A 56,754-nucleotide genomic window follows, 5' to 3' on the forward strand; every position below is an offset into this window, starting at 1 on the left:
GGCAGGTGATGGGGGCAGGCTCCGCCTGCCCCGCCCCGGGTCGCGCCGCCCCCACCGCCGCCCACGTAAGGGAGGGTTGGTGAATGGGGTGGCGACGAAGCTTGCAATTGCTGGAATCGGCAGAAAAGCACCGAGGTATATCTGGCTATACCTGTCCGCTAGGTGACAATATTCGATCTGCATTTCGCGTCTGGCGGTGTTGTTCGAGCGATATGATTTACTCATGCGTTCGGTTCAGGTTGATCTCGATGAGACGTCCACCATGGAATTGGTGGACGTCCTTGCGGTGATCGCCGCTGAACTCGCCGATCGAGAGGTGCCCGACTCTGCGGCCGCATGCCTGGAGTTGGCGGAGACTTTGGCGGCCGCCTCCGATATGCAGGAAAGTGCGCTCGCGGGATTCGTCGGCCGTGTCGACGCTGCAGGGGAGCAGGCACGGTGGGGCTATCCGTCCACTCAAGCGTGGCTGCGGTCGCGGCTGGGCATGCGGGACGGCCGGGCGAAGGAACGCCTCGTCCTGGCGCGACAGCGGCATCGCCTGCCGCAGGTGGCTGAACGGTTGGCGGCCGGGGAGTTGTCCTTCGGCTACGCCGTCACGGTGGCAGACTCGGTCGCCCGCCTGGATGACACCGACTGCGCCAAGGCCGAGGCCATGTTGCTGGAGATGGCCGACCAGGGGTTCTCGGCGGGGAAAGTGGCTGCGTTCGGGAACCGCATCCGTGATGTCATCGCCGAGCGCGACGGCACCGAGGACGCGCCGGACGAGGACACCAAGCGTGGGTACGCCAAGTCCTGGCTGACGACCACGCGTTCGCTGGACGGCGGTCGGTATGTGAAGGGCTGGTTGAATCCCGAGGACGCTGCGATCTGGGACGGTACCCTAGCGCCGCTGGCCAAGCCGGCCGGGCCGGAAGACCGTCGGGACGTGGCCGAGCGGACGGCGGCGGCCCTGTCGAGCGTGCTTTCGGGTGGGCATAAGGCCTCCAAGGTCACCGTGATCTGCGACCTGGAGACGCTTACCGGCGGTAATGCGCCGGGGCGACTCACCGACGGGACGCCGGTCCCCGCCGCCCAGGTCCGCCGCATCGCCCTCGCCGCTGGAGTGTCGCCCCTCCTGCTCGGGCGTGGAAACACCCCGCTCTACCTCGGCCACCGGGAACGATTCGCCAGCGCCGCGCAACGGCAAGTCCTCGAAGCCCTCTATCCGACCTGCGCGGTACGGGGATGCGAGATCCCGGGCACGTTGTGCGAAGTGGATCACGTCCACGGCTGGGCACTCGGTCACTCACCAACTGACATCGATCAACTGACACTCACTTGCGGGTGGCATAACCGCTTCAAGCACGCCAGCCCCGAGCAGATCCAGATCACCAAAGACGGGGACGGGCGCTACGTCTACCGGCTTCTGCCGCCTCGGGACGTGGCCGTGCCTCGGGCTACCAGTCCACCTTTCGATCAGGCTGCCTGACCGCCCAGGCCGCGCTCCGAGTCACGGTGCGCGGCCTGGAGGCGCGCCGCCTGGAGCAGGATGGCTATCGACAGGACGGCCGAAAGGGCTACGGATGGACGAGTACGCGGTGCCGATCATGCCGAGTCGTGACCTGGCGGAGACGGCGGCGTTCTACGGGCGGCTCGGGTTCGAGACGCGTGGGGCGCTGGCGGAGCGCCACGGTTACCTGATCCTTGTTCGGGGGACGGTGGAACTTCACTTCTGGCATGACCCCGATGTCGACCCGCTGAGCACCGCGAGCGGCTGCTATGTGCACGTCGGGGACGCCGATGGCCTCTATCGCGCGTGGCTAAAGGTCGGTGTCCCCGCCGATCCGGCGACGGGGAGCCGCCTGGTTCCGCCGCGGGACACCGATTACGGGATGCGCGAGTTCGCCCTCGTCGACCGCAGCGGCAACCTGCTCCGCATCGGTGCTCCCATCGTCTGAGGGCGGCGGGCGGCTCGCCTTTCGGTGTTCGGAAGGGGGGTGTTGACCCTGGTCAGGCGTGGTGGAAGCGTGGGTGGTGATGACGAGGGGGGATCGTCATGATGGAGATCAAGAGCATTGAGAAGCCGGACGACCGGCGCGACTTCCCCAGAGGGCACGTGGAAGTCGTGAACATGTCCGGGCTGGTGTTCGGCAAGGCGACGTTCGAGCCGGGATGGCGCTGGACGGAGTCCGTGCGCGACATCGCGGGCACCGAGCTGTGCGACGTCCACCACAACGGCTACGTCGTCGACGGGCGCATGCGGATCCGGATGAGCGACGGCGCCGAGCAGGAAGTCGGGCCCGGTGACGTGTTCGTCGTCTCGCCCGGTCACGACGCGTGGGTCCTCGGGGACGAGCCGTGCATCGTGCTCGACTTCGCCGGGAACATCGGCGACTACGCGAAGGCCCGCTGAGCGGGACGGGTGTCGGCAAGAGTTGCCGAGGTCCGCGGGGTCCCGCGGGCAGTAGATTCTAGAGATGGACGATCGGCCGACTCTTGACGACATCCGGCGGGCACCGAAGGTGCTGCTGCACGACCACCTCGACGGCGGCGTCCGGCCCGCGACGATCGTGGACCTGGCGCGGGACGGCGGGTACGGGGCGCTGCCCACCACGGACCCGGAGAACCTTCGGGCGTGGTTCGAGGAGGCGTCCAACTCCGGGTCGCTGGAACGGTACCTGGAGACGTTCTCGCACACCGTCGGGGTGATGCAGTCCGTCGAGGCGCTGACGCGGGTCGCCTACGAGTGCGCGGAGGACCTGGCGGCCGACGGGGTCGTGTACGCGGAGGTCCGGTACGCGCCCGAGCAGCATCTGAGCGGCGGGCTGACGCTGGAGCAGGTCGTCGAGGCGGTGCTGGACGGGTTCGCGAAGGGCCGGCGGGACTTCGGGATCCGGGTCGGGACGCTGGTGACGGCGATGCGGCACCAGGCGCGGTCGATGGAGATCGCGGAGTTGGCCGTCCGGTACCGGGACCTCGGGGTGGTCGGGTTCGACATCGCGGGCGCGGAGGCGGGATACCCGCCGACCCGGCACCTGGACGCGTTCGAGTACCTGCAGCGGGAGAACGCGCACTTCACCATTCACGCGGGGGAGGGGTTCGGGCTGCCGTCGATCTGGCAGGCGATCCAGTGGTGCGGCGCGGACCGGCTCGGGCACGGGGTGCGGATCATCGACGACATCGAGGTGGACGGGGACGAGGCGCGGCTCGGGCGGCTCGCCGGGTACGTGCGGGACAAGCGGATCCCGCTGGAGATGTGCCCGACGTCGAACATCCAGACGGGGGCGGCGAAGTCGATCGAGGAGCATCCGATCGGGCTGCTGCGGCGGCTGAGCTTCCGGGTGACGGTGAACACCGACAACCGGCTGATGAGCGGGACGACGCTGTCGCGCGAGTTCGCGAAGCTGCGGGACGCGTTCGGGTACGGGTGGGACGACCTGCAGTGGTTCACGGTGAACGCGATGAAGTCGGCGTTCGTGCCGTTCAACGAGCGGCTGGAACTGATCAACGGGGTGATCAAGCCCGGATTCGCGCAGCTCAAGTGGAGCGGCGCGCGGCCCCTGGCATGATCGGGCCATGACCATTCGCTCCACCGGCGGACGCATCGCCGCGTACGTGTGGCTGGTGTTCGCCGCGCTCAACATCATCGACCTGGTGTTCGGCGTCACCGGCGACGCCACGTACTCGCTGACCGCCTTCACCATCGCGGTCCTGCTGCTGCTCGGCTGCGGGATCGCGTACACGGTCGGGCTGCGTCCGGCGATCATCGGGGACGAGGACGCGGTGACCGTCCGCAACCCGCTGCGGGAGACGCGGGCGCCGTGGCCGGCGGTCCGGGAGATCGTCGGAACGAGCGCGCTGACCGTGAAGTTCGACGGGCCGGACGGGCGGGAGCTGGAGACGCGGGCGTGGATACACCAGACGTCGCCGCGCGCGCAGGCGAAGGCGGAGGAGCGGGCGCGGCGGTCGCAGGATCCGGCGGCGGCGGCGCTGAAGGGGCGGACGCCGGCGGCGTACGCGGCGCAGCAGCTGAACGAGATCCGGGACCGGCAGCGGACGAAGGCGAAGTCGGGGGCGCCGGACCGGGCCGCGGAGGCGAAGGCGGAGGAGGCCGCCGCGACCGGGACGATCAGATGGTCGGTCCCGGCCGTGGCGTCCCTGGCGGCGCCCGCGGTGGTGCTGGCCGGGCTGCTGATCGCGGGCGCGGTCAGGTGAGGGCGAGGGCGGCGGAGACGTCCTCGCGGAGGGCGCCGAGATCGGCCGCGGCACGTTCGCGCGCTGCGGCGACGTCGCCGGACACCGGGTGGACGACCTCCAGGTAGCACTTGAGCTTCGGTTCCGTACCGGACGGGCGGATGACGACGCGCGCGCCGCCGAGGTGGAACCGCAGGCCGTCGGTGGGCGGCAGGCCGTCCACGCCGCCGGACAGGTCGTCGAACGCCTCCACGGCGCGTCCGCCCAGCTCGGCGGGCGGGTTCGCGCGCAGCCGCGCCATCGCGCCGGCGATCAGCGACAGGTCGTCGACCCGCACCGACAGCTGGGACGTGGCGTGCAGCCCGTACCGGCGGGCCTGGTCGTCGAGCAGGTCGAGCAGGGTGCGGCCTTCGCGGCGCGCCTCGGCGGCGAGCGCGGCGACCGCGAGGGCCGCGCCGATGCCGTCCTTGTCGTTCACCAGGACGCCCCGGTCGTCGCCGACGCTGTAGCCGAGCGCCTCCTCGTAGCCGAACACGAGCCGGTCGCCTGGCCCGCCCGCCTTCATGATCCACTTGAAGCCGGTGAGGGACTCGACGGACCGGACGCCGTGCCCGCGCGCGATCGACGCCAGCAGCGACGACGACACGATCGTGGTCGCGACGAGGCGGTCGTCCCCCGTGGTGTGCCGCAGGACGTGCTCGGCGAGCAGCCCGCCGACCTCGTCGCCGGTCAGCGCCCGCCAGCCGTCCGGCGTCGGGACGGCGACGGCGCACCGGTCCGCGTCCGGGTCGTTGGCGATCACCAGGTCGGCGTCCCGGTCCCGGGCGAGCGCGAGGGGCAGGTCGAGCGCGCCCGGTTCCTCTGGGTTCGGGAACGCGACGGTCGGGAAGTCCGGGTCGGGGTCCGCCTGCTCGGGGACGACGACCGGCGCCGGGAACCCGGCCCGCTCGAACGCCGCGAGGAGGACGTCGCGCCCGACGCCGTGCATCGGCGTGTAGACGATCGAGATGTCGCGGTCGTCGCCCAATCGGAGGTCCGACACGGCGTCCAGGTAGAGGCGGGTGTCGTAGTGGACGGTCCAGCCCGAGCCGAGCGGCAGCTCGTCCACCCGGCCGACCGCGTCGATCGCGGCGGAGATCTCCGCGTCCCGCGGCGGGACGATCTGCGCACCGTCCGCCCAGTACACCTTGTAGCCGTTGTCGCGCGGCGGGTTGTGGCTCGCCGTCACCATGACGCCCGCGACGATGTCGTCGAACGACCGCGTGAAATGGGCCAGCACCGGCGTCGGCACCGGGTCGGCGAACACCTCGGGACGCAGCCCCGCGCCGCTCAGCACCGCCGCCGTGTCCTGCGCGAACCGGCGGGACCCGTGCCGCGCGTCGAACCCCACGATCACCCGGCCGCCCGCCGGGAGGCACGCGGCGAGGCCCGCCGCCGCCCGCATCACCGTCACCCGGTTCATCCGGTTCGGGCCGGCGCCCAGCTCGCCGCGCAGGCCCGCCGTCCCGAACTCCAGCCGGGACCCGAACCGGTCCGCGAGGGCCCGGTCGTCGCCCGCGTCCAGGATCGCGCGCAGCTCGTCGCGGGTGCCCGGATCCGGGTCCTGATCCAGCCACTCCTCGGCGTATCCGCGAAGATCGCTCATGCTCACAGCTTCGTCAGGACGGTGCCGAGCAGCTCGCCCATCCGGCCCGCCGCCGCACGGCCCGCCGCGAGGACCTCCTCGTGATCGAGGGGCTCGCCCGACAGGCCCGCCGCGATGTTCGTGACCAGCGAGATCCCCAGCACGTCCGCGCCGCCCTGCCGGGCCGCGATCGTCTCCAGCACCGTCGACATCCCGATCATGTCGGCGCCCATCGTCCGCAGCATCCGGATCTCCGCCGGCGTCTCGTACGTCGGGCCCCGGAACGCCGCGTAGACGCCCTCCGACAGCGTCGGGTCGACCTCCTTCGCCAGCGCCCGCAGCCGCGCCGAGTACGCCTCCGTCATGTCCAGGAACGTCGGCCCCGTCAGCGGGTTCGCGCCCGACAGGTTCAGGTGGTCGGAGATCAGCACCGGGTCGCCGACCCGCTGGTGCTCGGGCCGCAGCCCGCCCGCCGCGTTCGTCAGGACGACCGTGCCGGCCCCCGCCGCCAGCGCCGTCCGGACGCCGTGCACCACCGCGTCCACGCCGCGCCCCTCGTACAGGTGCGTCCGGCCGAGGAACACCAGCGCCCGGTGCCCGCCGACCTCCACGATCCGCACCTTGCCCGCATGGCCCTCGACGGCGGGCGGCGCGAACCCCGGCAGCAGCGTGACGGGCAGCTCGTCGTCCGGCGCGCCGAGCGCGTCGGCCGCCGGAACCCAGCCCGACCCCATCACCAGGGCCACGTCGAAGGAGTCGATGGAGGTGCGCGCCCGCAGCTCGTCGGCCGCGGCCCGCGCCAGGTCAAAAGCGTCGTTGCTCACATCGCCGACACTACCGCCGCCCCCGGGACGGGCGATCCTCGCTGCGCTCCGGTCGCCCGTCGTGCGGCGCCGGCTCACTCGCGGGTGCGGCGCGCCCGGGGGCGGGCCCGGGCGGGGCGCGGGTCAGTCGCCGAGGGACTTGCAGGGGCGGGTGCGGAGGTCCTTGACGTAGTCGTCGGGCGCGCCGGCCGCCTCGGCGGCGTCGGCGAGGATGCCGAGGTAGTGCGCGGACGGCAGGCCGCCCTCGTAGTCGTCCAGGACGTACAGCCAGCACAGCGCGTCGCCGTCCAGCGTCTGCACCCGGACCCGGATCTTGCGGTAGACGCCGAGTGCGGCGCCCTCCCACGCGTCCAGCTCCTTCTCGTCGAAGGCGGGGACGTCGTAGATCACCACGAAGACCTGCTCGAAGTCGTCCTCGACGACGGTGGCGAGGGCCCCGTCGAAGCCCTGGCCGCCGAAGGTCAGCCGCCAGCCGGTCAGCCAGCCGGTGCCGCGCATGGGCGAGTGCGGAGCCCGGCTCGCCATCTGCTCGGGGTCCATGTTGGAGGCGTACGCCGCGTACAGAGCCACGTTGGCCGAGCCTACGCCACGCGGGGCGCCGCGACGGGAACGGAGCCGGGATCGCGGGGCGCCGGTCTTATCACTGGTCCGAGTAGGAAACAATGGGAGATGTGACCCGCATCGTGATCATCGGAGGAGGACCGGGCGGCTACGAGGCCGCACTCGTCGCGGCGCAGCTCGGCGCGGACGTGACCGTCATCGAGCGGGACGGGCCCGGCGGCGCGTGCGTGCTCACCGACTGCGTCCCCTCCAAGACGCTCATCGCCACGTCGACCCGCATGGCGGTCATGTCCGAGTCCGCGGGGCTCGGGCTGCGCTTCAGCGGCGGCCCCGACGGGATCGTCGGCGGCCTCGAGGTCGACATGGCGAACGTCAACAAGCGGGTGAAGGACCTCGCGCGCGCCCAGTCGTTCGACGTCGCGGAACGGCTCGCCTACGAGGAGGTCAAGATCGTCCGGGGCGAGGCGCGGCTGGTGGAGCCGCACGTCGTCGCGGTCGGGGAGCGGCGGATCCGGGCCGACATCGTGCTGATCGCGACCGGCGCGACGCCGCGGGTGCTGCCCGGCGCCGAGCCGGACGGGGAGCGGATCCTCAACTGGCGGCAGCTGTACGACCTGCCGGAGCTGCCCGAGGAGCTGATCGTGGTCGGGTCCGGCGTCACCGGCGCCGAGCTGGCGGGCGCGTACCTGTCGCTCGGGTCGAAGGTCACGCTGGTGTCCTCGCGGGACCGGATCCTGCCGACGGAGGACGCCGACGCCGCGGCCGTGCTGCAGGAGGTATTCCTGCGGCGCGGGATGAACGTGATGTCGAGGTCGCGGGCCGCGAGCGTGGAGCGGTCCGGGAACGGCGTGATCGTCACGCTGGAGGACGGCGGCAAGGTCGAGGGCACGCACTGCCTGATGACGGTCGGGATGGTGCCGAACACCACGGGCATCGGCCTGGAGGAGGTCGGCGTCTCCTGCGACAAGCGCGGGTTCGTGGAGGTCGACAAGGTCTCCCGGACGTCCGTGCCGCACATCTACGCGTCGGGCGACTGCACCGGCATCCTGATGCTGGCGTCCGTGGCGGGGATGCAGGGCCGGATCGCGATGTGGCACGCGCTCGGCGAGGCCGTCCAGCCGCTGAAGCTGGGGTGGGTCGCGTCCAACATCTTCACCGACCCCGAGGTGGCGTCGGTCGGCGTGACGCAGCAGATGGTCGACTCCGGCGACGTCAACGCCCGGACGGTCATGCTGCCGCTGTTCACCAACGCGCGCGCCAAGATGCAGGGCTTCGAGGACGGCTTCGTGAAGCTGTTCTGCCGGCCGTCCACGGGGATCGTGCTGGGCGGCGTCATCGTGGCGCCGCGGGCCAGCGAGCTGATCCTCGGCGTGTCGATCGCCGTGCAGCAGCATCTGACGGTCGACCAGGTCGCGCACACGTTCGCGGTGTACCCGTCGCTGTCGGGCAGCATCACGGAGGCCTCGCGCCGCCTGATGTCCGAGCACGCGTACTAGGACGCGGCGGAGACGGCGCCGCACCCCGTCGGGCCGTGCCGGGACGCACCGGGAAGTGCCGGGCCGTCAGCGGCGGTCGGGCGGGTGGAGGCCGTGCCGGTGCAGGCGGGACCGGCGCAGGTCCTCGGCGCTGATCGCGACCGTGAGGGTGCTGGCGACGAACGCCAGCAGCGGGACGGCGGCGCGCACCCACGCCGGGCCCGGGAGCAGCGCCAGCAGCAGGCAGACCGGGACCATCACGTACAGGTGGCGCAGCATCAGCCGGCCGCGCCAGCCCGCGTCGGTGAGGTCGTGCCGCACCCAGTCGCGGTTGCGGGGCGGGAGCCGGAACCCCAGGGCGTACCGGATCCGGCCTAACGGACCCGGGTCGCCTGGTATGCGGGTCATGCGCGGGAGACCACCTCAGAAGCCGCCGAAGTCGTTGCCGCCCCAGTCTCCTCCGCCGCCGCCGAAGTCGCCGCTGCCGAAGTCCCAGCCGCCGCCGACGTCGCCGCCGTCCCCGCCGAAGCCGCCGTCACCGCCGCCGAACCCGTCCCCGCCGAAGCCGTCGCCGTAGTAGCCGCCGCCCCAGCCGAACCCGCCGCCCATCATCGAGCCGAGCGCGGTGCCGAGCAGCAGGCCGCTGAGCAGGTCGAAACCGCCGTAGCCGTAGTAGTAACCGCCGGCGTAGGGGGCGTAGGCGGGGCCCGCGTCCCAGTACGGCCGGCGGGCGTCCCCGTACGGGACCATCCGGACGTCCGGGTCGCCGCCCTGCAGGACGGCCCTGGCGTCCGCCGCACAGGCCGGCACGGACCGGGCCACGCCGCCCGGAGGCGCCCACGTCACGTCCTGGACGGACGGCCCGTGCTGCGGGTTGAAGAAGCACGGCGGGCGGCGCTCGGGCACGGGCTCGCCGGCCAGCCGGGCGCGGGTCGCGGTCATGTAGTAGCGGCCGTCCTCCAGCGCGGTGGTGACGGCCTGCATGTCCTGGGGCTTCTGGGCGCGCTCGGTCGCGGCCTTGGCCTTGTCGTAGGAGTTCATGGCGCGCTCGTAGTCGGCGCGGGTGTCCGGATCGAGGCCGGGGTCCATGACGTTGAGGTCGAGCCGGGCGATGTCCTCGCCGAGCAGGGTGACGTCCTCCTGGACGCCCTGCTTCAGGTCGGCCATCTGCCGGGCGTGCCGCTCGCGGCGCCGCTTGCGGGCGACGAGGACGACGCTGGTGACCGCCGCCGCGATCAGGACGAGGACGCCGATCACCACGTACCCGACGACCGCGCCGGACCGGGCCTTGTCGTCGACCTTCTTCTCGGCGAGGTTCCCGAACTGGATCAGCCGCTGCTTGAGCGGCGACCCGTCGGTGCGGGTGACGAGCTGGTTGATCTCGTTGGTGTCGATCTTCTTGGAGATCCCGCCCATCCGGGTGCCGTCGGCGGTGATCGCCACGTAGGTCTGGCCCTTGCCGACGCGGTTCGCGACGGCCTTCAGCATCTGCCCGACCTGCGGCCCGCTGACGTCGTTCCGGACCACTACGGCGCGGATGTCGGCGTCGTGGTCGCCGTCGAGCGCCGACCGGATCTGCTGCTGGTCGGCCGCCGACAGGTTGGCGCCGGAGTCGGTGGTCACGTACAGGCGCGAGCCGAGCAGCCCCTTGGCGATCTGCGCGACGGTGTCGGCGGGCAGAGCGGTCTGTGCGGGCACGGCCTGTCCGGACACAGCGGGTGCGGGTGCGGGTGCGGCCAGGGCGGGGGCCGCGAGGCCCGCCAGCACGGCCACGGCGAGGACCACCGCCGATACCGCGGCGCGGAGCACCGGCCGGACGGTACGGATCTCGGAACTCATGGTTTCAGTCTGCCCCCTCATCAGGGCCGACGACCGGGCCGCCGCACGCGTTCCGTAAAAACCGCCTTTAGTGACAAACGAGACACCCCCGTCCGAATCGGGCTGGACGGGGGTGTCGCGGCGCGGAACGCGCGTCAGTCCTTGATCTCGCAGATGACGGCCCCGGACGAGACGGTCTGGCCGACCTCGGCGGTCAGGCCGGTGATCGTGCCGGCCTTGTGCGCGGTGAGCGGCTGCTCCATCTTCATCGCCTCCAGGACGACGATGGTGTCGCCCGCCGCGACGGTCGCGCCGTCCTCGACGACGGTCTTGACGATCGTGCCCTGCATCGGGCTGACCAGGGAGTCACCCGACGCCTGCGCGCCGCCGCCCTTCTTGCCGCCGCGCCGCCTGCCCGGCGCCGCCTTCCCGGCCGCGGGCGCCACGGACGCGCCCAGCCCGGCGGGCAGCACGACCTCGATGCGCTTGCCGCCGACCTCCACGGTGACGTGCTCGCGCTCGCCCGCCTCGGCCTCCTCGCCCGCGGCGGACGGGTCGAACGGCTCGATCGTGTTGTCGAACTCGGTCTCGATCCACCGGGTGTGGACGCTGAACGGCGTCTCGTCGTCGGCGGGCACGAACGCCGGGTCGTCCAGCACCACCCGGTGGAACGGCAGCACGGTCGGCATGCCGTCGATCACGAACTCGTCCAGCGCCCGCCGCGCCCGCTCGGCGGCCTGCCGCCGGGTCGCGCCGGTGACGATCAGCTTGGCGATCAGCGAGTCGAACGCCTGCGGGACGGTCTGCCCGGCGACGTAGCCGGAGTCCAGCCGGACGCCGGGGCCGTTCGGCGGGTCGAACGCGGTCAGCGTGCCGACCGCGGGCAGGAAGCCGCGGCCCGCGTCCTCGGCGTTCAGCCGGAACTCGAACGAGTGGCCGCGCAGCTCGGGGTCGCCGTAGCCGATCTCCTCGCCCTCGGCGATCCGGAACATCTCGCGGACCAGGTCGACGCCCGCGACCTCCTCGGTCACCGGGTGCTCGACCTGGAGCCGGGTGTTGACCTCCAGGAACGAGATCGTCCCGTCCTGGCCGACGAGGAACTCGCAGGTCCCGGCGCCGACGTAGCCGGCCTCCTTCAGGATGGCCTTGGACGAGCTGTACAGCAGCTCCAGCTGCTCGTCCGACAGGTACGGCGCAGGGGCCTCCTCGACGAGCTTCTGGTGGCGGCGCTGCAGCGAGCAGTCGCGGGTCGACACGACGACGACGTTGCCGTGCTTGTCGGCCAGGCACTGGGTCTCCACGTGCCGCGGCTTGTCCAGGTACCGCTCGACGAAGCACTCGCCGCGGCCGAACGCACCGACCGCCTCGCGGACCGCCGACTCGTACAGCTCGGCGACCTCCTCCAGCTTGCGGGCGACCTTCAGGCCGCGGCCGCCGCCGCCGAACGCCGCCTTGATCGCGATCGGCAGGCCGTGCTCCTCGGCGAACGCGACGACCTCGTCCGCGCCCGACACCGGGTCCTTGGTGCCGGCGACCAGCGGCGCGCCGACCTTCTGGGCGATGTGCCGGGCCTGCACCTTGTCGCCGAGCGCGGTGATCGCGGCGGGCGGCGGGCCGATCCAGGTCAGCCCGGCGTTCTCGACGGCCGCGGCGAAGTCGGCGTTCTCCGACAGGAACCCGTAGCCGGGGTGGACGGCGTCCGCGCCGGCCTCGGCCGCGATCTTCAGCAGCTTGTCGATGTCCAGGTAGCTGTCCGCCGCGGTCTGGCCGCCCAGGGCGTACGCCTCGTCGGCGACCCGTACGTGCAGCGCCTCCAGATCGGGTTCGGCGTACACCGCCACACTGGCCAGCCCCGCATCGCGACAGGCACGGGCTATACGAACCGCGATCTCACCGCGGTTGGCGATCAGGACCTTGCGCACGTGGGTCTCCTCCCTAAACCTCGCACGCAGTCTAGATAACCGCCGTTCGAGGTTTTCGTAAGGCCCTCCTTATTGCACCGGGATGCCAACTTTCAGGCGAGTTGCCGCTGAGTGGGACCGTGCGCCCGCCCCTGCCCCGCAGGGGCTCCGGGCATGCGGAAGGCCCGCGCCTCGGGGAGGCGCGGGCCTTCGCGATCGGACGCGGTCCCCGGGCCGCGCCGGGGCGCGGTGGCGGCCCGGAGGCGCGTCCGGACGTCTCAGCTCCGGTTGTACCGGCGGTTGAACCGCTCGACGGCCCCCGTGGTGTCCAGGACCTGCTGGCGGCCCGTGTAGAACGGGTGGCTCGCGGACGAGACGTCCACGTCGACCAGCGGGTAGGTGCGGCCGTCCGTCCATTCGATCGTGCGGTCCGTCTCGGCCGTCGACCGGGTCAGGAAGGCGTAGTCCGCACCGCGGTCGCGGAAGACCACGGGCCGGTACTCCGGGTGGATCCTGTTCCTCATCGTTCCCTCCCTGGTGCTCGGCTGTTCACCCCTGACAACAGGGTGGGAACGGTTTTCATTCCCCGATCCCGGGAGTCCGCCCGGAGGCCGCCGCGCCGGTGTATCTTCGCCACTGATCAGCCTCGTCAGCGAGCGAACGCAGGAAGGGGCCGGATGGCTCGCCGTTGGACCCGGGCCGGACTCGCGGCGGCCCTGGCCTGCTGCCTGGCGGCGCCGTCGTCCGCCGCCCGGAGCGGCCCGTCCGTCCTGGACGCCGTCACCACCCGGCAGCTCACCGCCGCCGCCGGGACCCTGCTCCAGGGGCGCTCCGAGGCGCTCGTCCAGCGGCCCGCGCGCGACCACCCCGACGTGCCCACCGAGGTGCTCGGTGTCCGGATCTCTCCGCGCGTCGCCCGCGTCCAGGAGCGGGCCTTCCGCCAGCTGGAGAACAGCAACCGCGCCCCCGTCGAGGGCGGCCCCGCCTACACCGGCGCCCGCACCAGCCTGGACGTCCGGCGCGCCCTCCGGGCCGGCGACCGGATCACTCTGGACGCCGTCGAGCACACCGTCGTCCGCTACGGGACCGGCAAGGTCACCCAGTCGGTGCCGCGCCGGTTCGACTTCCGCCGGCGCGGCGACGACATCGTCCTGGTGGGCGAGCGCGTCCTCGATCCGAACGCGCGGCCGGTGAACGACCCGGCCCCGCGCTCCCGCTGAGTACGCCCTTTCCGGCATTGCGGGGCGTTCTTCTGGAAAGCCCGCCGAGGGGCGGCTCTGAAATGCCTTTGACGGACAGTAATTAAGCGGGTCACGGTATTGCGGAGCGTCGCCGAGCGGTGGCACCGGGACGCGAAACCTCCACCTGGCGGGGGCTGTGTGGCCACATCCGGCCACGCGCGAACGGCGGGATTACGGGTGTTTCGTCGCCCGATCTCCGATGTGCCGCTGGATTCCCGTGATCGGGGAGGCGTAGGCTGGCGCCATTCTTTCGCAGTGCGGCAGGACCGGAAAACGTTCCAGTTGACGTCCCGCCCGTCCCGGCGGGCGGCGGCCGGCAACGGATCGGCGACGGAGGGTCGAAGCGATGAGCGGTGACAAGCGCGGCGCCAACCTCGGCGAGCTGGAGGAGCTGTCCCGGATCTTCAGCAAGCACGCCAAGAACCTGGACGCCCTGATCAGGGACCTCAACGGCCGCACCGTCAGCAGCAGCGCCGCCTGGTGGGGCCCCGGCGCCGACCGGTTCCGCAGCGCCTGGGCCGAGGCCAAGACCGCCTTCGACAAGATGGCCCTCGCCCTCGAACAGGGCAGCCAGGACATCCGCAAGTCCCAGCAGAACATCGAGGCCGCCACGCGCTGACGGCTCGACACGGACCGCGGGTCCCGGCCCATCCCCCCGAGGCCGGGACCCGCATCGTTCTCCCCCTTCGGGCCCCGCCCGGGGCCCGGCGCTAGTCGGACGTGACCGGAGGCGGGAGCGCCACCTGGATCTGGGTGGCGGCCCCGGCCGCGACGAACAGGCCGCGGCCGGTCGGCCCGGCCAGCGGGGCGTTGCGGGGCAGGCGCAGGCCGAACAGGTCGCCGTCGTCCGGCGACTCGACCGACAGCAGGACCCCGGAACGGGACCGGCGCGCGTCGGCGAGGAAACCGCGGTAGCCGCGGCCGATGTCGGCGGTCGTGCCCCCGACCACGACGGCGTGCTCGCCGTCCCGCGCGGTGCGCAGGACGTCGCGGAGGGCGTCGTCCATGTCCGTCTCGTCGAGGAGCTCGGCGTCGTCGACGACGACGGCGTACCGGTGCTCGTCGCCGATCGCACGGTCCAGGTCGTCCGGGTCGGAGTCGGACGTCAGCACCCCGAGGACGCCGGGCCGCCCGGACAGCAGCCGCAGCGGGGACCGGCGCGGCGTGACCAGGACGACCGGGACGAGCCCGCCGCCCACCGCCGGGTCCAGCAGCGAGTGGACGATCGTGCGCAGCGTGGTGGAGCGGCCCGAGCGGGGAGGCCCGGCGACGGTGAAGCCGGGGCCCTCGTTCAGCAGGTCGGCGCCGACGGGGGCGAGCGTGTCGCCGCCGACGCCGACGAGGGCCCAGAGCGCCGACGGGGCGAGGAACGCCTCGTCCAGCGCCATCGCCTCGCGGTAGGTGACGCGGACGGGCAGCTCGTCGACGTGCAGGGGCCGCTGGCGGCGGGGGAGGCGGCCGTAGCGGGCGACGGAGGCGCGCGCGATCTCCTGGAGGGCGGCGACCTGCGCGGTGCCGGACGGGTCGTCGCCGAGCAGGCCGATCTGCGACTCGCGGGGCGCGGCGCCGGGTGCGGCCGGTTCGAGGGCGCGGCCGGGCGGCATCGCGGCGGGGACGTGCCTGTCCTGCAGCCCGGCGTAGCCGTAGTCGTTCGGGTCGGCCATCCGCAGGACGAGCCGCCGGTCGAAGACGGTGGAGATCTGCCCGCCGAGGCCGGTGCGGTCGCCCGTGAAGACGGCGCGCAGGCCGACCGCGGCGCCCTCGCGCAGCAGCCGGAGGGTCTGGTCGACGAGGCGGCCGTAGTCGTAGTGCTCGAACGCGCCGAGGAACCCCTCCCACCGGTCGAGGAGCAGCACCATCCAGGGGAGGCGGTCGGTGGCGGCGACGGCGGCGCGCTGCTCGGCCAGCGACGCGAACCCGGCCTCGGCGAGGAGCTGCTGGCGGCGCGCGACCTCGGCGGCGAGCGCGGTGAGGAGGCGCTCGCAGCGGTCGAGCTGGTCGCGGGTGACGACGGCGCCGCAGTGCGGCAGCGAGATCAGCGGCAGGAGCGCGTTCGCGCCGCAGTCGACGGCGTACAGGTGCGCGTCGTAGGGGGAGCAGGCGCCCGCGAGGGACCCGGCGATGGTGCGCAGCGCCGTGGACCGCCCGGACTGCGGCGACCCGGCGATGTACAGGTGGCCGCCGGCCGCGAGGTCGAGGACGAGCGGCTCGCGCGACTGGACGGCGGGCAGGTCGGTGATGCCGAACGGGATCGCGGGGACGTCCACGACGGAGCCGCCCGCGGCGGTGCGCGGGGTGAGCCGGACCTGCTCGGGCAGCGGGGTGAGCCACGGCGACGGCTGCCGGGCGATCCCGGCGCGGCGGGCGGCCTCGTCGACGGCCTGGACGAGGACGGCGAGGTCGGTGGCGGGCGTGTCGCCGGCGCCGCCGGCCGGGTCCGGGGGCGCGGGCAGCGGGTGCCCGAGGCCCTGCCAGGGCAGCGGCAGGACGCTGGTCCGCCGGCCGGCGGGCCCGGCGCGGCGCCCGCCGATCCGCGCGGACTGGACGGCGTGCGGCGCGGCCGAGCCGGACCGGACGTAGCAGCGGCCCGGCGTGGACTTGGCGATGCGGGCGGCCTCGGGCCCGTCGATGACGTCGGTGGACTCGTCGGGGTCGGTGACGCGCAGCGCGATCCGCAGGTTGGTGTTGGCGCGGATGTCGGCGGTGACGACCCCGGCGGGCCGCTGGGTGGCGAGGATCAGGTGGACGCCGAGGGACCGGCCGCGGCGCCCGATGTCGACGAGCCCGGCGACGAAGTCGGGCAGCTCGGCGACCATCGCGGCGAACTCGTCGATGACGAGGACGAGCCGGGGCAGGGAGCCCGCCGCGTCGTTGTGGTCGTCGATGTCCTTGGCGCCGGCCCGCAGCAGGACCTCCTCGCGGCGGCGGAGCTCGGCGGCGAGGGATTCGAGGGCGCGTTCGGTGGCGTGCCCGTCGAGGTCGGTGACCATGCCGACGGTGTGCGGGAGGCGAGCGCAGTCCTTGAACGCGGCGCCGCCCTTGTAGTCGATGAGGACGAACGTCATCTCGTCGGGGCGGTTCGCGACGGCGAGGGACGCGATGAGCGTCTGCAGCAGCTCGGACTTGCCCGCGCCGGTGGTCCCGGCGATGAGGGCGTGCGGGCCGTCGGTCCGCAGGTCGATCTCGTAGGTCTGCCCGGGACGTCCCGGCCGGTCGCCGGAGCCCAGCCCGATGGGGACGCGCGTACTGCGGCCGCCGGTGCGCGACCAGGACTGGAGGATGTGCTCGGCGGTCGGCTCGGCCATGTCGAGCAGGTCCAGGAGCCGGACGTTCGACGGGATGGCCTCCTGCACGTCTTCGCGGGACACGTCCCGGACGGGGGCCAGCGCGCGCGCCACGCGTTCGGTCCACGCCGGGGACACCTGGTCGGCGAGCACGGGACCGAGGTCGTCGAGGCCCTGCCCGCGAACGTGGACGAAGGACGGGTACTGCGGATCCCACTCGGCGACGGCGTTGCACTCCTCGGGGAGGAGGCGCTCCTCGTCGTCCACGCAGATGGCGTGGATGCCGTACTCGACGCCGCGCGACAGCAGCATCGGCATGCCGGGTATGCGGCGCAGTGCGCGCGCGCCGTCCAGCACGAGGAGGATGTTGTAGGGGACGGCGTCCGCGGCCTTGCCCTTCCCGAAGAACGCGGACTCGGCCTGCGCGGCGCGGCGCCGTTCCGTCACGCGGATCGCGAGCTCGGTGACGCGGTGCGCCGCGGACTCGGGGTCGGCGCCGACGAGCGCCACGCAATCCTCGCCCTCGCGCGGCGCGCAGTGCGGCAGCCACCGCACCCAGTTCCACTCGTCGCCCACGTGCTGGTCGGCGGACAGCACGATGATCGCGAGGTCGCGGGGGCTGTGCAGGACGGCGGCCTGCGCGACGAGCCAGCGGGCGAGCGCCCGGGACGCGGGGCGCGGCCCGGTCAGCCCGAGCACGCCGAGCTCGCCGAGCGGCAGCGCGACCGGTACCAGGCGGGCGGGCGGCACCGGCAGCGCGCCGGCATCACCGCCCGCAGGGTCGGTCAGCTCGATGCGCGCGGGCAGGTCGGCGACGCCGAGCCGCAGGTGCAGCGCGTCGGGGTCCTCGCGGCGGCGCTCCCACAGGCGGCGGCGCGGGCCCGTCGCGGTCAGCAGCACCTCGGCCGGGTCGGGGTACAGGGCGCGGCGCTCGGCCTCGTCCTCGCGGCGCAGCCCGTCCAGCTCGCCGCCGAACGCGTCGGCCCTGCGCTGGTACTCCTTCAGCGCCTTCTTGTACGACTTGCGGCCATGCATCCGGTCGCCGGCCCATTCGCCGACCGTCATCACCGGCCACGCCAGCGCGAACAGCGCCCACCACCACTGGCGCAGGCCGAACGCCATGGCGAGGCCGAACACCGCGAACAGGATCGCGCCGAACAGCCGGAGCCGCTCGCGCGGGTTCCGCTCGGGCCGCTTCGGGACCTCCAGCGTCCGGACACGGTGCGCGGGCGCGAGCCGGGGCGGCCGGTTGAACGCCAGGCCGCCCTCGGGCAGCGGCTCCAGGTGCGTGTCGGGCGCGGCGCTCGGCGCGAGGGTCAGCACGCTCGCGCCGACCGTGAGCATCCCGCCCATCGGCCAGGCGGTCCGCGCGGTGAGCGGTTCGCCGTCGAGCCTGGCGGCGCCCTGCATCGTCATCGCGGACGCCTCGACCTCCACCGCGTCGCGGCCGACCGTGAGCCGCAGCGACCGGGCCGGGATCGACGGGTCGCCGAGCACGACGTCCACTTCGTCGCCGGACCCGATCGTGGTGACGCCGAGGCCGAGCCGGTGCACCGGCCCCGCCGCGGGCCCGCCGACGACCCGGACCTCGACCAGCCCGGTCGGCTCGGCGAGGACGGTCGCGGCGGCGGCGCCCCGCTCGACCGCGACGACCGCGCCGTCCCGCAGCTCCTTGGCGGCGAGCGCCTGCGGGTCGAGCATCCGCCCGTCCATCCACAGCGCCCCGCGCTCGGCGGACGGGCCCGCGGGCGGGACGCGCGGCACCCGCGGCGCGCCGGTGAGCAGCGCCTCCCTGGAAAGCAGCGCCTCCTTGGAGAAGCGGGGTGCGGGGATCCCTTCGGCCGCCGGCGCCGGCGCGTCGAGCGCCGCGGTCAGCGACCGCGCGACCCCGGCGACGGTGATCCCGGAGTCCATGTCGATGACGACGTCGCGTGGTCCGCCGCCGGTCAGCGCCGTGAACGAGATCCGCATCCGAGCCCTCCATCGCGCGCCGCCCCGCGCCGCCGGCGCTGCCGTCCGGGCCAGCTTAATTAGCGGGGCCCGCAGATTCCGGCGAAGCCGGTTCGGGCGGTGCCGGGGCGTCCGGGCGTCACGCCGCTTGGGACGCCGACGCGCGGGACGCGGCGACGATGGTCCTGAGCGCGTCGTCCATCGGCGTCGGCGCCATCCCGAAGGTGGACTGGAAGGCCGAGGAGTCCAGGACGTACGGCCTGTCGAACTGGTAGCGGGTCTCCCGCAGCTCCTTGAGCATCGGGTTGGCGAGCCCCAGCGCCGTGAAGAGCGGCCGCGGCACCTCCTGGATGCGCGGGGCGGGCGCGCCGGCGATCCGGCACAGCCGCTCGGCGACCTCCCGCGTCGACACGGCGGGCCCGGTCGGGATGTGCCAGGCCCGGCCGTAGGCGCGCTCGTCCGTGCCGGCGATGGCGAGCGCCTCGGCGACGTCGGGCAGGTACGTCCAGGCGTGCGGGATCGAGGGGTCGCTGAAGTAGAAGACGCGCCGGCCCTCCAGCAGCGGCTTCACGAACCGCGTCTCGCCGACGTACGCCTGGTCGGTGCTGCCCGGGCCGTAGTAGTCGGACCCGCGCAGTTCGGTGGCGCGGACGCGGCCCGCCCGGTGCGCGGCGAGCATGTCGTGCCACATCTTCGCGCGGACCCGCCCCTTGGTGCCGGTCGCGGCGAGCGGCAGGTCCTCGGTGATCGGGCCGTCGACCGGCCCGTACCCGTAGAGGCAGCCGAGGGTGACGAGGGCGGCGCCGGTGTCCTCGGCGGCGCCGAGGAACGACGCGGCCATCGGCGGCCAGTCCTGCACCCAGCGGTGGTACCGCGGGTTAACGCAGTTGTAGATGGTGTCGGCGCCCTTGGCGACGGCGGCCAGCCGGGCCCGGTCGGCGACGTCGGCGGCGACCCGCTCGACGCCCTCCGGCCCGGATCCGGAGCGCGTCACGACGGTGACGTCGTGCCCCATGCCGGTGAGCCGCTCGACGAGGTGCGAGCCGACCTGCCCGGCGCCGACGATCACGTGCTTGCCCATGGTCCTTCTCCTTCGTTGCTGTTCGGTCCGCCGCTGTCCGGTGCGGCGGGTTCGGTGCCGGTCGCGGTCTCAGGCGGCGCTCTCGATGTGGGTCTTGAGTGCGGCCAGGCGGGCCTCGTGGCCGGCGCGGAGCTTGTCCTGGCCGTAGACGAGGCGCACGAGCGGGCCGTCGAGAGACTCCTGCAGCGTCACGCGGGTGCGGCCGTCCTCGCCGGTCAGGACCATGCGGTCGACGGCCCGGTAGAGGCCGAGCATGCTGCCCGTCCAGCTCAGTTCCCGGCCGGGGGCGACGACCGCGAAGCGCGAGCGCAGCGGCACGCCCTTCTGGGCCCAGCGGAACTCGCGGCCCGGCTCGACGGCGTCCAGGGCGCACAGACGGAAGTCGGTGGCCCAGCCCTCCCAGCCGCGCAGGTCGGCGAGGACGTCCCAGACCCGGGCGGGCGACGCGTCGATCAGGACGCTGGACGCGCTGACGACGGGGGCGCCCTCGTCGATCCGGCCGCGCAGCGCGTACTCGTCGTGCAGGGTCGCCAGGTTCGGCATGGCCGCCTCCGTCCGGTCCGAGCTCCGCGGGTTCGGTGCTCTGTGTTGTGAGCAATGCTCTCTCTTTGGAGCACTGTTCGTCAAGAGCAGTGCTCTCGTTTTGTTCCGGCGCTCTGCTAACCTCGCCGCATGAGCGGGCGGACGGTACGGGAACGGGTGCGCGCGGAGCTGGTCAGAGAGATCACCGGCATCGCGCGGGAGCAACTGGCCACGGAGGGCGCGGCGGGGCTGTCGCTGCGGGCGGTGGCCCGCGAGATGGGCATGGCCTCGTCGGCGATCTACCGCTACTTCCCGAGCCGCGACGACCTGCTGACCGCGCTGATCATCGACGGCTACAACGCCGTCGGCGAGGCCGTGGAGCGGGCTGACGCGACCGCCCGCGAGGCCGGGGAGTCCTTCTCCGGGCGGTGGCTCGCCGTGTGCCGGAGCGTCCGAGCGTGGGCGCTGGAACACCCGCACGAGTACGCGCTGCTGTACGGCTCGCCGGTGCCCGGCTACGAGGCGCCGGAGGACACCGTCCCCGCGGCCGTGCGGGACACGGTCGTCTTCGCGCGGCTCGTCTCGGAGGCCCACGCGGCGGGCGCCCTGGAGCCCGCCGGGCCGTGCCCGCCGACGCCGCCCGTGCTGGGCGACGACCTCGCGCGCGGCCGGGCCGCGCTCCTCATCGACGCGCCCGACGACGTGGTGGCCCGGGCTTTCACCGCCTGGGCCGGTCTGTACGGGACGGTCAGTTTCGAATTGTTCGGGCAATTCAACAATGTGATCGAGGAACGGGCCGCCTACTTCGATCACGCAATGACCCTGCTGGGGCGGCTCGTCGGCTTCCACGACGCGCCGTAGCGCCGCCGCCCCAGGGCCTGCCGGCCGCCGCGGATGTCCCGCCAGATGCGGTCAGTGACAGATGTGACTGGTGGTAAGTAGCGAAGTCGCCGGTGAATTCGCAGGTCACCGCCATGGTCGGGGAGAACGGCCCGCTTACCCTCACCGAATCCATTGACGCGGCCTTGCCCGCACCGCAAGCATGGATCGCCCGATGATGCGGAGACCTCCTGAGGCGGGGTCCGCGGGAGGGCGGGAAGGGGCACGTGCGCAGCGCGATGAAGGCCAACCAGTCGGCCCTCGCCGGCGGCTCGTCCGGCGGCTCCTCCGGGCCGAACGCCGGCGGCGGGCTCGGCCGCTCCGGCCTCGGGACCTCCGGCGGGCAGCGGCTGCCCGTCTCGCCGCGCGAGCGCAAGCCGGCGCTGGCCGCGCTCGCCGTGCTGCTCATCCTCGGCGGCGCGCTGGCCAGCGCGTACCTGGTGATGGCGAGCGGCCAGCGGGTGTCGGCGATCCGGATCGCGCAGCCCGTCGCGGCGGGGCAGCGGATCCCGCAGAGCGCCCTGGAAGAGGTGCAGATCGGCGACACCGGCGTCCAGTTCGTCAACTGGTCGGAACGCCTGAACGTGTCCCGGTACTACGCGTCGGTCCCGCTGGTCAAGGGCGCGCTGCTGACCAACGGCATGATCAGCCGGACGGACGAGGCGGCCAAGGGGCGGCTCGTCGTGGGCCTCGCGCTCAAGCCGGGGCAGCTGCCGTCCGGCGGCGTGGAGAGCGGCAAGAAGGTGACCCTGTACGCGGTCGGCAACGGCAGCGGCGGCGGCCCGCGCGCCGGGACGGTGCTCGCCGCCGAGGCCATCGTGATCAACGTCGGGGGCGGCGGGGGCGACCGGCTGCGCTCCGACCAGACCACCGTGGACGTCGCCGTCGCGCCCGCCGACGCCCCGCAGGTGACGGAGGCCGCGTCCGCCGGGACCGTCGCGCTCGCGCTGATCCCGGACGGGACGAAGGCGCCCGGCCCGGCGGGCGGGCAGCCGGCCGGCGGGACGCAGGGCAAGCAGTCGCCGACGCCCGGCGGCTCCCAGCCCCCGGCCGGGACGGGCGACGGCACCGGCACCGGCGACGGCACCGGGAACGGCGCGGGCACCGGGAACGGCACTCCGGGCACAGGCGGGAACTGACAGTGGCACTGATCGCGCTCGCGGCCGACAAGGGGGCGCCGGGCGTCACGACCGCGGCGGTCGCCCTCGGCGCGGTGTGGCCGCGCCCGGTGCTGGTCGCCGAGTGCGACCAGGCGGGCGGCGACCTCGTGTACCGGCTGCCCGCCGCCGCACCGGACGGCGGCGCCGGCCGGCAGGGCGGCGGCGACGGCGGCATGCTCAACCCGGCGCGCGGGCTGCTGAGCCTCGCCGCGACGGCCCGCCGCGGGCTGCGCCCCGACCAGATCGCCGAGCACTGCCAGCGGCTCGTCGGCGGCCTGGACGTGCTCGTCGGGCTCACCAACGCCGAGCAGGCGCAGGCGATGACGTGGCTGTGGGGGCCGCTCGGCCGCGCGTTCGCCGGCCTCGGCCCGGTGGACGTGATCGCCGACTGCGGGCGGCTCGGCGCCGGCACCCCGCTGACCGAGCTGCTGCGCGAGGCGGACCTGGTGGTGCTGTTGACCCGGGCGACCCTGGAGCAGGTCGCGCACCTGCGCGAGCGCGTCGCGGCGCTGGCGGCGGAGCTGCGCGGCGGGCCGCCGGTCGGGGTGCTGGTGCTCGCCGACCCGCGCGACTTCCGCGGCTCCATCGCCGAGGTCGACCGGATCATCGTCGGCGCGCGCGGCCGGCAGGCCCCGGACCCGGCCGCGCAGGCCGGGCCGCCGCCGCCCGAGGTGCGCGTGCTGGGCGGGCTGGCGCTCGACCCGAAGGGCGCGGACCTGCTGTCGGGCCGCTGGGGCGGCCGCCTGGACCGGTCGCTGCTGATCCGGTCGGCCCGCGAGGTCGCCGGCGACCTCGTCGCGCGCCTCGACGCCGCACCCGCCGCCACGCCCGCAACGCCTGCCGCGCCGCCGGCGTCCGCGCCGGGCCTGGCCGGTGAACCGGCACCGCCCGCGGGCGGGCGGCCCGTCCCGGACGCGCGCACCGAGCAGGTCCCGGCGGGCGGACGGCACGAGGAGCGGGGGCGCTAGGTGGACCACGTCCTCGTCAAGCGGCTCCGCCAGGAGGTCGGCGACCGGCTCGCCCAGCAGCGCCGGATGGACGCCGCGCACGGCCTGCCGCCGATGTCCGGGGAGGACGAGCGGCAGTTCGCGCGCGCGCTGATCGGCCAGGTGCTGGAGGAGTTCGCGCGCGGCGAGATCACCTCCGGGCGGCGCCCGCCGAACGCCGAAGAGGAGGAGGCGCTCGCCGCCGGGGTGCACGCGGCGCTGTTCGGGGTCGGCCGGCTGCAGCCGCTGCTGGAGGACCCCGAGATCGAGAACATCGACATCAACGGCTGCGACCGGGTGTTCATCGGCTACGCCGACGGCCGGGAGGTGATGGGCGAGCCGGTCGCCGAGACCGACGAGGAGCTGGTCGAGCTGATCCAGATCCTCGCCGCCTACAGCGGGCTGTCGTCGCGGCCGTTCGACACCGCGAACCCGCAGCTGGACCTGCGGCTCCCGGACGGCTCGCGCCTCTCGGCGGTGATGGACGTGACGGTGCGCCCCGCGCTGTCGATCCGCCGCGCCCGGCTCGGCAAGGTGTTCCTGTCCGACCTGGTCGGGAACGGCACGTTCAGCGAGGAGATCGGGCGGTTCTTCCGCGCCGCGGTGCTCGCCCGCAAGAACGTGATGATCGCGGGCGCGACGAACGCGGGGAAGACGACGCTGCTGCGCGCCGTCGCGAACGAGATCCCGGCGAACGAGCGGCTCATCACCGTCGAGCGGGCCCTCGAACTCGGCCTCGACGCCTTCCCCGAGCTGCACCCGAACTGCGTGGCGTTCGAGCAGCGGCTCCCGAACTCCGAGGGGCAGGGCGCGATCTCGATGGCGGAGCTGGTCCGCCGGTCGCTGCGGATGAACCCGTCCCGCGTGATCGTCGGCGAGGTCCTCGGCGACGAGATCGTCACGATGCTGAACGCGATGACGCAGGGCAACGACGGGTCGCTGTCGACGATCCACGCGAACTCGTCGGCGGAGGTGTTCAACCGCATCTCGACCTACGCGATCCAGTCGGAGGAGCGGCTGCCCGTCGAGGCGACGCACATGCTGATCGCGGGCGCGATCGACTTCGTCGTGTTCATCGAGAAGCGCAACGACTACGCCTCCGGCGGGCGGCTGCGCCGCTACGTCGCGAGCGTCCGCGAGGTCACCGGCGTGGACGGGCGGGTGCTGTCGTCGGAGGTGTTCGCGCTCGGGCCCGGCGGGTTCGCGGTGCCGGCCGCGCCGATCGCGTGCGTCGACGAGCTCGCCGAGCACGGCTACGACCCGTCCCACGGGGGTGCCTGGTGATCTTCAGGTGCAGGGTGACGCCCATCGGGACCGGGGGCCGCTGATGTACTCCGCGGACGTGCTGCTCGCCGTCGTCGCCGGGGCCGTCGCCGGCGGCGGGCTCCTGCTGCTGGCCGTCGCCATCCGCGGCCTGCCGCCCCGGACGCGCCCGGCGCGCGGGCGCAGCCGCGAGGACCTCGTCCGCACCCTCACCACCCGCACCGCCGTCGCGGTCATCGTCGGCGTGCTCGTCCTCGTGGTGACCCGCTGGCCGATCGCCGCCGCCGGGACCGGCGCGCTCGTCCTCGCCTGGGACGGCCTCGCCGGCGGCGCCGCCGAGGAGCGCAAGGGCATGGCGCGGCTGGAGGGCCTCGCCGCCTGGACGGAGTCGCTGCGCGACACCATCGCGGGCGCGGTCGGCCTCGAACAGGCCATCCCGGCGTCGCAGCGCGCCGCCGCCCCGGCGCTCCAGCAGCCGCTGCGCACCCTCGTCGACCGGCTGCACACCCGCGTCCCGATGCCGGAGGCGCTGCGCCGGTTCGCCGACGACATCGACGACCCGTCCGCCGACCTGGTGATCGCCGCGCTGATCCTGAACGCCCGGCTGCGCGGCCCCGGCCTGCGCGACATGCTCGGCGCGCTCGCGACGTCCGCGCGCGCCGAGCTCGACATGCGGCGCCGCGTCGAGGCCGACCGCCGCTCCACCCGCCGCAGCGTCCGGATCGTCGTCGGCGTCTCGGTCGGGACGGCCCTCGCGCTCGCCGTGTTCAACCACTCCTACGTGCAGCCCTACGACGACTTCCTCGGGCAGCTCGTGCTGTGCATCGTCGTCGCCCTGTACGGCGCGGCGTTCCTGTGGCTGCGCCGCCTCGCCAAGTACGACCTGCCCGGACGGTTCCTCGGCGAGCCGCGGCAGGCCCGTCCCGGCGTGCCCGGCGAGGTGCCGAGCACCGTCGCGGGCTGGCAGGCCGGGCGGACCGCCGCGCAGGACGTCCCGCTGCGCGGTCGGCACACCATGGACGCGGGCGGCGGTGGTACGGCATGACCGGCGCGATCCTCGCGGGCGCCCTCGTCGGCCTCGGCCTGTACGCGCTGGTCCGGGCGCTGTTCCCGGCGCGTCCCGGCCTCGCCGCGCGGATGGCGGCGCTCGACGCCGCGCGCCGCCGCGACCTGGAGGACGCGCAGGCCGGGACGGTCCGGCCCGAAGGCCGGTTCGGCGGGATGCGGGCGCGGCTCGGCCGGGAGCTGGTGGCGTTCTGCGAGTCGCGCGGCTGGAAGCTGCGCTCCGTGCGCGCCGACCTCGCCATCACCGAGCGGTCGCTGGAGGCGTTCCTCGCGACCAAGTTCCTGCTGCCCGCCGCCGCGCTGCTGTTCATCCCGATCGTCGCCGGCTACTTCGCGCTGCTCGGCTTCGGCTCGTCCGTGCAGGTCCCGGTGTGGATCTGCGTGCTGTTCGCCGCGCTGTTCTTCTTCTTCCCCGACATGCAGCTGCGGCAGGAGGCGCAGGCCCGCCGGCAGGACTTCCGGCACGTCGTCGGCGCGTTCCTCGACCTGGTCTCGATGAACCTCGCGGGCGGACGCGGCGTCCCGGAGGCCCTGATGAGCGCGTCGAACGTCGGGGACGGCCCGGCGATGCGCCGGATCCGCGACGCGCTCGGCAACGCCCGCCTCACCGGCCGGACGCCCTGGCAGGCGCTCGGCGGCCTCGGCGACGACCTCGACATCGCCGAGCTGCGCGACCTCGCCGGCGCGCTCGCCCTGGTGTCCGACGACGGCGCGCAGATCCGCCGGTCGCTGTCCGCCCGCGCCGCGTCGATGCGCAGCCGCGAGCTGTCGGAGCTGGAGGGCAAGGCGGGCGAGCGGTCCCAGTCCATGCTCGTCGCGCAGCTGTTCCTGTGCGCCGGCTTCCTGGTCTTCCTCGCCTATCCGGCGCTCATGCGGGTGCTCGCCTCGTGACCCCGCGTCCCGTCCGGCCCGTCCCCTCGAAGGAGTCACGATGAACCCGCTGAACGATCCGGCCCTCGTCTATCTGCGGGCCCTGCTCGGCACGCGGCTGGCGCGGCTGCGCGACGAGGAGGAGCGCAGCCGGGGCGCCTCGGCGATCGAATGGGCGATCATCACCGCGATCCTCGCGCTGATCGCGATCACCATCGGCGCGATCATCCAGAAGAAGATCCAGGACAAGGCCAACAGCATCAACACGGGCTGACCGGGATGCGGTGCCGTGGACCCGCGCGGCCGGCCGCCGCGCTCGCCGCCGCCCGGCGCCGGCTCCGGTCCGACGCGGGCGTGTCGTCGATGGAATGGGCGCTGCTCACGCCGGTGCTCATCCTCGTGCTGCTCGCCGTCGTCCAGTTCACGATGGTGTTCCACGCGCGGCAGGTCGCGCTCGCCGCCGCGCAGTCCGGCGCCCGCGTCGCCCGGACCCAGCCGGTCGGCGGCGGCTGGCAGGGCGCGGCCGTCGCGAAGGCGACCGGCGACATCGACCACATCGGGCCGCACCTGATCAGCGGCCTGCACGTCGACACGGGAGAGGTCAACGACGAGCGGTGGGTGCAGGTCAGCGGGACGGCCGTGCAGGTCATCCCGTTCATGACGTTCCACGTGTCGCAGCGGTCGCAGGGGCCGATCGAGTGCTTCCGCCCGGACGTCGGGGCGGGCGTCGCGTGCCAGCGGGGAGCGGGCCAGTGAAGCGGCGGCGAGGGGACGGCGACCGGGGCTCGATGTCGCTGGAGCTGGTGCTCGTGACGCCGCTGTTCGTCGCGTTCCTGCTGTTCCTCGCGGGGGCCGGGCGGATGGTCGACGCGCAGAGCCAGGTGGACGGCGCCGCCCGTGACGCGGTCCGCGCCGCGTCCATCGCCCGCGACGCCGGGTCCGCGCAGGAGCTCGCGCAGGAGACCGCCACCGCCGGGCTCCGCGACTCGCACTGGTGCTCGGGCGGCCCTTCCGTCCAGACGAACGTGTCGGATTTCGCGCCCGGCGGGCACGTCGAGGTGACGATCGTGTGCGACGTGAACCTGTCCGACCTGGCGTTCATCGGGCTGCCCGGCACGAAGCGGCTGCAGGGCCGGTCGGTCGCCCCGATCGACACCTTCACCTTCCGGGGCGGCGACGGACCGGCGGAACCGGGGGACGGCCGATGAGACGCGTCCTCCGCCGAGTGCGGGCCCGGGTGTGGGTTCGGCGCCGGGCCGGTGGCGACCGGGGCACGATCGCGATGTACACGGTCCTGTTCACGCCGATCGTGCTGATGCTGGCAGGCCTGCTGGTGGACGGCGGCCTCGCCATCCACGCGCGGCAGCGCGCCGCCGACATGGCCGAGCAGGCCGCCCGCGCCGGCGCGAACCAGATCGACACCGACGCGCTGCGCGCGACCGGCAAGCCCGTCCTCGACCCGGGACGGGCCCGCGCCGCCGCCTGCGACCTGCTCGGCGACTTCGGCACCGAGGTCGCCGCGTCGCGCTGCGACGCCGACCAGCAGCAGGTGACGGTCAGCGTGGAGATCACCGTGAAGCCGCAGATCCTCGGGATCGTCCCCGGGCTCGGCTCGTTCACCCTGACCTCCACGGAGACCGCCCGCCCCGTCACCGGAGGAAACGGCCCATGAGGCCCATGGAGAACGGGCTTACGATCGAGACGACGTCCGGGACCCGGCGAACGGTGGGGGCGCGATGGTGACGCGGCACGAGCGGCGGGACCCGGTGCGGCTGCGGGCGCGCCGCGGCCCCGGCGACGTCCTCGCCGGCGTCGGCGCCCTCCTCGCGCTCGCCGCGCTGCTCGCCGGCGTCCCGTACGCGCTGCTGACGTTCTTCGGGTCGCCGGTCCCGTCGCACCTGCCCGCCGCGTCCGACCTGACGCACCGGATCGGGCCCGGCTCGCTCATCAGCGTCCTCGTCGTGCTGGTCTGGCTCGCCTGGATCCAGCTCGCGCTGTGCGTGGTCGTCGAGGTGTACGCGGGGGTCCGCGGGGTCGGCGTGCCCGCGCGGGTGCCGCTCGCCGGCGGCACGCAGTCGCTGGTGCACCGGCTCGTCGTCGCGGCGCTGCTGCTGTTCACCGCCACGTCCGTGATCATGCCGGCGTTCTCCGGCGGGCTGTCGCAGCGTCCCGCGCACGCCTCCGCGCAGGAGTACCGCCGCGCCCCGGACGCGCCGGACCGTCCCGCCGCCGAGGCGCCGCCCGCGCCCGCCGAGACCCGCACCGAGCCCCTCGCGGAGAGCCCGGACACCACCAAGATCTACCGCGTGCACCCGCCGGAGGGCCGCCACCACGAGAGCCTCTGGGAGATCGCCGAGAAGTGCCTCGGCGAGGGGCGCCGCTACAAGGAGATCTACGACCTCAACAAGGGCCACGTGCAGCCGGACGGGACGCGCCTCACCATCGCGAGCCTGATCCGTCCCGGCTGGATCCTGGAGATGCCGGCGGACGCCAAGCACGCGCACACCATCCCGGCCCGGGACCTGCGCGACTACTACCGGTTCGGGCACGCCGTCCCCGACCGCCCGCAGCATCCGGCGGACCCGGCGCCCTCGACGCCCGCTCCGCAGAAACCGGCGCCCCAGCCGTCGGCGCCGGCGACTCCGGCGCCGTCCCCGTCCCACACCCAGGCACCGACGCACACCCAGCCACCGACGCACACGGCGACGCCGCAGACCCCGGCGCCTTCGCAGCCGCCCGCGCACACCGCGGCGCCCTCGCCGTCCCCGTCCCACGCCCAGGCGCCATCGCACACGGCGGCGCCGTCCCACGAGGCCGAGGCCCCGTCGCATCCGCCCGCGCACGGCGGCGGCACGGGCGGGCCGTCCGGGGAGATGGGCGGCGGCGCCGGCAGCGGCGGCGCGAGCCTCCCCGGCCAGAACAGGACCGCCTACGACGAACCCGGCCCGTCGTTCGAGCTGTCCTGGCCGCAGGGCCTCGCCGCCGCGTCGCTGCTGGCCGCGGGCCTGCTCGGCGTGCTCGGCCGGCGCCGCCGCGCGCAGATCTGGAACCGCGCGTTCGGCCACATGATCGCCCGGCCGGAGGGCGCGGCCGCGGAGGCCGAGCGCGCGCTGCGGTTCGGCGCCGACGAGGGCGGCGCGCGGCTCCTGGACCTCGGCCTGCGGCACCTGTCCAAGTCGATGGCCGCCGGCGGGCGCGCCCTCCCCACCGTCTACGGGGTGCACCTCGGCCGCGTCGAGAACGGGCAGGGCAGCCTCGACCTGTGGATCGCGCCCGCCGATCGCAACCCGCCCGCGCCCTGGCAGGCCTTCGACGACGGGCAGGTGTGGCGGCTGCGCGCCGACGCGGCGGCCGGGCTGGAGGCCTCCGACCTCGCCGACGTCCTCGCCCCCTACCCGGGCCTGGTCTCCATCGGCACCAACGACAACGGCCGCATCCTCGTCGACCTCGAAGCGGCGCACGGCCTGATCGCCCTGCGCGGCCCCGACGCCGGCCGCCGCGCCGCGCTCGCCGCGATCGCGATGGAGCTCGCCACCAACCGGTGGTCCGACCACATGCGGATCACGCTCGTCGGGTTCGGCAACGAGTTCGGCGAGGGCCTCGGCCGGATCGCCCCCGACCGCGTCCGGTCCGTGCCGAACCTCGCGGACGCGCTGCCCGAGCTGGAAGGCCGCACCGAGGAGGTCCGGCAGGCGCTCGCCGCGTCCGGCGTCGACTCCGTCCTCACCGGCCGCTGCCGCGGCGTGTTCGGCGAGGCGTGGATGCCGCACTACCTGATCATGGCGGACCCGCCGACCGAGTGGGAGGCCGACCGGATCGTCGCCCTCGCCCGCACCGGCACCCGGATGGCCGCCGGCTACCTCGTCCCCGGCGACGTGCAGGGCGCCACCTGGACCTGGGACGTCGACGAGCGCGGCCGGCTGCACGCCGGCGTCCTCGGCTTCGAGGTGGACGCCCAGCTCGTCCGCGACGACCAGTACCGCGCGGTGTTCGACCTGTTCGGGACGGCCGGCCGGACCGACTCGGTGCCGCTGCCGGACGCCGCCGGCGGCCCGCAGCCGCCCGCCGCGCAGCAGTCCTCCGTCGACGTCCGGCTGCTCGGCCCCATCGAGGTCGAGGCGCCCGGGCCGATGGACGAGAGCCGCCGCGAACTGTGCACCGAGGTCCTCGTCTACCTGGCGGCGCATCCGAACGGCGTGCACCCGACCGTCCTGTCCGGCGCGATCTGGCCGCGCGGCGTCACCGCCGGGGTCCGCGACGCGTGCGTCGCCCGCGTGTCGGACTGGCTCGGCCGGGACGCACGCGGCCGCCCCAACCTGTACTACGACGAGCGCGGCCGGATCAGGCTCGGCTCGGAGGTCCGCGTCGACCTCGCCGTGTTCCGGTGGCTGGTGTGGCGGTCCGCCGCCGAACCCGCGTCCGAGATGGCGTACATGTCGTACGCGCTGGACCTGGTCCGCGGGCCGCTGCTCGCCGGCCGCCCCCGCGGCCGGTACTCGTGGCTCGCCGCGCACGACCTGGAGTACGAGGCGACCGCCCGGGTCGTCGACGTCGCGCACCGGCTCGCCGTCCTGCGGCTGGACGAGGGCGACGCGCGCGGCGCGGTCGCCGCCGCCCGCGCCGGCCTCCGCCTCGCGCCCGACGACGAGGGCCTGTGGCGGGACCTGCTCCGTGCCACCCACGCCACCGGCGACCAGGCCCAGGTCAAGATCGCGGTGGACGAGCTGCGCGGCCGCGTCGGCCGCGACCCCATGATCGACCAGCTGCAGCCCGAGACGGAGGCGCTGGTCGAGGAGCTGCTCCCGGAATGGCACCGGGTCGGCTCCTGATCAGCGGTACAGGCCGGTGCCGCCCAGCGAGTACCGGCCCGGCTGCGGATGCACGCACAGGCCCGCCGGACGGCCCCGGAGCCGCGCGTGCCGCAGCACCCGGCCCGTCCGCGTCGACACCGCGTAGACGAGCCCGCCCGGATCCGCCAGCCACAGCGCCCGCCCGTCCGACGACACGCCGCCGGGGACCGCGTCCCCGCCGCCCGGCAGCCGCCACCGCGCGGTGACCCTGCGGTCCCGGAACTCCATGGCGGCCAGGATCCCGCCGCCCGCGACGAACAGGCGCCGCGCGTCCCGGCTGATCGCGAGGGCCCGCGCGCCGGGCGCCGTCCGGACGAACCCGCTCGGCGCGAACGTCCGCGCGTCCACCGCCCACACGCCGCCCTTCGCCGCGTCCGCGACGAGGAACGTCCCGCCGTCCGGGGACAGCCGCACGTCGCCCGGCCGCGCCCCCGCCGGCAGCCGCACCGTGCCCGCGACCCGCCGCCCCGCCACGTCGACCCGCAGCAGCGTCCCCGCCGACGTGCAGGTCATCACCAGGGAGCCGCCGCCGAGCGTGAAGTCGCCGTCCGCCGCCGCGCACGGCAGCGGCACCGACGCCCTCGGCCGCATCGTCCGCGGGTCGCGGACCTCCAGCCGCCTCGGCCGTCCCGCGACGACCAGCGCCGCCCGCCCGTCCGGGGTGAAGTACAGGGCCGCCGGGTCGGCCGCGGGCACCGGCCGCCCCCGCCGCCCCGTCACCGCGCCCATCGGGACCAGCACGTCGTGCACGGGGTCGACGGCCCACAGCCGCCGCATGTCCCACGACGGCACCACCCGCGACGCGGCCGTCCCGGCGCCGAACCGGCCGGTGAGCCGCAGCGTCCGCGGGTCGACGACCTCGATGCCGCGCCCGTCCGCGACGTACAGCCGCGCCGGCATGTCCCGCGCGCCGGGCGCGATCATCCCGGGCCCGGTCGCCGCGTACACCTGCCCGCCTGCGGGCTCGACCGGCACCGGCCCCGGCGGGTCCGCCGCCCGGGGCCGCCCCGGTTCCGGCCGCACGTAGGGCGCGGCGCCGCCGAGCCCGACGACGGGCTCGTCCGGCCCGCCGTCGCCGGGCCGGTAGAACTCCACGGGCGACTCGCACCCCGAGAGCAGCGCCATGACCGCGGCGAGCGCGAACGCCCCCAGCGGCCCCCGGCGCCGGCCCGCGGCACGGCCTCTCCCCATCACGGCCGCCGACTGTACCCGCCCGCGACTCCCCGCGCCCGAATAACTACAAAACGTATCCACCTCAGGCCCGCGAAGGCCGAGCGGTACCCGTCAACCCGAGTGCGGGACGTACCGGGCGACCGTGCAGAAGGCGACCGCGATCAGCAGACCGGTGAGAACGTACCCGGCGGCGCGGAGCCCCTCTTGGCGCGCCGCACGCGTGAGCACGAAACCGCCGCCGGCGAGCCCCACCCCGGCGACCACGCCCGGGAACTCGAGATAGCAGAGCGAGGCGGCCGCCAAGGCGCCGCCCATGGCGACGGCCATCCAGCCGACCCAGACCAAGCGCCATCCGTGGGAACGCATGTGCTCCTCCTCGCGGCGCAGGACGGCGCAGGCGGTCAGTCGGATTTGCCGAAGCCGATGCCGAACTCGCGGTAGACGCGCTCCCAGAAGCCGTCGCGGAGCCAGGTGCGGGCCTCCTGGTAGGGGCGCAGCGAGCCGCCGAGCTCCTTCTCGGCCTCGATCAGCAGCTCCTTGTCGATGACGGGCGGCAGGATCGGGCCGGGGAGCAGGTCGCGGATGTTGTCGCGGCCCCGCTCGAAGATCCACTTCTGGGCGACGTGCTCGCCGATCTCCAGCATGTGGTCGCGGTCCGGGCCGAGGCGGCCGTCGGACTGGGCCGCGGACGCCGCGTTCATCGAGGCGGCCACGGTCGCCGGGGTCACCGGGGTGCCGCCCGGGACGGGCACGGCGGTGCGGACGGCCGCGGCGGGCGCCGGCTTGACCGCAGGGGGACGTCCCGCGAACACCTGCGACGGGGACGGCACCGGCGAGGTGCGGTGCGCGGCGGCGGCCGCGTCGCGGACGGCGGCGGCGGTGCCGGGCGCGGGCACCGGCAGCACCTTGGCCTTGGTGAAGTAGGGGCGCAGGAAGTCGGCGGACAGCACCTCGACCCGGTCGGACTCCCAGACCAGCCATTCGGCCTGGTTGGAGCCGTGCGTCGGCTCGACGCCCCACAGGTGCACGCGGACGCCGTAGCGCTGCGCGGCCTCCACGGCGGGCAGCATGTCCTCGTCGCCGGCGAGCAGCACCGCGTCGGTGATCGCGCGGTGCCGGGCGAGGGCCTCCAGGTCGGCGCGCAGCTGGGCGTCCACGCCCTTCTGCTGGCCCTGCGCGTTCAGGTTGCCGAGCCGCAGCTTCACCAGCGGCAGGTTCGCGATCACCCGCTGGTCGACGGTCGGCTGCTTCTTCGGCGCCGCGTCGAACCAGTAGACGCGCAGCAGCTCGCCCAGCAGCTGGTCGTCCGCGTGGCTGGTCAGCGCCTTGATCAGCTGTTCGGCGGCGACCCGGTACTCGCGCCGGGAGCCGCAGCCGAGCAGCAGGGCCCCGGAGGCCGCGTAAAGGTACCCCGCGTCGACGAAGATGGCGTATCGCGCGGGCTGTGGGACGAACTCCGAGGTGGCCATGGCCTTCCACCTTATTCGTGCGGAGACCCCCGCTGGGCGCGAACCACGGTTACGTGTCGCCCGATCCCATTCCCCGTCCGGGGATCAACACACCCCATAGGCCGTGAGACCGGGCGCGTCGCGCGGGCGCCCGCGCGCCCGGTCAGCGGGGCAGGCCGCTGGCCCGCCACGCGCCGGGGCCGCGGGGCCGCAGGGCGCCGGACGCGGTGGTGCGGACGAGCCGGGTCCGGTCTGCCCAGCGGGACGTCCGGGGCTCGCCGCCGTCGCGGGCCGCGGCGGCGGCGCGGGCACGCGCGGTCAGCACGGCGACCAGTGCGGCGACCTCCTCGGGGGACGGGTCACCCCGCACGACCTGCAGGAACGGCTTGTCTTCAGCGGTCACGGGTTCTCCTCGGCGGCCGGGTCCGGGCGCGGCGGGCGGTCCGGCCCCGGAACGGGCGTCCGTCTCGGTGCTCTAGAGCGGGATGTTGCCGTGCTTCTTCGGCGGCAGCGTCTTGCGCTTCTCGCGGAGCGCGCGCAGCGCCTTGACGACCTGCCCGCGGGTCTCCGACGGCTTGATCACCGCGTCGACGTAGCCGCGGTCGGCGGCGACGTACGGGTTGGCGAGGGTGTCCTCGTACTCGGTGATCAGCTCGGCGCGGCGGGTGTCGGGGTCGTCCGCGGCCGCCAGCTCGCGCCGGTACAGGATGTTGACCGCGCCCTGCGCGCCCATGACGGCGATCTGCGCGGTCGGCCACGCCAGGTTGATGTCCGCGCCGAGGTGCTTGGACCCCATGACGTCGTACGCGCCGCCGTACGCCTTCCGGGTGATCACGGTGACCAGCGGGACGGTCGCCTCGGCGTAGGCGTACAGCAGCTTCGCGCCGCGCCGGATGATCCCGTTCCACTCCTGGTCGGTGCCGGGCAGGAAGCCGGGGACGTCCACGAAGGTCAGCACGGGGATGTTGAACGCGTCGCAGGTCCGGACGAACCGGGCGGCCTTCTCGGAGGCGTCGATGTCGAGCGTCCCGGCGAACTGCATCGGCTGGTTCGCGACGATGCCGACCGAGTGGCCCTCGACGCGGCCGAACCCGCAGATGATGTTCGGCGCGAACAGCTCCTGGACCTCCAGGAACTCGCCGTCGTCGACCACGTGCTCGATCGCGGTGTGCATGTCGTACGGCTGGTTCGGGGAGTCCGGGATGAGGGTGTCGAGGTCCTCGTCCAGCTCGGACGGGTCGACCGGCACGTCGAACGCGGGCGCGTCGGAGAGGTTGTTGGACGGCAGGTACGACAGCAGCGACTTGACGTACTCGATCGCGTCGTCCTCGTCGGAGCCCTGGTAGTGCGCCACACCGGACTTGGAGTTGTGCGAGTGCGCCCCGCCCAGCTCCTCCATGGTCACCTCTTCGCCGGTGACCGTCTTGATGACGTCCGGGCCGGTGATGAACATGTGCGAGGTCTGGTCGGCCATGACGATGAAGTCGGTGATCGCGGGGGAGTACACCGCGCCGCCCGCGCACGGCCCGAGGACCAGCGAGATCTGCGGGATGACGCCGGAGGCGTGCACGTTCCGCTTGAAGATCTCCGCGTACAGGCCGAGCGCGACGACGCCCTCCTGGATCCGCGCGCCGCCGGAGTCGTTGATCCCGACGACCGGGCAGCCCGTCTTCAGCGCGTGGTCCATGACCTTGACGATCTTCTCGCCGAACACCTCGCCGAGGGACCCGCCGGAGACGGTGAAGTCCTGGCTGAAGACCGCGACCGGCCGGCCGTCGACCGTGCCGTACCCGGTGACGACGCCGTCGCCGTAGGGGCGGTTCTTCTCCATCCCGAAGTTGGTCGACCGGTGCCGCGCCATCTCGTCGAACTCGACGAACGAGCCGGGGTCGAGCAGTGCGTCGATCCGCTCCCGGGCCGTCATCTTGCCCTTGGCGTGCTGCTTCTCGACGGCGCGCGCCGAGCCCGCGTGCACCGCCTCGTAGCGGCGTCGTTCCAGGTCCGCGATCTTTCCCGCCGTCGTGTGGATGTCGTACTCGACCGCGGGTTCAGGGGCTTCCATCGCCATGCGGGCCAGGGTAACCGCACACTGATGCGCACATTGCGGGCGGGGCCCGCTGACCGGGATGAACGGCCCCGCAGCGGCCCTCGTTACGCTTGGGCACGTGGCTACGAAGACGCGAGACATCCTCCGGCAGGACATGCCGGAACCGCTGCGCCGCGACGTCCGCCTGCTCGGCGCGATGCTCGGCGACGGGCTGGTGGAGTACGGCGGCCGGGAGCTGCTGGACGACGTCGAGCGGCTGCGCCACGCGGTGATCGCCGCGCGGCGCGGCGAGACGTCCGCCGACGAGGTCGCGGCGATCGTCGACGGCTGGACGCTGGAGCGCGCCGAGCAGGTCGCGCGCGCGTTCACCGTGTACTTCCACCTGACGAACCTCGCCGAGGAGCACCACCGGATCCGGACGCTCCGCGAGCGCGACACGGGCGAGACCGTGCCGGGCTCGGTGGCCGCGGCGGTGGAGGAGATCCGCTCGGAGAAGAACGGCGCCGCGGGCGGCGACCGGCTCGCCGAGATGATCGACGGCCTGGAGTTCCGGCCGGTCTTCACCGCGCACCCGACCGAGGCGCGCCGCCGCGCCGTCGTGACCGCGATCCAGCGGATCAGCGACCTGCTGACCGCGCTGAACGCGGGGCAGGGCGCGAGCGAGCGGGAGGAGACCGAGCGGCGGCTCCGCGAGGAGATCGACGTGCTGTGGCGGACGGCGCTGCGCCGCGGCACCCAGATGGACCCGCTCGACGAGGTCCGTACCGCGATGGCCGCGTTCGACGAGACGATCTTCCGGGTCGTCCCGCACGTCTACCGGGCCCTCGACCGCGCGCTCGACGGGGACGGCACCGGCACCCGCCCGCCGAAGGCGCGCCCGTACCTGCGGTTCGGCAGCTGGATCGGCGGCGACCGGGACGGCAACCCGTACGTGACCGCGCAGGTCACCCGCGACGCGATCACGATCCAGGCCGACCACGTGCTGCGGGCGCTGGAGACCGCGTGCGCGCGGATCGGCCGGGAGCTGACCGTCCACGAGTCCACGACGCCCGCATCGGACGCGCTGCGCAACGCGCTCGCCGCCGCCCGCACCGCGCACCCGTCGCGGCTCGCGGAGGGCGCCAAGCGGTCGCCGGGCGAGCCGCACCGCCAGTTCCTGCTGTACGCGGCGAACCGGATCGCGGCGACCCGCGAGCGCGACGCCGACCTCGCCTACGGCGACCCGGAGGAGCTGCTCGCCGACCTGCGGACCGTCCAGGAGTCGCTGGCCGCCGCGGGGGCCGTCCGGCAGGCGTACGGGCGGGTGCAGCAGCTGATCTGGCAGGTCGAGACGTTCGGGTTCCACCTCGCCGAGCTGGAGATCCGGCAGCACTCCGAGCTGCACGAGAAGGCCCTCGCGGAGGTGCGGGCGGGCGGCGAGCGGTCGGAGATGACCGAGGAGATCCTCGAGACGCTGCGGGTCGTCGCGTGGATCCAGAAGCGCTTCGGCGTCCGCGCCTGCCACCGCTACATCGTGTCGTTCACCCGGTCCGCGCAGGACATGGCGAACGTCCACGAGCTGGCCGCGTCGCTCGGCGACGGCGCGCCCGTCCTCGACGTCATCCCGCTGTTCGAGACCGGCGAGGACCTGGAGCGCGCCCCGTCCGTGCTGGAGGGGATGCTGGAGATCCCGGCCGTCCGGCGCCGGCTGGACGACACCGGCCGCCGCATGGAGGTCATGCTCGGCTACTCCGACTCCGCCAAGCAGCTCGGCCCGGCCAGCGCCACCCTGCGGCTGTACGACACGCAGGAGGCGCTCGCCGCGTGGGCGGCCCGCAACGACATCACGCTGACGCTGTTCCACGGCCGCGGCGGGTCCCTCGGCCGCGGCGGCGGCCCCGCCAACCGGGCGATCCTCGCGCAGGCGCCCGGGTCCGTCGCGGGCCGCTTCAAGGTCACCGAGCAGGGCGAGGTGATCTTCGCCCGGTACGGCCGCACGGAGATCGCCGAGCGGCACGTCGAGCAGGTCACCAGCGCCGTCCTGCTCGCCTCGACCGACGCCGTCCAGGACCGCGCCCGCGAGGCCGCCGCCCGGTTCCGCCCGCTCGCCGACAAGATCGGCGAGGCGGCCAAGGACGCGTTCCGCTCGCTGATCGAGACCGACGGGTTCGCCGCCTGGTTCGCCCGTGTCAGCCCGCTGGAGGAGATCGCCGAGCTGCGGATCGGGTCCCGCCCGGCCCGCCGCAAGGCCGCTCGCGGCCTGGAGGACCTGCGCGCCATCCCCTGGGTGTTCGCCTGGACGCAGACCCGCGTCAACCTGCCCGGCTGGTACGGCCTCGGCAGCGGCCTCGCGGCCGTCTCCGGAGACGGCCGCGACCTCGACGAGCTCCGCGAGGCCTACGAGGCATGGCCGCTGTTCAACACGCTGCTCGACAACGCCGAGATGAGCCTCGCCAAGTCCGACCGGGCGATCGCGGAACGGTACCTCGCGCTCGGCGGGCGCCCCGAGCTGTCCGAGGCCGTCCTCGCCGAGTACGACCGCACCCGGCGGCTCGTCCTCGCGGTCACCGGCCACGAGCGGCTGCTGGAGAACCGCCGCGTGCTGTCCCGCGCCGTCGAGCTGCGGAACCCGTACGTGGACGCGCTCTCCCACCTCCAGCTCCGCGCCCTCACCGCGCTGCGCGCCGGGGACGTCACCGACGAGGAGGAGCGCGACCACCTCGAAGCGCTGCTCCTGCTGTCGGTGAACGGGGTCGCCGCCGGCCTGCAGAACACCGGCTGATGGCGGAGGTCAGGCCCGCGGCGGCCGCCGACCGCCCGCGCGTGGAGGAGATCGTCCAGGCCGCGTACGCGCCCTGGGCGGAGATCATCGGCACCCGTCCCATCCCCATGGACGACGACTACGCCGCGCTGATCGGGGCCGGGCACGTGTTCGTGACCGGCCCCGGCCCGGACGGCCTGATCGTCCTCATCCCGGAGGACGGCGTCCTGCTCGTCGACAACGTGGCCGTGGACCCGGCGCTGCACGGCACGGGCGTCGGCAAGCGCCTGCTGGCGTTCGCCGAGGCCCGCGCCCGCGGCCTCGGCCTGCCCCGCCTCCGGCTGATCACCAACGAGCGGATGACGAGCAACATCGCCCGCTACGAGCGCCTCGGCTACCGGGAGACCGGCCGCGAGGTCCTCAAGGGCCGCAACGTCGTCCACATGGCCAAACCGCTGGCCTGAGGAATCGGGCCGCGCGCGGGGAACGTTGAACCCGGCGTGACCACAGCGGAGGAACGCCTCATCGCGGACCGCGCGGGCACGCTGGAGCTCCTGGCGTCGCTGCGCCGCGACTGGGACGGCGTCGTCGAGGCGTCGGCGCAGAGCAACGCCGACGACGAGCACGACCCGGAGGGCGCCACCATCGCCTTCGAACGCGCCCGGATCGAGGCGTCCCTGACCCGCGCCCAGACCCGGCTGGCGGAGATCGAGGACGCGCTCCGCCGCCTCGCCGCCGGTGCCTACGGGACCTGCGAACGCTGCGGCGGCCCGATCGCGGAAGCGCGCCTGGAGGCCCGCCCCACGGCCCGCACCTGCGTCACCTGCCCCTGACCGGAGCGCGGCGGGCCAGCTCGGCCGGTCGGGCTAGCTAGCTCGGCCAGTTGGGCTTGCGCTTGTCGTTGAACGCGGCGATGCCCTCGCGGCGGTCGGCGGAGAACGCGACCGTCCGCCACGCGTTGTCCTCCAGGTCCAGGCCCGCCTCCAGGGAGACGCCGGCGCCGAGCCGCAGGGCGCGCTTGGCGGCCCGGACCGCGGTCGGGGAGTTCTGCGCGATCACCTGGGCGATGCCGAGGGCCTCCTCGCGGGCCGTCCCGGCGGGCACCTTCCGGTCGGCGAGGCCGTATTCGAGGGCCTCCTCGATGCCGAGGCGGCGGCCCGTGAACACCAGGTCGGCGGCCTTGCCGGGGCCGAGCTTCCGCAGCGCCAGCTGCGTCCCGCCGCCGCCCGGGACGAGGCCGACGCCCACCTCCGGCAGCCCGAACACCGCCGACTCGTCCGCCACGACCAGGTCGGCGGACAGCGCGAACTCGCAGCCGCCGCCCAGCGCGTACCCGTGCACCGCCGCGACCACCGGCTGCGGCAGGTTCAGGACGCCGCCGAACGCGGCGCGGAACACCGGCCGCTGCGCGAGGATCTCCTCGTCGCTCATCGCGTTGCGTTCCTTCAGGTCCGCGCCCACGCAGAACGCCTTCTCGCCCGCCGCGCTCAGCACCACGGCGCGGGCGGACGCGTCCGCCGCGACCTCCGCGCACACCGCGGCCAGCCGCCGCGCCATCGCGGTCGACAGGGCGTTGAGGGCCTCGGGCCGGTCCAGCACGATCTCCGCGACGTGGCCGTCGCGCCGCAGCGTCACACCATCCATGCCGAGAACCCTATTCTCACCCGTCCCGCCGCGCCCGCCCGCCCCACCCTCCTGGGACGGGTCCGGGTGGTGGGCGGGGGAGAGCGGTGGCCGGTGAGGTTGGATGGAAGCGTGAGCGATTCCGCGTATGGGGACCTTGACCGTCCGCCGCTGCACGAGGCGGCCCTGCAGCGCGCCCTCGTCCAGGAGGGCGGGCTGTGGCGGGAGGTGAGCGTCGTGCCGGAGACGGGGTCGACCAACGCCGACCTCGCCGCCCGCGCCCGCGAAGGGGCGCCGGAGGGGACCGTGCTGGTGACCGAGCTGCAGACGGCGGGACGCGGCCGGCTCGGCCGGCCGTGGACGGCGCCGCCGCGCTCCGGGCTGATGTTCTCGATGCTGCTGCGGCCGGCCGTGCCGGTGCCGCTGCTCGGCTGGCTGCCGCTGCTGACCGGCGTCGCGGTCGCCACCGCGATCCGCCGGATGACCGCGTTCGCCGAGTCCGGGGAGCGGTTCTTCGGCGGCGCCGACGGCGACGTCACCGTGGACGCCCGGCTGAAATGGCCCAACGACCTGCTGGTCGGGGACCGCAAGCTCGCCGGGATCCTCGCCGAGAAGGTCGACGACGCGCTGATCGTGGGCGTCGGCCTCAACGTGGGGCTGCGCACGGAGGAGCTGCCCGTGCCGACCGCGACGTCCCTGGCGATCGAGGGCGCGCCGCTCACCGACCGGGCGCCGCTGCTGCGCGCCATCCTGCGCGAGATGCGGACCTGGTACGGCGAGTGGACGATGCTCGGCGGCGACCCGGAGACCAGCGGGCTCCGCACCGCCTACAAGGACCTGTGCGCGACGCTCGGCCGCCGCGTCCGGGTGGAGCTGCCGGCGGACGAGACGCTGGAGGGCACCGCGCGGGACGTCGACGGGTCGGGGCGCCTCGTCGTCGAGGGCCCGCGCGGCGACGTCGCCGTGAACGCGGGCGACGTGATCCACGTCCGCGGTCGGTGAAGGGTGCACGACACGTGAACACCGCAGGTGGGTGCGCTGCGTCACGTCGGATCTGCAACGATATGGGATGGTACCGATCCACGACGCCGGCGGCGGGGTTCCGCCCGCCGGCGGACTGAGGGGCGGATGATGGCGCGCGGACTGCCGGATCCCAGGGAGATCGAGGAGCTGCTCCTCGGCGGCGAGCTCCGCTACACGCGCGTCGACGCGGTCCGGCTGTCGGGGGTGTCGCGGGAGTTCACCGGGCGGCTGTGGCGGGCGTTCGGGTACCCGTCGATGGCGGACGACGCGGTCGCCTACACCGAGGGCGACGTGGCGGCGCTGTGCCGGATCCGGCGGCTCATGGAAGAGGGCGTGCTGGACGAGGATGGCGTGATCCGGCTCATCCGGGCGTTCGGGCAGACGATGACGCGGCTGGCGGAGTGGCAGGTCAGCCTGATGAAGGAGATGGTCTCCCCGGATCCGAACGAGGCCCCGTCCGCCGAGGCGGTCGGCACGATCATGGAGATCGCCGACAAGCACATCGGGGAGTTCGAGCCGCTGGTGGTGCACGCGTGGCGGCGGCAGCTCGCCGCGGCCGGGACGCGGGCGATCGCGGCGGCGGCGACCCGGGAGGACGGGGAGCCGGCGGGCCGCCCGCTGACCACCGTCGGGTTCGCGGACATGGTGTCGTTCACGCAGGTCAGCCGGGAGCTGGAGGAGATCGAGCTGGCCCGGGTGGTGGAGTGGTTCGAGGAGACCGCCGCCGACATCATCGCCGCGTCCGGCGGCCGGCTGGTGAAGACGCTGGGCGACGAGGTGCTGTTCAGCACGGAGTCGCCGACGGTCGGCGCGGAGATCGCGCTGACGATCGCGGCGGCGATCCAGGACGAGACGGAGGTGCCGGACGTGCGGGTCGGGGTGGCGCACGGGCCGGTGCTGCCGCTGATGGGCGACGTGTTCGGCACGACGGTGAACCTGGCGGCGCGGCTGACGGCGCTGGCCCGGCCGGGGTCGGTGGTGATCGACAGCGAGCTGGCGGCGCGGCTGGAGAAGGAGCCGGCGTACCGGATCACCCGGATCGTCCGGCGGCCCGTCCAGGGGCTCGGGATCGTGCAGCCGTTCGTGCTGCGGCGCGCGGCGCGGCCCGAGGACGGCCCGCCGGGCGACGGCGGCCGGTAGGGCGCCTCACACCGGCTTGCTGATCTCCTCGCCGGGCGCGTCGGTGAGGCGCTGCAGGTAGTTCTGCTCGCCGAGGGCCTGGACGAGGCTGAGCTCGGTCTCCAGGTAGTCGATGTGGTATTCCTCGTCGGCGAGGATCTCCTCGAAGATCCGCGCGGAGGTGACGTCGCCGCGCGAGCGCATCAGTTCGATGCCGGGACGCAGCCGGGCGACGGCCTCCATCTCGATCTCCAGGTCCGCCTTGAGCTGCTCGACGATGGTCTGGCCGATCCGCAGGGTGCCGAGCTTCTGGTAGTTCGGCAGGCCCTCGAGGAACAGGATCCGGTCGGTGAGCCGCTCGGCGTGCCGCATCTCGTCGATCGACTCGTCGCGGGTGTGCTTCGCGATCCGGGTGAAGCCCCAGTTCTCCTGCATCTTGGAGTGCAGGAAGTACTGGTTGATCGCCGTCAGTTCCGCGGTGAGCTGGTCGTTCAGCAGCGCGATGATGTCCTTGTCGCCTTCCATGGGCCTCATGCTCGCACAGGGGGCGGCGGTGATTCGCGCAGCGGCGCGCGCCCGGCGCGAGACGGCGGGCCCGTGGGGCGGTGGTTCAGGCGGCGGTGGTTCAGGCGGCGGTGGGCGGCGCCGCTCCCGTCTCGGTTCCGGTGACGGGCGCCGGCGGGACGATCGGGTCCGCGGCGGCGGGAGCGGCGGGGGCGGCCGGGCCGCCGGGGACGGCGGCGAGGGGCGCCGGGCCCCCGGTGAGGGCGTCGGCGAGCTCGCTGGCGGTCCGGTACTCGCTGACCATGGCGTGCAGCCGCTTGGTGCAGGAGCCGCAGCCGGGCTTGAAGCCGCAGGCCGCCTTGACCTCCTTGGCCGTGCCGCACCTGCCGCCCGACAGGCAGCCGTGAACGTCGTCCTCCGTGATCGCGTTGCAGATGCAGACGTACATCCGGTGGGGGACCTTCCATGCGACTACCCGGTACCAACGCGCCTGACCTGTGCCTTTAGGGCACCCTTATGAAGGTTAGGCTCCCCTAAGGTAACCCATGGGTGTCCGTTCTGGCCAGTGGCCTCCCAATCGGTGTGATTCAACCCTCACGGGGAAGGGCTTCCGTCGGTACGACGGGAGGGCGGGAACAGTGGCACAGGTGTGGCCGGGCGATGCATACCCCCTCGGAGCCCGGTTCGACGGCGCGGGCACGAACTTCGCCGTCTTCTCCGAGGCGGCCGAACGAGTCGAGCTCTGCCTGTTCGACGGGCCGGCGGGCGACGGCGAGGAGACGAGGCTGGCACTACCGGAGGTCGACGCGTTCGTATGGCACGGGTACCTGCCGGGGGTGATGCCGGGCCGCCGCTACGGGTTCCGGGTGTACGGCCCGTACGACCCGTCGCGCGGCCACCGGTGCAACCCGGCGAAGCTGCTGCTCGACCCGTACGCGCAGGCGATCGAGGGGCGGATCGACTGGGACGAGTCGTGCTTCGGCTACCGGTTCGGCGACCCGTGGTCGCGCAACGACCTGGACTCGGCCGGGCACACGATGCGCTCGGTGGTCGTCAGCCCGTACTTCGACTGGGGCGACGACCGGCCGCCGCGGATCCCGTACCACGAGACGGTGATCTACGAGGCGCACGTCAAGGGCCTCACCGCCCGGCATCCGGACATCCCGCCGGCGCTGCGCGGCACCTACGCGGCGCTCGCCCACCCGGTGATCATCGATCATCTGAGGTCGATCGGCGTCACGGCGGTGGAGCTGATGCCGGTGCACCAGTTCGTCCACGACGACGCGCTGATCCGGCGGGGCCTGCGCAACTACTGGGGCTACAACACCATCGGCTTCTTCGCGCCGCACGGCGAGTACTCCTCGTCGGGGGAGCGCGGGGAGCAGGTGCTGGAGTTCAAGGCGATGGTGAAGGCGCTGCACGAGGCGGGCATCGAGGTGATCCTCGACGTGGTGTACAACCACACCGCCGAGGGCAACCACCTCGGGCCGACGCTGTCGTTCCGGGGCATCGACAACGCGCAGTACTACCGGCTGGCCGACGGCGACCAGCGCTACTACATGGACACCACGGGCACCGGGAACAGCCTGCTGATGCGCAGCCCGCACGTCCTGCAGCTGATCATGGACTCGCTGCGGTTCTGGGTGACGGAGATGCACGTCGACGGGTTCCGGTTCGACCTGGCCGCGACGCTGGCCCGCGAGCTGCACGAGGTGGACCGGCTGTCGGCGTTCTTCGACCTCGTCCAGCAGGACCCGGTGGTGTCGCAGGTCAAGCTGATCGCCGAGCCGTGGGACGTGGGGGAGGGCGGCTACCAGGTCGGGAACTTCCCCCCGCTGTGGACGGAGTGGAACGGCAAGTACCGCGACACGGTGCGCGACTACTGGCGCGGGCAGCCGGGCGCGCTGCCGGACTTCGCGTCCCGGCTGACCGGGTCGTCGGACCTGTACGCCGACGACGGCCGCCGCCCGATCGCCTCGATCAACTTCGCGACCTGCCATGACGGGTTCACGCTGCACGACCTGGTGTCGTACGACGGCAAGCACAACGACGCCAACGGCGAGGGGAACCGGGACGGCAGCGACGACAACCGGTCGTGGAACTGCGGCCACGAGGGCCCGGTCGACGACCTCGACGTCATCACGCTGCGGGAGCGGCAGAAGCGCAACTTCCTGACCACGCTGTTCCTGTCGCAGGGCGTCCCGATGCTGCTGCACGGCGACGAGCTGGGCCGCACCCAGCAGGGCAACAACAACGCCTACTGCCAGGACACCGAGATCTCCTGGGTCGACTGGACGGGCCTCCACGAGGACACGTTCTTCGACGAGCGGGGGCCGCTGCTCGACTTCGTCCGGCGGCTGTCGAAGCTGCGGACGGAGCATCCGGTGTTCCGGCGCCGCCGCTTCTTCGTCGGGGACCGGCCGTCGACGGCGCGCGGCGCCGAGCCCGACGCGCTGCCCGACCTGGTGTGGTTCACCCCCGGCGGCGAGGAGATGGCCGGGAAGGACTGGTCCGCCGGGTTCAACAAGTCGCTGAACGTGTTCCTGAACGGGGAGGCGATCGGCGAGCCGGACCGGCGGGGCCGGCAGGTGCGCGACGACTCGTTCCTGCTGCTGTTCAGCGCGCACGACGGGGAGCTGGCGTTCGCGCTGCCGCCCGCCGCGTACGGGCAGATGTGGATCAAGGTGCTGGACACCGCGGACCCGCTGCTCGCCGAGGAGGAGTCGCCGGTCGTGAAGGCCGGGGAGTCCGTGAAGGTCGCCGCCCGCTCCGTGCAGGTGCTACGCCGTGTCTGACACGCCCCCTCCCCCCGAGCACGACGACCCCCCGTCCGGCACCTACAGGCTCCAGCTCCGCGGCACGCCCGACGACCATTTCGGGTTCGCCGAGGCGGCCGCGCTGGCGCCGTACCTGTCGGCCCTCGGCGTGTCGCATGTGTACCTGTCGCCGATCCTGCAGGCCGCGCCGGGGTCCACGCACGGCTACGACGTGGTCGACCATTCGAAGCTGTCGGACGAGCTGGGCGGCGGCGAGGCGTTCGGCGCGATGGCGGAGCGGTTCCGCGCGCACGGGCTGCGGGTGCTGGCCGACCTCGTCCCCAACCACATGGCCGTCCCGGTCCCGCCGGATCTGAACCTGCCGCTCAACGCCGTCCTGGCGCAGGGACGGTCGTCGCCGTACGCGAAATGGTTCGACGTGGACTGGGACGCGGGCGACGGGCGGATCGTGCTGCCCGGGCAGGGCGAGCCGAACTACCGCCGGTTCTTCGACATCTCCGGCCTGATCGGCCTGCGGCAGGAGGACCCGGAGGTCTTCGAGCGCACGCACGCGCTGCTGCTCGGCCTGGTCGGGCAGGGGCTGGTGGACGGCCTGCGCGTCGACCATCCGGACGGCCTGGCCGACCCGCGCGCCTACCTGCGCCGCCTCGCGGACGCCGCGCCGGGCCGGTGGCTGCTCGTCGAGAAGATCACCGAGGGGGCGGAGCGGCTGCCCGCGGACTGGCCGTGCGCGGGCACGACCGGCTACGACTCGCTCGGGATGATCGGCGGCCTGTTCGTCGACCCGGCCGGCGAGAAGCCGCTCACGGACCTCTACACGGCGCTGGCGGGCGGCCCCGCATCGTTCGAGGAGGTCGAGCACGACGCGCGCCTGTACGCCGCGACGCACGGCATGAAGCCGGAGATGGACCGGCTGAAGCGCGTCCTGGGCCGCGTTGTGGGCAAACGGGACGCGGGCCTAGAGCAGGCATTGCAGGCGCTGCTCGTGGCGATGCCCGTCTACCGCGCCTACGTCGTGTCGGGTGAGGACGCGCCGCCGCAGGCTGTGGACGTCCTCAACGAGGCCGCGCAGAGAGCGCGCGGGCACCTGCCCGAGAATCTGCACCCGGCCCTGGACACGGTTGTGGACATGGCACTCGGACGAGGTGAGAACCCCGATCCCGAGTTCATCGTGCGGTTCCAGCAGACGGCCGCGCCGCTGGCGGCGAAAGGCGTAGAGGACACCGCCTTCTACCGCTGGAACCGTATGGCCGCCCTCAACGAGGTGGGCGGCGACCCAGGACGCTTCTCCGTCAGCCCCGTCGACTTCCACACGCACTGCATCCGGCTCGCGCGGGACTGGCCGTCCACGATGACGACGCTGTCCACGCACGACACCAAACGCCAGGAGGACGTGCGCGCGCGCCTGGCCGTCCTGTCCGAACTGCCGGAGGAGTGGGCCGGCGCGGTGCACCGGTGGCGCTCCTGGTGGGGACCGGCCGAATCGCCGATGGAACCCGACCTGGAGTACCTGCTCTGGCAGACGCTCGCCGGCGCATGGCCGATCACTCCCGACCGCCTGCAGGAGTTCCTCGTCAAGGCGATGCGCGAGGCCAAGACCCGGACGTCGTGGGCGGAGCCGGACACCGCCTACGAGAACGCGGCCCTCGGGTACGCGCGGCGCGTCCTGGAGGACCCCGACCTCGTCACCGACCTGACCGCGTTCGTGGCGCGGCTCGACCCGTACGCGCGGGTGAACGGGCTCGGGCAGAAGCTCGTCCAGCTGGCGATGCCGGGCGTCCCCGACATCTACCAGGGCTGCGAGCTGACCGGCCTGGCCCTCGTCGACCCCGACAACCGGCGGCCGGTGGACTACGGGCGCCGCCGCGAGCGGCTGCACCGGCTCGACACCGGCCGCCCGCCCAAGGACGTCGACGACGAGAAGCTCCTGGTCACCGCGCGGACGCTGCGGCTGCGCCGGACCCACCCGCAATGGTTCGGGCCGTCGGCGGCGCACGAGCCGGTCGCGGCGGCGGGTCCCGCCGCCGACCACGTCGTCGCGTTCCGGCGGGGCGGCGCGGTCGCGCTCGCCACCCGGCTGCCCGCCGGGCTGGAGCGCCGCGGCGGCTGGGCCGGCACGGAGGTGGACGTCGGCCGGCAGGGCTGGCGGGACGTCCTCACCGGCGCCACCCACTGGGGCCCGCGCCTCGACGCCGCCGAGGTGTTCGCGCATCTGCCCGTCGCGCTGATCGTCCCCCGGGAGATCGACAGGTGAACGAGCGGTTCGAGGTCTGGGCCCCCGAGGCCCGGCGCGTCGATGTGGTCGTCGCCGGGGAACGCCGCCCGATGGCGCGGGCGGAAGGGCGTTCCGGCTGGTGGACGGCCGACGTGCCGGGCGCCGGGCACGGGACCGACTACGGGTTCGCGCTGGACGGCGCCGCCGCCCCCCTGCCCGACCCGCGCTCGCCGTGGCAGCCGTCCGGCGTCCACGGCCTCAGCCGCGTCTACGAGCACGATCGGTTCGCATGGACGGACGCGCAATGGCGCGGACGCCCCCTCGCCGGCAGCGTCCTGTACGAGATGCACGTCGGCACGTTCACGCCGGAAGGGACGTTCGACGCCGCGATCGAACGTCTCGACCATCTCGTCGCGCTCGGAATCGACGCCGTCGAACTCCTGCCCGTCGCGTCCTTTCCGGGCCATCACGGATGGGGATACGACGGCGCTCTCCTATGGGCGCCCCACGAACCCTATGGCGGCCCCGACGCGCTGAAGCGTTTCGTGGACGCCGCCCACGCGCGCGGTCTCGCGGTCATTCTGGACGTCGTCTACAACCATCTCGGGCCCGACGGAAACCATCTCGGCGACTACGGTCCCTATTTCACCAGCGCCCACAGCACGCCTTGGGGCGACGCGGTCAACTACGACCAGGAAGGCTCGGACGAGGTCCGTGCCTTCGCCAAAGACAACGCGTTGATGTGGCTGCGCGACTATCACTTCGACGGGCTGCGCCTGGACGCCGTCCACGCCATCACCGACCACAGCGCCGTCCACATACTGGAAGAGATGGCGCAGGCCGTGTCGGCCCTGTCGGCGCACTTGGGACGGCATCTGTTCCTCATAGCGGAATCCGACCTGAACGATCCGCGCCTCGTCACGTCGAGGGAGGCCGGCGGGTACGGTCTCGACGCGCAGTGGAGCGACGACTTCCACCACTGCCTGCACGCCGCGCTGACCGGTGAACGGCAGGGCTATTACTGCGACTTCGGTTCCATGGAAACCCTCAAGAAAGCATTGACGAGGGTGTTCGTCCACGACGGGACGATGTCGACGTACCGGGGGCACAGGCACGGCCGTCCCGTCGACGTGGAAAAGCTGCCCGCCCACCGGTTCCTCGGTTTCTTGCAGAACCACGACCAGGTCGGGAACAGGGGGGCAGGGGACCGTATAGGCGCCGTTCTGGCCGGGGCCGGACTCTCCCCTGGACTGCTCAAGGTCGGCGCGGCGCTGCTCATCCTGGCGCCGTTCACGCCCATGCTCTTCATGGGCGAGGAATGGGGCGCGGCCACGCCCTGGTGCTACTTCACCGACCACCAGGACCCCGACCTGGCGCGGGCCGTGAGCGAGGGGCGGCGCAGGGAGTTCTCCCGGCACGGCTGGACGGGCGAGGTTCCCGATCCACAGGCTGTGGATACTTTCCAGCGGTCCGTCCTCGACTGGGACGAGCCCGCCGCGGAACCGCACGCGGGCCTGCTGGACTGGCACCGGTCCCTGATCGCGCTGCGCCGCGCCCGGCCGGAGCTGAACGACCCGCGTCTGACCGCCGCGTCCGTCGAGACCGGCGACGGCGACGCCGCGACCGGCCGCTGGCTGACCATGCGGCGCGGCGGCGTGCTCGTGGCGGCGAACCTCGGCGGCGGGACCGTCCGGCTGCCGGTCGCCGGGGGCGGGGACCGCCTGCTGCTCGCGTCAGATCCGGCAATCCACATGGAAACCGGCGTCAACGGCGATTCCAAAACCCCGTTCGTGACCCTCCCCGGCGCGTCGGCCGCCGTCATCGGATGACCGTTCGCGGCAGCGCGCCGACCGCCCGGCGGGCGAGGGCCCGATGCGCGATGTCCGCCTAGCTCCCGGTACCGCCCGGAAGATGGGTGTTCGAGGATGTACTACGAGTGGCAAACCGCAGGTCAAGAGCGCGGCGGCACCCGGGAAACGTTCAAGAATGGTCATACGATCGGTTCATGACCTCAGTACTGCTCGCCGAGGACGACACGTCCATCTCCGAGCCTCTCGCCCGCGCGCTGCGTCGCGAGGGGTACACCGTCGAAGTCAGCCCGGACGGTCCGCAGGCGCTCGAGCGGGCGCTCGGGGGCGGCGTGGACCTCATTGTTCTCGACCTGGGCCTGCCCGAGCTGGACGGCCTGGAGGTGGCCCGCCGGGTCCGTGCCGAGGGGCATGGAGTGCCCATCCTGATCCTGACCGCCCGGGCCGACGAGGTCGACACCGTCGTCGGTCTCGACGCGGGCGCCGACGACTACGTCACCAAGCCGTTCCGCCTGGCCGAGCTGCTGGCCCGGGTCCGCGCGCTGCTGCGCCGCGGCAGCACCGAGACCCCGATCGTCCAGGGGGTGCGGATCGACGCCGAGTCGCGCCGCGCCTGGATGGGCGACCAGGAACTGCAGCTCACCACCAAGGAGTTCGACCTGCTGCGCGTCCTGGTCCGGGACGCGGGCAAGGTCGTGACCCGCGAACAGATCATGCGCGAGGTGTGGGACACCAACTGGTGGGGTTCCACGAAGACCCTCGACATGCACATCTCCTGGCTGCGCCGCAAGCTCGGCGACGACGCCGGCAGCCCCCGCTACATCACCACGGTGCGGGGCGTCGGCTTCCGGTTCGAGCGCGGCGACTGACAGGCCCTCAACCGGCCGCCATGGCCGCGCGGTCAGCCCCCGGGCCTTCCCGAGAGGCCCGGGGCGCCCCGCCCGGGCGTGGCCCCACCATAAGGAGCCCAGATGAGGCGCCGACTCCTCCTGTCGACGCTCGCGGTGGCGGTGGTCGCGATCCTGTTGCTCGGCATACCCCTCGCCTACGCCGCCCACAAGCTCATCTACGAGGAGGCCGGGCAGTCCCTCGACCGGGAGGCGTCCGCCATCGCCGGCGGCGTCGCCTACACCCTCGAATCGCGCCAGCCCGTCACCGGCGCCGCGATCGCGCGGGAGTACCCGGGCCGGCACATCGCGGTGACCCTGCCGGGCGGCGCCGCCGTCGAGGCGGGTCCCCGCCCCCGGCCGGGCGCGCGGCAGCTCACCGCCACCGCGTCCGGGCAGGGCGTGCGGGTCCGGCTGTCGCGCCCCGCCTCCCAGCTGAAGGACCAGGAACTGCGGCTGCTGCTGTTCATCGGCAGCCTCGCGCTGCTCGGCGTCGCCGTCACCGTCGGCCTCGCGATGGTCCAGGCCCGCAAGCTGACCCTGCCGCTGCGCGACCTCGCCGAGACCGCCGACCGGCTCGGCACCGGCAACGCCCGGCCCCGCCGCCGCCGCTACGGCATCCCGGAGGTCGACCGGGTCGCCGAGGTACTGGACCGCAGCGCCGTCCGCATCGCCGACCTGCTCGCGGCGAGCCGCGAGTTCGCCTCCGACGCCTCCCACCAGCTGCGCACCCCGCTGACCGCGCTGTCGATGCGGCTGGAGGAGATGATCGAGGCGGCCGACTACCCCGACGTCGTCCGGGAGGAGGGCGCCGCGGCCGTCGCGCAGACCGAGCGGCTCGTCGCCGTCGTCGAGCAGCTGCTCGCCCGCGCCCGGCACGACCGCACCGGCGGCGCCGTCGCGTCCCCGATCGACGACATCATCCGCCAGCAGGTGGAGGAGTGGCGGCCGATCTTCCGGCGGGACGGCCGGGACGTGCGGATCGTCGGCGAGCAGGGACTGGTCGGCATGACCAACCCGGAGGGGCTGTCGCAGATCGTCGCGACGCTGCTGGACAACTCGCTGATGCACGGCGCCGGGACCGTCACCATCCACACCAAGCCGGGCGCCAGCTCGGTGGTGGTGGAGGTCGGCGACGAGGGCGCCGGGATCCCGCCGGAGCTGGAGCCGCGGATCTTCGAGCGGAGCGTCAGCGGCGGCCGCGGCACCGGCCTCGGCCTCTACCTGGCCCGCTCGCTGGCCGTGGTGGACGGCGGGCGGCTGGAGCTCATCCAGTCGCGTCCGGCGGTGTTCGGGGTGTTCCTGCGCGAGGCGGCGGAGGCCCGGCTGGCCGGTGAACGCGTCGTCCTGGGGCCCGCCTAGAGGGGCCGCGCCGGGGCCTGCCGGACGGACCGCGCCGGGGCGGCCCGGGAGCGTGCGAGGTCAGGAGGAGCGTGCGAGGTCAGGAGAACTGGGCGTAGTCGCCGGCGGCGTCCTGGTCGAGCGGGTGCCCGAGCCGCCCGGACGGGGCGGCCCCGCCGTTCATGGCGCGCGGGCTGGTCGCGGCGTGCACGCCGGGGCCCTCCGGCAGGCCGGACGCCGGGTCGACCGGCGGGGCGCTCGCGGGCAGGAACACCCACTTCTTGTACGACCAGAACCGGAACAGCGTGGCGACGCCGGTGCCGATCACCAGCGAGATGTTGTACGGGATCGGGCCCGTCAGCCCCAGCACGTAGTGCGTGAACCCGATGAACATCTCGGTGATCACCAGCCCGACGCCGTTCAGCGCGAAGAACAGCACGTACTCGCGGCCGAGCCCGGTCCGGTCGCGGTGCCGGAACGTCCAGTACCGGTTGGCGAGGTAGGCGAACGTCGTCGCGACGATCGTGGCGACGCCGTTGGAGGTCAGCGGGCCCATGCCGAGGCCGCTGTTCATCCCGTTGCCGATGCCGACCGTGATCACGAAGGCGATCGCGCCCACGCTGCCGAACTGGGCGAGCTCGCGCAGCAGGTGCGCGAAACGCCGGTTGAGAGTGGCGATCAGGTTCACGAAGGGAACCGTCCTTCCGGACCTCGGCTGGTGGAACCGCGGCCGTTGGCGCGGCTGCTGCTGCGGGGGCACAACGAGAATAGACGCCCCCGGCCCCCGCGACGTCGGAACATGAACGTACTGCGTTCTCCTCGCGTTCCCTGCCCTGGGCCCGGAGGCCCACACCCCGTCCGACGCCCGGAACAGGTGAATTGTTCGGGTCCATCGGCCGATAGCCTTCTGACGTGAGCAATCCACCTCAGACACCCGTCGTGGGCATGGCGGGCGGCGGGCAGCTGGCCCGGATGACCCAGCAGGCCGCGATCGCCCTCGGCGTGCCGCTGCGCGTCCTCGCCGGGGCGCCGGGCGAGTCGGCGGCGAAGGTCGTCGCGGACGTCCGGGTCGGCGACGACCGCGCCCTCGACGACCTGATGGCGTTCGCCAAGGGGTGCGACGTGGTGACCTTCGACCACGAGCACGTCCCCGGCCCGCACATCCGCGAGGTCGAGGCGTCCGGGGTGCCGTGCCGGCCGGGCGCGGCGGCCCTCGCGCATGCCCAGGACAAGCTGGTCATGCGGGACCGGCTGACGGAGTTCGGCGCGCCCTGCCCCGCCTACGCGCCCCTGCCGTCCGCCGACCCGATGCCCGCGCTGGAGGCGTTCGGGCGGGAGCACGGCTGGCCGGTGGTCCTGAAGGCGACCCGCGGCGGCTACGACGGCAAGGGCGTGTGGGTCGCCGACAACCTCGGCGTCGAGACCGTCGAGCTGGTCGGGCGGCTGGTCGCCGAGGGCGTCGACCTGATGGTCGAACAGCACGTTCCGTTCCGGCGGGAGCTGGCGGCGCTCGTCGCCCGCTCCCCGTACGGGCAGGGCGCCGCGTACCCGATCGTGGAGACCGTCCAGAAGGACGGCATCTGCGTCGAGGTGATCTCCCCGGCGCCCGGACTGTCCGGCGAGCTGGCCGCCGAGGCGCAGAGCCTCGCGCTCCGGATCGCCGACGAGCTCGGCGTCACGGGGCTGCTCGCGGTGGAGCTGTTCGAGACCGAGCCGCCGAGGACCGGGCGGCAGGGCAGCGGCCGCGGGCTGCTCGTGAACGAGCTGGCGATGCGCCCGCACAACTCCGGGCACTGGACGATCGAGGGCGCCCGCACGTCCCAGTTCGAGCAGCACCTGCGGGCCGTGCTGGACCTGCCGCTCGGCTCCACCGAGCCCACCGCCCGCTACACGGTGATGGCGAACGTCCTCGGCGGCGACGACCCGGACGTCTACTCCCGCTACTTCCACGTGATGGCGCACGACCCGGGCGTCAAGGTCCACATGTACGGCAAGGAGTCCCGGCCCGGCCGCAAGATCGGGCATGTGACGGTGCTCGGCGACGACCTGGCCGACCTGCGGGAACGCGCCCGGCACGCGGCCGACTACCTGCGGTGGGGCAAGGCGATGGGGGAGCACGCATGAGCGGCCCGGTGGTGGGCGTGGTGATGGGCAGCGACTCCGACTGGCCGGTCATGAAGGCCGCGGGGGAGGCCCTGGAGGAGTTCGGGGTCCCCTACGAGGCCGACGTCGTGTCCGCGCACCGGATGCCGCACGACATGATCGCCTACGGCGAGCAGGCCGCCGGGCGGGGCCTCCGCGCGATCATCGCGGGCGCCGGCGGCGCCGCGCACCTGCCCGGAATGCTCGCGTCGGTGACGCCGCTGCCGGTGATCGGCGTGCCCGTCCCGCTGAAGTACCTCGACGGCATGGACTCGCTGCTGTCGATCGTGCAGATGCCCGCCGGGGTCCCGGTCGCGACGGTCGCGGTCGGCGCCGCCCGCAACGCCGGGCTGCTGGCCGTGCGCATCCTCGCCGCGTCCGACGAGGGTCTCCAGGCGAAGATGAAGGACTTTCAGCAGTCGCTGTACGACCAGGCCAAGGCGAAGGGCGAACGGCTCCGAGAGAGCCTCTGAGCCGCCTGCCGGGCTCGCGGCTCAGTGCCGGCGGCCCGTGGGCTCAGTGCCGGCGGCCCGTGGGCTCAGTGGCGGCGGCTCCACTCCACGGCGGGGCAGCGGTCCATGACGACGTCGAGCCCGGCGTCCTTCGCGCGCCGGGCCGCCGCCTCGTCGATCACGTCCAGCGGCATCCACACGGCCTTCGCGCCCGCCGCGATCGCCTCGTCCACGACAGCGCCCGCGTGCTCGGCGCGCCGGTAGACGCCCACGACGTCCACCTCGGAGGCGTCCGGCACGTCCGCGAGGCTCGCGTAGCCCTGCTCGCCCAGCACCGCGTTCCCCGACGGATGCACCGGGATGATCCGCTTCCCGCGCCGCTGCAGCAGCCGCGCCTGGTTGAAGACCTCCCGGGCCGGATTGTCGCCGAGGCCCACGAACGCCCACGTCCGGGACTCGCTGAGCAGCCGGCTGATCACGTCCGGGTCGGCGTAGACATCACCCATGTCCGGCACAACACCCCCGGCTCCTCGATCGTTCCCGGTCAGGGGCGGCCGAGGGCCCGGTAGTTCCAGCCGGCGGCGCGCCAGCGCTCCGGGTCCAGGGCGTTGCGACCGTCCACGATGTTGCGCTCCGCCACCGTCGCGGACAGGTCCGCCGGGTCCATGTCGCGGAACTCCCGCCATTCCGTCAGCAGCAGGACGACGTGCGCGCCCCTGACCGCGCCCAGCGCCGATGACGCGAAGTCCAGGGACGGCTGGGCGCGGCGGGCGTTCTCCATCGCGCGCGGGTCGTACACCGTCACCCGGCCGCCCTGCGCGCGGATGGTCGCGGCGACGTCCAGCGCGGGCGAGTCGCGGACGTCGTCGGAGTCCGGCTTGAACGCCGCGCCGAGCACCCCGACCGTCCGGTCGGCGAACGAGCCGCCGAGCAGCTGCCGGGCGAGATCCACCATCCGGATCCGGCGCCGGATGTTGATCTCGTCGACCTCGCGCAGGAACGTCAGTGCCTGGTCGGCGCCCAGCTCGCCGGCGCGCGCCATGAACGCGCGGATGTCCTTCGGCAGGCAGCCGCCGCCGAACCCGAGCCCGGGGCCGAGGAACCGGCCGCCGATCCGGTCGTCGTGCGACAGCGCCTCCGACAGCTTCGTCACGTCCGCGTGCGCGGCCTCGCAGACCTCCGCCATCGCGTTGATGAACGAGATCTTGGTGGCCAGGAACGCGTTCGCCGACACCTTGACCAGCTCCGCGGTCGGGTAGTCGGCGGTGATGAACGGCGTGCCGGCGGCGATCATCGTCCGGTAGATCTCGCGCAGCACCTTCTCGGCGTGCTCGGCGGCGCCCTGCTCGCCGGGCAGCCCGGCGACGATCCGGTCCGGGTGCAGGGTGTCCTCGACGGCGAACCCCTCGCGCAGGAACTCGGGGTTCCACGCGAGGACGGCGTCGCCGCCCACCGGCGCGTCCCTCGCGACCGTCTCGGCCAGCCGCGCCGCCGTCCCGACCGGCACGGTGGACTTGCCGACGATCAGGCAGGGCCGGTGCAGCAGGGGCGCGAGCGCGCCGATCGCCGCGTCCACGTAGGTGAGGTCGGCGGCGTACTCGCCCGGTTTCTGCGGGGTCCCGACGCACAGGAAGTGGACGTCGCCGAACTCGGCGGCCTCCTCGTAGGACGTCGTGAACCGCAGCCGCCCGTTCGCCAGGCCGCGGCGCAGCACCGGTTCGAGCCCGGGTTCGTAGAACGGCAGGTCGCCGGCCGCGAGCCGGGCGATCTTGTCCTTGTCGGCGTCCAGGCCGAGGACCTCGAAGCCCAGGTCGGCCATGCAGGCCGCGTGGGTGGCGCCGAGGTAACCGGTTCCGATGACCGTCAGCCGCTGGGTCAAGGCGGGCTCCTTCCGGTTCGCTGCCGCCGTCGTACGCCCTAGTGAACCT

General features: G+C 73.7%; 52 protein-coding genes. 31 read left to right on the top strand and 21 right to left on the bottom strand.

Features of this window, described 5'->3' with window-relative positions:
• Positions 1–223: 223 nt before the first annotated feature.
• From AB0C78_RS36775 to AB0C78_RS36795, 5 genes are all read left to right on the top strand, one after another.
• Entirely contained in the window at positions 224–1,468 is a 1,245-nt protein-coding gene (locus AB0C78_RS36775) for a DUF222 domain-containing protein (RefSeq protein ID WP_360757305.1), read from the top strand.
• A gap of 94 nt (positions 1,469–1,562) precedes the next feature.
• Positions 1,563–1,937: a VOC family protein gene (locus AB0C78_RS36780; RefSeq protein ID WP_360757308.1), complete on the top strand. Its 375-nt coding sequence runs from the start codon at positions 1,563–1,565 to the stop codon at positions 1,935–1,937.
• 98 nt (positions 1,938–2,035) lie between these two features.
• Positions 2,036–2,392 carry a cupin domain-containing protein gene (locus AB0C78_RS36785; RefSeq protein WP_360757311.1) on the top strand — a complete coding sequence of 119 codons (357 nt, stop codon included), beginning with the start codon at positions 2,036–2,038 and terminating at the stop codon, positions 2,390–2,392.
• Between the two features lie 64 nt (positions 2,393–2,456).
• Complete coding sequence (locus AB0C78_RS36790) at positions 2,457–3,548, top strand: adenosine deaminase (protein WP_360757313.1); 1,092 nt, start codon at positions 2,457–2,459, stop codon at positions 3,546–3,548.
• Positions 3,549–3,555: 7 nt separating this feature from the next.
• Positions 3,556–4,194, top strand: coding sequence for a PH domain-containing protein (locus AB0C78_RS36795; RefSeq protein WP_360757315.1), 639 nt, complete (start codon positions 3,556–3,558; stop codon positions 4,192–4,194).
• Here AB0C78_RS36795 and AB0C78_RS36800 read toward each other — a convergent pair.
• From AB0C78_RS36800 to AB0C78_RS36810, 3 genes are all read right to left on the bottom strand, one after another.
• A complete protein-coding gene (locus AB0C78_RS36800; RefSeq protein WP_360757318.1) occupies positions 4,187–5,818 on the bottom strand; it encodes a phospho-sugar mutase in 1,632 nt (543 codons plus the stop codon). The two genes, AB0C78_RS36795 and AB0C78_RS36800, sit on opposite strands and share 8 nt — an antisense overlap.
• 2 nt (positions 5,819–5,820) lie before the next feature.
• Positions 5,821–6,621 carry a purine-nucleoside phosphorylase gene (locus AB0C78_RS36805; protein ID WP_360757321.1) on the bottom strand — a complete coding sequence of 267 codons (801 nt, stop codon included), beginning with the start codon at positions 6,619–6,621 and terminating at the stop codon, positions 5,821–5,823.
• 123 nt (positions 6,622–6,744) lie between these two features.
• Positions 6,745–7,191: a gamma-glutamylcyclotransferase gene (locus tag AB0C78_RS36810; protein ID WP_151543661.1), complete on the bottom strand. Its 447-nt coding sequence runs from the start codon at positions 7,189–7,191 to the stop codon at positions 6,745–6,747.
• Positions 7,192–7,292: 101 nt separating this feature from the next.
• Here AB0C78_RS36810 and AB0C78_RS36815 point away from each other — a divergent pair, with 101 nt between their 5' ends.
• Positions 7,293–8,678, top strand: coding sequence for an NAD(P)H-quinone dehydrogenase (locus AB0C78_RS36815; RefSeq protein ID WP_360757325.1), 1,386 nt, complete (start codon positions 7,293–7,295; stop codon positions 8,676–8,678).
• 66 nt (positions 8,679–8,744) lie between these two features.
• On the opposite strand, the gene AB0C78_RS36820 is transcribed toward AB0C78_RS36815, so the two are convergent.
• From AB0C78_RS36820 to AB0C78_RS36835, 4 genes are all read right to left on the bottom strand, one after another.
• Positions 8,745–9,065, bottom strand: coding sequence for a DUF5313 family protein (locus AB0C78_RS36820; protein WP_151543659.1), 321 nt, complete (start codon positions 9,063–9,065; stop codon positions 8,745–8,747).
• A 15-nt stretch (positions 9,066–9,080) separates the two neighbouring features.
• Positions 9,081–10,496, bottom strand: a complete 1,416-nt coding sequence (locus AB0C78_RS36825) for a hypothetical protein (protein WP_360757327.1) — start codon at positions 10,494–10,496, stop codon at positions 9,081–9,083.
• 134 nt (positions 10,497–10,630) lie between these two features.
• Entirely contained in the window at positions 10,631–12,397 is a 1,767-nt protein-coding gene (locus AB0C78_RS36830; protein WP_360757330.1) for a biotin carboxylase N-terminal domain-containing protein, read from the bottom strand.
• A gap of 257 nt (positions 12,398–12,654) precedes the next feature.
• Positions 12,655–12,900, bottom strand: coding sequence for a type B 50S ribosomal protein L31 (locus tag AB0C78_RS36835; protein WP_151543655.1), 246 nt, complete (start codon positions 12,898–12,900; stop codon positions 12,655–12,657).
• Between the two features lie 153 nt (positions 12,901–13,053).
• Here AB0C78_RS36835 and AB0C78_RS36840 point away from each other — a divergent pair, with 153 nt between their 5' ends.
• On the top strand, positions 13,054–13,596 hold the full coding sequence (locus tag AB0C78_RS36840) for a hypothetical protein (protein WP_360757333.1): 543 nt from the start codon (positions 13,054–13,056) through the stop codon (positions 13,594–13,596).
• 367 nt (positions 13,597–13,963) lie between these two features.
• Positions 13,964–14,236 carry a WXG100 family type VII secretion target gene (locus AB0C78_RS36845; RefSeq protein WP_360757336.1) on the top strand — a complete coding sequence of 91 codons (273 nt, stop codon included), beginning with the start codon at positions 13,964–13,966 and terminating at the stop codon, positions 14,234–14,236.
• 91 nt (positions 14,237–14,327) lie between these two features.
• On the opposite strand, the gene AB0C78_RS36850 is transcribed toward AB0C78_RS36845, so the two are convergent.
• The 3 genes from AB0C78_RS36850 to AB0C78_RS36860 form a co-directional block, all read right to left on the bottom strand.
• Positions 14,328–18,872 (bottom strand): FtsK/SpoIIIE domain-containing protein, encoded by a 4,545-nt coding sequence (locus tag AB0C78_RS36850; protein ID WP_360757339.1) that lies wholly within the window; start codon positions 18,870–18,872, stop codon positions 14,328–14,330.
• A 118-nt stretch (positions 18,873–18,990) separates the two neighbouring features.
• Entirely contained in the window at positions 18,991–19,932 is a 942-nt protein-coding gene (locus tag AB0C78_RS36855) for an NAD-dependent epimerase/dehydratase family protein (RefSeq protein ID WP_360757342.1), read from the bottom strand.
• A gap of 69 nt (positions 19,933–20,001) precedes the next feature.
• Positions 20,002–20,475 (bottom strand): SRPBCC family protein, encoded by a 474-nt coding sequence (locus AB0C78_RS36860; RefSeq protein WP_360757344.1) that lies wholly within the window; start codon positions 20,473–20,475, stop codon positions 20,002–20,004.
• A 129-nt stretch (positions 20,476–20,604) separates the two neighbouring features.
• Between AB0C78_RS36860 and AB0C78_RS36865 the strand changes: the two genes are divergently transcribed.
• From AB0C78_RS36865 to AB0C78_RS36915, 11 genes are all read left to right on the top strand, one after another.
• Positions 20,605–21,315: a TetR/AcrR family transcriptional regulator gene (locus tag AB0C78_RS36865; protein ID WP_360757347.1), complete on the top strand. Its 711-nt coding sequence runs from the start codon at positions 20,605–20,607 to the stop codon at positions 21,313–21,315.
• Positions 21,316–21,560: 245 nt separating this feature from the next.
• Positions 21,561–22,472 carry a hypothetical protein gene (locus AB0C78_RS36870; protein WP_360757349.1) on the top strand — a complete coding sequence of 304 codons (912 nt, stop codon included), beginning with the start codon at positions 21,561–21,563 and terminating at the stop codon, positions 22,470–22,472.
• Positions 22,473–22,474: 2 nt separating this feature from the next.
• On the top strand, positions 22,475–23,461 hold the full coding sequence (locus tag AB0C78_RS36875) for a hypothetical protein (RefSeq protein ID WP_360757352.1): 987 nt from the start codon (positions 22,475–22,477) through the stop codon (positions 23,459–23,461).
• Positions 23,462–24,763, top strand: a complete 1,302-nt coding sequence (locus tag AB0C78_RS36880) for an ATPase, T2SS/T4P/T4SS family (protein WP_151546030.1) — start codon at positions 23,462–23,464, stop codon at positions 24,761–24,763.
• 43 nt (positions 24,764–24,806) lie between these two features.
• Positions 24,807–25,787: a type II secretion system F family protein gene (locus AB0C78_RS36885; RefSeq protein ID WP_360757355.1), complete on the top strand. Its 981-nt coding sequence runs from the start codon at positions 24,807–24,809 to the stop codon at positions 25,785–25,787.
• Complete coding sequence (locus tag AB0C78_RS36890) at positions 25,784–26,698, top strand: type II secretion system F family protein (protein ID WP_360757358.1); 915 nt, start codon at positions 25,784–25,786, stop codon at positions 26,696–26,698. The genes AB0C78_RS36885 and AB0C78_RS36890 overlap by 4 nt, the downstream gene beginning before the upstream one ends.
• 40 nt (positions 26,699–26,738) lie before the next feature.
• Positions 26,739–26,951 carry a hypothetical protein gene (locus tag AB0C78_RS36895; RefSeq protein WP_151546032.1) on the top strand — a complete coding sequence of 71 codons (213 nt, stop codon included), beginning with the start codon at positions 26,739–26,741 and terminating at the stop codon, positions 26,949–26,951.
• A gap of 5 nt (positions 26,952–26,956) precedes the next feature.
• Entirely contained in the window at positions 26,957–27,433 is a 477-nt protein-coding gene (locus AB0C78_RS36900) for a TadE/TadG family type IV pilus assembly protein (RefSeq protein ID WP_360757360.1), read from the top strand.
• The gene (locus tag AB0C78_RS36905; protein WP_360757363.1) at positions 27,430–27,885 is read left to right on the top strand and encodes a TadE family protein; all 456 of its coding nucleotides are present in this window, start codon (positions 27,430–27,432) and stop codon (positions 27,883–27,885) included. The genes AB0C78_RS36900 and AB0C78_RS36905 overlap by 4 nt, the downstream gene beginning before the upstream one ends.
• On the top strand, positions 27,882–28,349 hold the full coding sequence (locus AB0C78_RS36910) for a pilus assembly protein TadG-related protein (RefSeq protein WP_360757365.1): 468 nt from the start codon (positions 27,882–27,884) through the stop codon (positions 28,347–28,349). The genes AB0C78_RS36905 and AB0C78_RS36910 overlap by 4 nt, the downstream gene beginning before the upstream one ends.
• A gap of 64 nt (positions 28,350–28,413) precedes the next feature.
• Positions 28,414–31,506 carry a BTAD domain-containing putative transcriptional regulator gene (locus AB0C78_RS36915; protein ID WP_360757367.1) on the top strand — a complete coding sequence of 1,031 codons (3,093 nt, stop codon included), beginning with the start codon at positions 28,414–28,416 and terminating at the stop codon, positions 31,504–31,506.
• Here the strand turns inward: AB0C78_RS36915 and AB0C78_RS36920 are convergent, their stop codons facing one another.
• From AB0C78_RS36920 to AB0C78_RS36940, 5 genes are all read right to left on the bottom strand, one after another.
• The gene (locus tag AB0C78_RS36920; protein ID WP_360757370.1) at positions 31,507–32,721 is read right to left on the bottom strand and encodes a YncE family protein; all 1,215 of its coding nucleotides are present in this window, start codon (positions 32,719–32,721) and stop codon (positions 31,507–31,509) included.
• A 90-nt stretch (positions 32,722–32,811) separates the two neighbouring features.
• Positions 32,812–33,066, bottom strand: coding sequence for a hypothetical protein (locus tag AB0C78_RS36925; protein WP_360757372.1), 255 nt, complete (start codon positions 33,064–33,066; stop codon positions 32,812–32,814).
• 35 nt (positions 33,067–33,101) lie between these two features.
• Entirely contained in the window at positions 33,102–34,169 is a 1,068-nt protein-coding gene (locus AB0C78_RS36930; protein ID WP_151546041.1) for an NYN domain-containing protein, read from the bottom strand.
• Between the two features lie 142 nt (positions 34,170–34,311).
• Positions 34,312–34,551, bottom strand: a complete 240-nt coding sequence (locus tag AB0C78_RS36935) for an acyl-CoA carboxylase subunit epsilon (protein ID WP_360757375.1) — start codon at positions 34,549–34,551, stop codon at positions 34,312–34,314.
• Positions 34,552–34,623: 72 nt separating this feature from the next.
• Positions 34,624–36,216 carry an acyl-CoA carboxylase subunit beta gene (locus tag AB0C78_RS36940; protein WP_360757377.1) on the bottom strand — a complete coding sequence of 531 codons (1,593 nt, stop codon included), beginning with the start codon at positions 36,214–36,216 and terminating at the stop codon, positions 34,624–34,626.
• Between the two features lie 133 nt (positions 36,217–36,349).
• On the opposite strand from AB0C78_RS36940, the gene AB0C78_RS36945 reads away from it, so the two are divergent.
• The 3 genes from AB0C78_RS36945 to AB0C78_RS36955 are packed head-to-tail and all read left to right on the top strand — an operon-like array spanning position 36,350 to position 39,768.
• Complete coding sequence (locus tag AB0C78_RS36945; RefSeq protein WP_360757424.1) at positions 36,350–38,956, top strand: phosphoenolpyruvate carboxylase; 2,607 nt, start codon at positions 36,350–36,352, stop codon at positions 38,954–38,956.
• Positions 38,956–39,399 (top strand): GNAT family N-acetyltransferase, encoded by a 444-nt coding sequence (locus AB0C78_RS36950; RefSeq protein WP_360757380.1) that lies wholly within the window; start codon positions 38,956–38,958, stop codon positions 39,397–39,399. Before AB0C78_RS36945 ends, AB0C78_RS36950 begins: the two co-directional genes overlap by 1 nt.
• Positions 39,400–39,435: 36 nt before the next feature.
• Positions 39,436–39,768 carry a TraR/DksA C4-type zinc finger protein gene (locus tag AB0C78_RS36955; RefSeq protein WP_360757383.1) on the top strand — a complete coding sequence of 111 codons (333 nt, stop codon included), beginning with the start codon at positions 39,436–39,438 and terminating at the stop codon, positions 39,766–39,768.
• Between the two features lie 37 nt (positions 39,769–39,805).
• On the opposite strand, the gene AB0C78_RS36960 is transcribed toward AB0C78_RS36955, so the two are convergent.
• Positions 39,806–40,579: an enoyl-CoA hydratase-related protein gene (locus AB0C78_RS36960; RefSeq protein WP_360757386.1), complete on the bottom strand. Its 774-nt coding sequence runs from the start codon at positions 40,577–40,579 to the stop codon at positions 39,806–39,808.
• A gap of 111 nt (positions 40,580–40,690) precedes the next feature.
• On the opposite strand from AB0C78_RS36960, the gene AB0C78_RS36965 reads away from it, so the two are divergent.
• Positions 40,691–41,560 (top strand): biotin--[acetyl-CoA-carboxylase] ligase, encoded by an 870-nt coding sequence (locus tag AB0C78_RS36965; RefSeq protein WP_360757388.1) that lies wholly within the window; start codon positions 40,691–40,693, stop codon positions 41,558–41,560.
• Positions 41,561–41,686: 126 nt separating this feature from the next.
• Positions 41,687–42,721 (top strand): adenylate/guanylate cyclase domain-containing protein, encoded by a 1,035-nt coding sequence (locus tag AB0C78_RS36970; protein ID WP_151544617.1) that lies wholly within the window; start codon positions 41,687–41,689, stop codon positions 42,719–42,721.
• A 6-nt stretch (positions 42,722–42,727) separates the two neighbouring features.
• Here the strand turns inward: AB0C78_RS36970 and bfr are convergent, their stop codons facing one another.
• Together bfr and AB0C78_RS36980 are read right to left on the bottom strand one after the other, a co-directional pair.
• Entirely contained in the window at positions 42,728–43,225 is a 498-nt protein-coding gene (gene bfr / locus AB0C78_RS36975; RefSeq protein WP_151544618.1) for a bacterioferritin, read from the bottom strand.
• A 100-nt stretch (positions 43,226–43,325) separates the two neighbouring features.
• Positions 43,326–43,652, bottom strand: coding sequence for a (2Fe-2S)-binding protein (locus AB0C78_RS36980; protein WP_360757393.1), 327 nt, complete (start codon positions 43,650–43,652; stop codon positions 43,326–43,328).
• 190 nt (positions 43,653–43,842) lie between these two features.
• Between AB0C78_RS36980 and glgX the strand changes: the two genes are divergently transcribed.
• The 5 genes from glgX (at position 43,843) to AB0C78_RS37005 (ending at position 52,253) form a co-directional block, all read left to right on the top strand.
• Positions 43,843–45,999, top strand: coding sequence for a glycogen debranching protein GlgX (gene glgX / locus AB0C78_RS36985; protein ID WP_360757395.1), 2,157 nt, complete (start codon positions 43,843–43,845; stop codon positions 45,997–45,999).
• Positions 45,992–48,235 carry a malto-oligosyltrehalose synthase gene (gene treY / locus AB0C78_RS36990; protein WP_360757398.1) on the top strand — a complete coding sequence of 748 codons (2,244 nt, stop codon included), beginning with the start codon at positions 45,992–45,994 and terminating at the stop codon, positions 48,233–48,235. The genes glgX and treY overlap by 8 nt, the downstream gene beginning before the upstream one ends.
• Complete coding sequence (gene treZ, locus AB0C78_RS36995; RefSeq protein WP_360757400.1) at positions 48,232–50,025, top strand: malto-oligosyltrehalose trehalohydrolase; 1,794 nt, start codon at positions 48,232–48,234, stop codon at positions 50,023–50,025. Before treY ends, treZ begins: the two co-directional genes overlap by 4 nt.
• 176 nt (positions 50,026–50,201) lie before the next feature.
• A complete protein-coding gene (locus tag AB0C78_RS37000) occupies positions 50,202–50,873 on the top strand; it encodes a response regulator transcription factor (RefSeq protein WP_019629095.1) in 672 nt (223 codons plus the stop codon).
• 102 nt (positions 50,874–50,975) lie between these two features.
• Positions 50,976–52,253: an ATP-binding protein gene (locus AB0C78_RS37005; RefSeq protein ID WP_360757403.1), complete on the top strand. Its 1,278-nt coding sequence runs from the start codon at positions 50,976–50,978 to the stop codon at positions 52,251–52,253.
• Positions 52,254–52,332: 79 nt separating this feature from the next.
• Here the strand turns inward: AB0C78_RS37005 and AB0C78_RS37010 are convergent, their stop codons facing one another.
• The gene (locus AB0C78_RS37010; protein WP_360757406.1) at positions 52,333–52,920 is read right to left on the bottom strand and encodes a GtrA family protein; all 588 of its coding nucleotides are present in this window, start codon (positions 52,918–52,920) and stop codon (positions 52,333–52,335) included.
• A gap of 224 nt (positions 52,921–53,144) precedes the next feature.
• On the opposite strand from AB0C78_RS37010, the gene AB0C78_RS37015 reads away from it, so the two are divergent.
• Positions 53,145–54,356, top strand: a complete 1,212-nt coding sequence (locus tag AB0C78_RS37015; protein ID WP_360757408.1) for a 5-(carboxyamino)imidazole ribonucleotide synthase — start codon at positions 53,145–53,147, stop codon at positions 54,354–54,356.
• Positions 54,353–54,847 (top strand): 5-(carboxyamino)imidazole ribonucleotide mutase, encoded by a 495-nt coding sequence (purE, locus tag AB0C78_RS37020; RefSeq protein ID WP_360757411.1) that lies wholly within the window; start codon positions 54,353–54,355, stop codon positions 54,845–54,847. The genes AB0C78_RS37015 and purE overlap by 4 nt, the downstream gene beginning before the upstream one ends.
• A 65-nt stretch (positions 54,848–54,912) precedes the next feature.
• Here purE and AB0C78_RS37025 read toward each other — a convergent pair whose 3' ends face one another.
• Both AB0C78_RS37025 and AB0C78_RS37030 read right to left on the bottom strand, forming a co-directional pair.
• Positions 54,913–55,332, bottom strand: a complete 420-nt coding sequence (locus AB0C78_RS37025; RefSeq protein WP_360757414.1) for a CoA-binding protein — start codon at positions 55,330–55,332, stop codon at positions 54,913–54,915.
• 38 nt (positions 55,333–55,370) lie between these two features.
• Entirely contained in the window at positions 55,371–56,705 is a 1,335-nt protein-coding gene (locus AB0C78_RS37030; RefSeq protein ID WP_360757416.1) for a UDP-glucose/GDP-mannose dehydrogenase family protein, read from the bottom strand.
• Positions 56,706–56,754: the final 49 nt, after the last annotated feature.

This window comes from Actinomadura sp. NPDC048394, from assembly GCF_040651755.1.
GTDB classification, from domain to species: Bacteria; Actinomycetota; Actinomycetes; order Streptosporangiales; family Streptosporangiaceae; genus Spirillospora; species Spirillospora montaniterrae.

Coding starts and splice junctions, on each gene's coding strand:
- AB0C78_RS37005 (WP_360757403.1), top strand. CDS start 50,976: ATGAGGCGCCGACTCCTCCTGTCGACGCTCGCGGTGGCGGTGGTCGCG.
- AB0C78_RS36930 (WP_151546041.1), bottom strand. CDS start 34,169: ATGGCCACCTCGGAGTTCGTCCCACAGCCCGCGCGATACGCCATCTTC.
- AB0C78_RS36795 (WP_360757315.1), top strand. CDS start 3,556: ATGACCATTCGCTCCACCGGCGGACGCATCGCCGCGTACGTGTGGCTG.
- AB0C78_RS37000 (WP_019629095.1), top strand. CDS start 50,202: ATGACCTCAGTACTGCTCGCCGAGGACGACACGTCCATCTCCGAGCCT.
- AB0C78_RS36885 (WP_360757355.1), top strand. CDS start 24,807: ATGTACTCCGCGGACGTGCTGCTCGCCGTCGTCGCCGGGGCCGTCGCC.
- AB0C78_RS36855 (WP_360757342.1), bottom strand. CDS start 19,932: ATGGGCAAGCACGTGATCGTCGGCGCCGGGCAGGTCGGCTCGCACCTC.
- bfr (WP_151544618.1), bottom strand. CDS start 43,225: ATGGAAGGCGACAAGGACATCATCGCGCTGCTGAACGACCAGCTCACC.
- AB0C78_RS36915 (WP_360757367.1), top strand. CDS start 28,414: ATGGTGACGCGGCACGAGCGGCGGGACCCGGTGCGGCTGCGGGCGCGC.
- AB0C78_RS36785 (WP_360757311.1), top strand. CDS start 2,036: ATGATGGAGATCAAGAGCATTGAGAAGCCGGACGACCGGCGCGACTTC.
- AB0C78_RS36980 (WP_360757393.1), bottom strand. CDS start 43,652: ATGTACGTCTGCATCTGCAACGCGATCACGGAGGACGACGTTCACGGC.
- AB0C78_RS36895 (WP_151546032.1), top strand. CDS start 26,739: ATGAACCCGCTGAACGATCCGGCCCTCGTCTATCTGCGGGCCCTGCTC.
- AB0C78_RS36825 (WP_360757327.1), bottom strand. CDS start 10,496: ATGAGTTCCGAGATCCGTACCGTCCGGCCGGTGCTCCGCGCCGCGGTA.
- AB0C78_RS36970 (WP_151544617.1), top strand. CDS start 41,687: ATGATGGCGCGCGGACTGCCGGATCCCAGGGAGATCGAGGAGCTGCTC.
- AB0C78_RS36960 (WP_360757386.1), bottom strand. CDS start 40,579: ATGGATGGTGTGACGCTGCGGCGCGACGGCCACGTCGCGGAGATCGTG.
- AB0C78_RS36780 (WP_360757308.1), top strand. CDS start 1,563: ATGGACGAGTACGCGGTGCCGATCATGCCGAGTCGTGACCTGGCGGAG.
- AB0C78_RS36945 (WP_360757424.1), top strand. CDS start 36,350: ATGCCGGAACCGCTGCGCCGCGACGTCCGCCTGCTCGGCGCGATGCTC.
- AB0C78_RS36835 (WP_151543655.1), bottom strand. CDS start 12,900: ATGAGGAACAGGATCCACCCGGAGTACCGGCCCGTGGTCTTCCGCGAC.
- AB0C78_RS36820 (WP_151543659.1), bottom strand. CDS start 9,065: ATGACCCGCATACCAGGCGACCCGGGTCCGTTAGGCCGGATCCGGTAC.
- AB0C78_RS36865 (WP_360757347.1), top strand. CDS start 20,605: ATGAGCGGGCGGACGGTACGGGAACGGGTGCGCGCGGAGCTGGTCAGA.
- AB0C78_RS36840 (WP_360757333.1), top strand. CDS start 13,054: ATGGCTCGCCGTTGGACCCGGGCCGGACTCGCGGCGGCCCTGGCCTGC.
- purE (WP_360757411.1), top strand. CDS start 54,353: ATGAGCGGCCCGGTGGTGGGCGTGGTGATGGGCAGCGACTCCGACTGG.
- AB0C78_RS36845 (WP_360757336.1), top strand. CDS start 13,964: ATGAGCGGTGACAAGCGCGGCGCCAACCTCGGCGAGCTGGAGGAGCTG.
- AB0C78_RS36775 (WP_360757305.1), top strand. CDS start 224: ATGCGTTCGGTTCAGGTTGATCTCGATGAGACGTCCACCATGGAATTG.
- AB0C78_RS36800 (WP_360757318.1), bottom strand. CDS start 5,818: ATGAGCGATCTTCGCGGATACGCCGAGGAGTGGCTGGATCAGGACCCG.
- AB0C78_RS36860 (WP_360757344.1), bottom strand. CDS start 20,475: ATGCCGAACCTGGCGACCCTGCACGACGAGTACGCGCTGCGCGGCCGG.
- AB0C78_RS36850 (WP_360757339.1), bottom strand. CDS start 18,872: ATGCGGATCTCGTTCACGGCGCTGACCGGCGGCGGACCACGCGACGTC.
- AB0C78_RS36790 (WP_360757313.1), top strand. CDS start 2,457: ATGGACGATCGGCCGACTCTTGACGACATCCGGCGGGCACCGAAGGTG.
- AB0C78_RS36925 (WP_360757372.1), bottom strand. CDS start 33,066: ATGCGTTCCCACGGATGGCGCTTGGTCTGGGTCGGCTGGATGGCCGTC.
- AB0C78_RS36910 (WP_360757365.1), top strand. CDS start 27,882: ATGAGACGCGTCCTCCGCCGAGTGCGGGCCCGGGTGTGGGTTCGGCGC.
- AB0C78_RS36940 (WP_360757377.1), bottom strand. CDS start 36,216: ATGGCGATGGAAGCCCCTGAACCCGCGGTCGAGTACGACATCCACACG.
- AB0C78_RS36950 (WP_360757380.1), top strand. CDS start 38,956: ATGGCGGAGGTCAGGCCCGCGGCGGCCGCCGACCGCCCGCGCGTGGAG.
- AB0C78_RS37025 (WP_360757414.1), bottom strand. CDS start 55,332: ATGGGTGATGTCTACGCCGACCCGGACGTGATCAGCCGGCTGCTCAGC.
- AB0C78_RS36890 (WP_360757358.1), top strand. CDS start 25,784: ATGACCGGCGCGATCCTCGCGGGCGCCCTCGTCGGCCTCGGCCTGTAC.
- AB0C78_RS36900 (WP_360757360.1), top strand. CDS start 26,957: ATGCGGTGCCGTGGACCCGCGCGGCCGGCCGCCGCGCTCGCCGCCGCC.